Raw genomic sequence first — 55752 nt, 5'->3', positions numbered from 1 at the left:
CATGGGCCAGTTCAGCGGCCATTGCGTGGCTGGCCTGATCACCACGTTGGAGGTAATCCACGGATTCGCTCACGAGGAGTGAGTTGATTTCCTGCATCACGCCAACGAACGGGACCACCTTGCGCAGTTCGATCAGCGGGAGGCCGGCAGCCTCGGCGACCTCCACCATGGCGACCGGAACTTCCGGAAGTGCCGGCCCGGTTTCCAGTGCCAGCGCGGCTATCCCGCGCCCGGCCAATTCCCGCACGTAGTCAGACTGCCGTCCTTCTCCCGCGAGCGCGAGCGCCTGCCCGCCGCTGAGGAGCAGTTCCCCGCCGCTGAGCAGAGGAGCGATATCCAGTACTTCGCTTGAGTGCACCCACCTGACAGGCCGATCGAGAGCCCCAGGGACGTGGTTGAGCAAAAGCGGATCAGCGGACTTGAGGCTTGCATACTCCAAAGCAGCACTCAGGATGATTGGCATGACACTCCGTATGATGTTTGGCGTTTCGTTTAGACACATCGTATCTTGTTGCTGTGATCTGACACACATACGCTGGGAGAGTCCCTTTCACACACGGAGGCTCTCCCCATGCAAGACAACCTCTCCCCCGCGTCTTCCACCCCATCCCCAGCGGGCTCAACGCAGTCAGGTCCGGCAACGGCGCCGGGCCATGACAGCGAAGCCTGGCTCCAGCCCATCCCCGAGTCCGACCGCACCCGCAAAGTTTCCGGACAATTCTGGATCTGGGCCGGCGCCAACCTCGCCCCGATCAACTGGGTTCTGGGTGCACTTGGCATTCATCTGGGTCTCGGTTTCGCCGACACAGTGATCGTCCTGGTCCTGGGAAACCTGATCGGCATGCTGCTCTTCGGCTGTTTCGTCCTCCTGGGCCAAAAGACCGGAGCCACCGGCATGGTCCTGGCACGTGCTGCCTTCGGCCGACGCGGCAACTACCTTCCCGCGGCCATCCAGGCTCTCCTGGTGATTGGCTGGTGCGCCGTCAACACGTGGATCATCCTGGATCTGGTGATGGCCCTCTTCGGCACCCTTGGCTGGGTCGATCCGGACGCCAAGAACTATGCCTGGAAAATCGGCGTCGCGACGGCCATCATGGCCGCGCAGGTGGCCATCGCCTGGTTCGGCTACAAAGCCATCGCAGCCTTCGAGAAGTGGACGGTCCCGCCAACCATCCTCATCCTCGCCGTCATGTCAGCTGTTGCCTGGTTCGGCATGAAGATCGACTGGGGCTACGCGGGCCCGGCGGGCAACATCCTGCAAGGCTCGGAGCGGATCGCCGCCATGAGCGCCGTCATGACTGCAATTGGCATCGGCTGGGGCATCACCTGGTTCACCTACGCCGCCGACTACTCACGGTTCGTCAGCACCGCGGTTCCCAAGCGCAAGGTCTACCTTGCCTCGGTGCTTGGCCAGTTCATCCCCGTTGTGTGGCTCGGCGTCCTTGGGGCGAGCCTGGCAACGAACAGCGGCGAGATCGACCCCGGCAAGCTGATCGTGCAGAACTTCGGCGTCATGGCGTTGCCTGTCCTGCTCATGGTGCTGCACGGACCCATCGCCACGAACATCCTCAACATCTACACCTTTTCCGTCGCGACGCAGGCCCTGGACATCAAGATCAGCCGCCGCAAGCTCAACCTGTTCGTCGGCGTCTTCTCGCTCGTCGCCGTCGTGTTCTTCATCTTCCAGGAGGACTTCGCCGCGGTGCTCGATGCCTGGCTGATCGGCCTGGTGGCGTGGGTAGCCGCCTGGGGTGGGGTCATGCTGGTGCACTACTTCTGGCTGGACCGTCGCTGGCCAGCCAGGGTTGACCGCCTCTTCGACCCCGTAGGTACGCACCGGTTGCCGGTGGTCAATTGGGCAGGAATCGTCTCGCTCCTGGCGGGCATCTTCTCCACCTGGCTGTTCATGTACGGCCTGGTACCCGCCATGCAAGGACCGATCGCTGTTGCCCTGGGCGGTTGGGACCTCTCCTGGCTCGCCGGCGGACTCACCAGCGCCATCGTGTACGCAGTCCTCGGCCCCCGGGCGCACAAGAAGTACCTTTTGGCCGACTCAAACCACGTATCAGTCACTCAGCCTGCACCCGCGCCGGCCGTTGAAAGGACCACCGCATGAACCAGCCCGCTTACGCTGATTCACTCCACCCGATCACTTGGCCTTCCGGATACAAGGCTGCGGCGTCCTTCACTTTCGACGTCGACGCGGAGTCCTGCACCATCGCCCACGATCCCTCCAGCACCAGGCGCATGTCCCTCATGAGCCACCAGTCGTACGGCCCGAAGATCGCTGTTCCACGCTTGCTGCAGATCCTGGACCGCCAGGACATCAAGGCAACGTTCTTCATCCCGGGCTTCACGGCGGAAAGCTACCCGGACGTCGTGCGCAGGATCGCCGATGGGGGTCACGAGATCGCCCATCACGGCTACCTCCACGAGCCCATGCAGGGAATCGATGCCGCCACGGAGGCCAGCTACCTGGACCGGGGCCTTGAAGCCTTGGCCAAGGTAGCCGGCGTGCGTCCCCTTGGATACCGCGCACCGTGGTGGGAGTTGAACTGGCAGTCGCCGGCGCTCCTAGCGGACCGCGGCTTCCTCTACGATTCGAGCCTGCTCGACGGCGATGCCCCCTATCGCCTGTCCGTCGCCGAAGACGACTCCCGCGACATCGTGGAGATCCCCGTGGACTGGGCACTGGACGACTGGGAGCAGTACGGCTTCTACCCCGGCGTCACGGGCAGCGGAGTGATTGAGAGCCCGGCCAAGGCCCTGGAGATGTGGACCCTCGAAGCGCAGGCTCACCACTCCCAAGGCAGCTGCTTTGTCCTGACGAACCACCCGTTCATTTCAGGCCGGCCATCCCGTGCAGTGGCACTTGAGCAACTGATTGAGCGGGTCAAGGATCTGGATGGCATGTGGGTGACCACCCTTGCGGAGATCGCGCAGCACACCAAGGACACCGTGCACGAGATCCACAGCCATGCCCGGATCGATGTCCCGCTCTTCCCCGGCGCGGGGGCAACGTTCCGCCCGGCACGGGTTCACGTGCCCACTCTCCACTAACCCCAGCGCATCCGTCGAGATGGCATTTGATGACAGTCCCGGGCCGCGGGATTGTCATTAAGTGCCAACTCGGCGGGCCGTCAGGGGCCGCCGTACACAGCCTCCACCCAGACGCCGATGATCCACGTACTCGCGGCAGCGCAGGCCAGGGCAAACTCCACCAGCATGCCGATGCCCGTTGCTTTAAGCGCCGCCCCGCTTGAGCGCAGGGCGGCCTTGAAGTTCCGGGTCCGTTGAACCTCACTCAGCAGGAGCCCGACGGCGAAACCCACGAACAGTCCCACCACCGGGATGACGAACATTCCCACTACCCCGAGGACAATCCCGATCAACACCGACCTGTTGGGGATTCCGTGCTGTTTCATCTTGCGCCCGGTCAACACGGCGCTGGCGGCCATCCCTGCCACGACAAACACCATGCCGATGGCGAAGATCACCCAGCCCATCGGCCCGGCACCACCCCAAATAGCCCACACCAGGAGGCTGGCGCCGATGAGGATGCTGCCCGGCAACACGGGAATGATGGTTCCGACCACGCCCACGGCGATGGCCAGGCCACACAGGATGGTCACGATTAGTTCGGCGTTCATGGCCCCAAGTCTATGAGCCGCCTTTCCATCGACTTCCAACAAGAACGACGGCGACGCTCCCCAGCACGGGAGGCGTCGCCGTCGTCGGTCTTGCTTTGGTAGCCGCTACTCGGTGACTGCAGCAGCAACAGCCGCGGTGACCGCAGGTGCCACGCGGGCGTCCAGCGGGCTCGGCACGATGTAGTCAGCGGAGAGGTCTTCGGCAGCCAGCTCGGCAATGGCGTTGGCTGCGGCGATCTTCATGGCGGGCGTGATCCTCCGTGCCTTGGCGTCCAGTGCACCGCGGAAGATGCCGGGGAAGGCCAGGACGTTGTTGATCTGGTTCGGGAAGTCGCTGCGGCCGGTGGCAACAACGGCTGCGTACTGCTGCGCTACCTCGGGCAGGACTTCCGGGTCCGGGTTGGACAGGGCGAAGACGATCGACTGCTCGTTCATGAGCTTCAGGTGCTCTTCGTCCAGCTTGGAGGAGGAGACCCCGACGAACACGTCAGCGCCCGTCAGTCCCTCGCCCGGGCCGCCGGTGACGCCGCGGGGGTTCGTGCGCTGGGCCATGCGGGCCTTGACGCTGGTGGGGTCGGCGGCGAGGTCGGCGCGCTCGGCGTTGACCACACCCTTGGAGTCAAGGAGGATCACGTCCTCGATGCCGACAGCCAAGAGGATCTCGGCGATGGCGATACCTGCGGCGCCGGCGCCGGAGACAACTACCTTCAGGCCCTTGAGCTCGCGGTTGGTCACCTTGGCCGCGTTGGTCAGGGCAGCGAGAACCACGACGGCGGTACCGTGCTGGTCATCGTGCATGACGGGGCAGTCGAGGGCTTCGATGAGGCGCTCTTCGAGTTCGAAGCAGCGGGGTGCGGAGATGTCCTCAAGGTTCACTGCGCCGAAGCTCGGGCGGAGGCGGACCAGGGTCTCGATGATCTCGTCCACATCCGTGGTGTTCAGGACCAGCGGAATGGAGTCGAGGTCGCCGAAGGACTTGAACAGGGCGGACTTGCCCTCCATGACCGGCAGTGAGGCGCTCGGGCCAATGTTGCCAAGGCCAAGCACGGCAGTGCCATCGCTGACCACGACAACAAGGCGCTCAGCCCAGGTGTGGGTGCGGGCGAGCTTGGGGTCGGCGTGGATGGCACGGCTCACCTGGGCCACACCAGGGGTGTAGGCGATGGAGAGGTCACGCTTATTGTTCAGAGGAACGGTGCTGGAAACGGTCAGCTTGCCGCCCTCATGGGCTGCGAAGATCTCTTCTTCGCTCAGTACCAGGGCGTCGTTATCAGTTGCAATTGTCTCGATGGACACGTCTTTGTCTCCTCAGGCTAGCCGTGGACCCACGGCATGGTTCGGGCAGGAACAGAACTGCTGTGCGGACCAAGGGTGGCTGGTCCGGCGTTGCTTCTGCAGGTAGGGGGCTGCTAGCCGCTTCGGTAGTTCCAGCCTAGGGAGCGCAAATGGGTACAAGATTCAATACCAAGAGAGACGATTCGAGAGTAAAACGTTCAACCACGCCTAATTGTGAGCTACGTCATACCAGAAACCGTGTTTTCGGTCGCCTGCGGTCTAGACCACTGCGGCATTCTCCGCGCGGTTATTCGCCGGTCATGAGGGAGCAGGCCCTCTTCAAGTCCTTCTCGGCTTCAAACAACGACAACCTGCGGCAACGGACTGCCTGTACCAATCCACTGACCAGGTGCAGCAGGATCCTGGCCTTCACGGTGTCCTTGCCGGTGTCATTGCTCAGGGAGCCCACGACTTCCTGCGACAGGGCATCGACCTCACGCAGGAGCTGGGCCGTATCGTCGTCCTTTCCGGCCGGGCGGATCAGGCAGTGCTCCACACCCGGCTGCATCACCCGCAGGTGGAAGATCTCCATCATCAAACCTGCCAGCGCGTGGCCTTTGCCCCCGCGCTGATGGACGCCGTCCCGCAACTCACGGAGCTGCTGCCTGTAGACCGCAAGCATCAGATGCGCCGTGGAAGGGAAGTAGCGGTACAAGGTTCCCAGCGGGACGTCGGCGCGGGCAGCAACATCGGAAAGGCTCAACGTATCGAACTGCCGCTGGGCGAAGCCCTCCGCCGTTTTCAGGATGCGGGCATAGCGGAGCTGCTGCCGCGGGGTGGTGGGCGCGGCAGCCATACGGGGGAGCCCCGTGGTCAGGTCAAGGGAGTACGGTTCCAGTGAGTTGGTTACGGGCATTTCCGGCGATCTCTTGGCAGGCTGACAAGGAAGCGGCCGGCGGCGTGAAAGACCCGCGGCTGGCCGATCGCATCAATGATACGGGAGCAACATGACCGTTCCCTGAGAGTCGCCGAGGAGGCCAGGCAGCGGCCCATCCCGGAAATCGCGCCCCGCCCGCATACACTTTCATGCAGGTTCAGACCCACAGGAGGAACGTATGGGGACATTACGACGCCGGATGGCAGCAGCGCTGCTGACCGCCACAGTGGCGGCCATGGCACTCAGCCCGTTGCCGGCGTCGGCGGCTCCCAGCAATGGACCCGACCCCGTAGTCAACGGTCAAGCGTTCGTGGGCAAGCAGCTGACCGCGGACATCGGCCCGTACACCTACTACGGTTGCGGAGGCGGCAAAGGACCCGACTACTCAATGTATTGGACCAGGGACGGCTTCCTCGTAGCCGGCGAAACGGCGCCCAGCTACAAGCTCGAAGGCGACGACACCGGTTCGCGGATGGCAGTACACGTCACGGCAAGCAAGACCGCGTGCGGCGGTGAATCCCTGCACAGCGCCGAGACCAGGCCGGTCGGGGCCGTGAACCGCGCGGCAGGATTCACCGGCCGCAGCTTCGAACTGCTGACCCGGGCAAACGACGGTTCGCTGCTCCTGTATGGCCGCACCGGCGCTGCGTGGGACGCGCCTAGCACTGTGGGCTACGGCTTCAACATCTTCAATACCGTCTTCTCCCCCGGCGACTTCGACGGAGACGGTAAAAGCGACATGATGGTCCGTGATTCCGCGGGGGGCCTCTACCTCTTCAGCGGGGACGGCGCCGGCGGATGGAAGCCCGCGCGGGCCATCGGCAACGGCTGGAACATTTTTGATGCCATCATCAGCCCCGGCGACTTCAACGGCGACGGCAACAACGACATCCTCGCAAGGGAACCAGGCGGCACCCTGTATCTGTATCCCGGCAACGGCGCCGGAGGCTGGTTGGTGAGAACCGCCGTCGGAACCGGTTGGAACGTGATGAACGCCTTGGTGACGCCCGGCGATTTCAACGGCGACGGCAATGTGGACCTGCTGGCGCGCGACAGCAACGGGTACCTGTTCGTTTACACGGGCAACGGCGCCGGCGGCTGGTCGCGATCCTGGATGATCGGAGTCGGCTGGAACGCGCTCAAATACGTGGGGGCTGCCGGCGACTTCAACGGCGATGGTTTCCCCGATGTCTACGGAGTTGACCAGCAGGGCCGCCTGCTGGCGTATTACAGCGACGGGCGGGCCGGCTGGAAGGGCTCCGAGGCCGTAGGCGCAGGCTTCGGCTGGTTCACAGCAATCTTCTAGAAAACTCCGAACGTTGTACCATTAACCCCATAAAAGTCTGGGGAGGACACAATGTACGCTCCATCACGCCTGGGGTCTGGCGTGCGTCGAGCGGTTGCCGCAACAGTGGCTGCGATGGTCGCAGCCGTACTTGCGGGGCCCGCGCCCGCCATGGCCACCATGGATCCGGAACCGCCAGTCATCACCGGTGCTCCGTTTGTAGGATCCACCCTCACCGTTACATGGGATCCCTACGCCTACAAAGGGTGCGGCGCCGGAGCTGGCCCCGACACCCGGATCTACTGGACCAGGGACGGCGAAGTAGCTACTGACCACCCCACGTGGCCCAACTACGTCCTGGGCGAGGAAGACCGCGGAAAGACCATCGCAGCGCACCTCGTGGCCGCCTACCCGTGTGAAGACATGGAAGTAGCCAGCCTGGAGACCGCGCCGATCTCCGACTCCAACCGGCCCAACGGCTTTACAAGCCGGGGAGCCTTCGAACTGCTCGCACGCCGATCCGACGGCGCCCTACTCATGTACCCGCGGCTAAACAACAGCTGGGAACCCGCGCGAACCGTCGGCGTTGGATGGAACATCTTCCCCACCGTCCTGGCACCCGGCGATTTCGACGGCGACGGCAACAATGACGTCCTGGGCCGGGATTCGGCAGGCGGCCTCTACCTCTACAGCGGCAACGGTGCCGGCGGTTGGAACGGTCCCCGTAAGGTCGGGACGGGATGGAGCATCTTCACCTCGCTGCTGGCCCCTGGCGACTTCAACAGCGACGGCACCAACGACATCATGGCCCGCGACGCCAACGGAGTCCTCTACCTCTACCCCGGCGACGGACACGGCGGCTGGCTGCCGCGGACCGTGATTGGCCAAGGCTGGAACGCACTGGATGCGATCATCACCCCGGGCGACTTCGACGGCGACACCAACGTGGACATCATGGGCCGCGACTCTGCCGGCAACCTGAGGCTTTATAGCGGCAACGGCGCGGGGGGCTGGAATGGCATGGCCGTGGTCGGCCAGGGCTGGGGCAGCATGAGCAAGATCGGCAGCGCAGGCGACATCAACGGTGACGGAAAGCTGGACGTCTTTGCCGTGGACAGCTCCGGACAACTGCGGGCTTACTACGGCAGCGGTTCCGCCGGATGGGCGGGAAGTGCCGTGGTCGGCTGGGGCTGGGGCGGGTTCACGGACCTGTTCTAACTTTCGGTTTTGAGGGCCCGTACGGAGACATCCGCATGGGGCCTTCGCCATAAATGGGCACCCTCTATGCCAACGCTCCTGCAGGCGGTAGTGTCATCCCAATTGATCTCTTTCGGCCATCTCAGCGCCGCCTTATTTCTTGGGGGAATCCTTGGGTCTCAACCCTGTCCTGCGCGTGCCCGCGCGCCGCAGTCCTCGACGACTGCTCGCACTTCTCACCGCTCCATTGGTTGCCGCAGGCTTGTTGGCCTCGGCGTTGCCGGCTACCGCGGCTACTGAAGCACCGGTGAATTCCGGAGTCAGCTCCACCGTCGCAGCGAAGGCCGGCCTGGAAACGATTAATGCCATGCCTATCGAAGCAACACCCCGGTCAAAGGGCTTCGACGGCGACGGCACGTTCGATCTGTTCGCCCGCGACAACGCCGGCCGCCTACTGCTCTACCCCACGGATGGACGAGGCAACTGGCAGGCGCCGCGGGTAATCGGCAATGGATGGCACATCTACAATCTTCTGGTTTCGCCCGGCGATTTCGACGGCGACGGCACAGTCGACGTCATGGGCCGCGATGGTTACGGACGGCTTTTCCTTTACCAGGGCAATGGTGCCGGAGCCTGGAAGCAGGCCTTCCAGATCGGCCAGGGCTGGCAGGGTTTCGTCAACCTCATCGCCCCCGGTGACTTCAACGGCGACGGCACCAATGACATCCTTGCGCAGGACGGCGCAGGAAACGTGTTCCTCTACCCTGGAAACGGGCGGGGCGGTTGGCTCGCACCAAGTAAGGTCTCCTCGGCGTGGCAGGGACTTGATGCTGCGGGGGCCGGACACTTCTTCGGCGACGCCTACCCCGTAGTTCTCAGCCGCGCCTGGTGGGGCGATCTTCAGGTCCGTGTGGGTACCCGCACAGGAAGCTTCATGGACGGCGGGATTCCCGGAGGCTATGCGGGGACCATCGGCAGAGGCTGGGAAACCCTTTCCCGCTTTGGGATCGCCGGAGACTTTAATGGAGACGGATATACCGACGTTTACGGAATCCGTGCCGACGGCTCGCTGACCATGTACTTAGGCGATACCTCTCTCGTGAACGCCCTTGGCCCAATCGCTGGCTTCAAATGGAAAGGGCAGCCGGTAGTGGGCAGCGGCTGGAACGTCATGAACTACGTCTTCTAGGCCTACTCGACGCTCTTGATCTTCACCACGAACACGGCGCCCAGGAGCCCGATGACTGCGGCGGCTACGTACAGCGAGACGTAGCCGCCCCAGTACTGGACGAACACAAAGGCGATCGCCGGGGCGATCACCTGGGGCAACGAGTTCGCGATGTTGATGACACCCAGATCCCGGCCGCGGTCCAAAGCCGTGGGCAGGACCTGGGTGATCAGCGCGAAGTCCACCGCCAGGTAGGCCCCAAAGCCGATGCCAAGTACGGCCGCGCCGGCAAGCCCGCCGATCCACGTCGGAGCGAAGGCAAGAATCAACGACGCCGCGGCAATGATGACCGACGACGCTATGACCAAGGGCTTCCGCTTTCCCATCCGGTCACTGACCCGCCCACCCAGGACACTGGTGATGATGACCATGACGGCGTAAAGCCCTGTCAAAACCAGCACACCGAACTCGGGCTCGATCCCTTGCGTTTCCTTGAGGCGCACAATGTCGCTGAGGAAGAAAAGCAAATACAGGGTGATCATGTGGTTGCCCGTGCTGACCAGCAACCGCGTAAGCCAGGCCCATGCAAAGTCCGGGTAGCGCTTCGGCGAAACCCAGAAACCCTTGACGAACTGCCACAGGCTGAACGGCGGCCGCTCCTGTGGCGGGAGGGGCTGGTCATCGCTCTTGAAGAGATAAAGCACGACGCCGGCGAGCAGCGCCGCTGCGCACACCCAGTACCCTGCGGCAAAGTTCCCGGCCACGACGGCGGCGATCACGGCGCCAACGAGGATACCTACCGTCTGCCCCATGGCGGCCAGGCCACCAACAGTTCCACGCTGCGGCACTGGAACCCTGTCCGGTACGGCTGCAGTGACGGCCGAGTACATGGCATTGGCACCGGCCTGCACGAGGCACCACAGGACAGTCATCACAGCCACGTTGGGCGCACCGGCCAAGGCAACCAGGGCCACGGCGCCGAGGATGGCACCCATGAGCACCCAGGGAACCCGGCGGCCGTAACGGGACGTGGTCCGGTCACTGAAAGCTCCGAACAAGGGGTTCGCCACCATGGAGACAGCAGCGCCGCATCCGGTGACCAGGGCAAGGATTGCTTCCTTCTGGCCCTCGTCGAAGTGGGCCGCCTGCTGGCCCAGGAGGACCTGGAGGGGACCAAAGAACGCGGCGTTAATGCCAAGGTTGACCAGCACCACGCCGGTGATCCACACAGGCCTGACACGGACCACAGGATCGGCCAGGGCTGTACCCCCGGCACGGACAACAGCAGGATCCGGCACCGGCCCCGGAAGGTCGGACAAGCTCATGGCAGTTTCCCCCTCATTTTGTGTGTGGACTCAGCCTAACGCGGCGCAGTGACACCTGAACCGCGGTCGCGTCGTTTATCCACATAGCTCGAAATACGCACGGTCCGGGTCACATGGACGCGTTAGTGTGGCCTCAAACCACTTGGAAGGAGCACTATGAGCGAGCAGAGCGAGCAGATAAATACAGCCGATCTCTACGACGAGCGCGGCGAGGACCTGGAGTCCCTTGCCATCCAGTTCCACAACCTCGGTGGACACACGCACTTCAGCGGCCCGGTCCGCACCATCCGGTGCTTCGAAGACAATGCATTGGTGAAATCCGTCCTGGGTACTCCGGGTGAGGGCGCGGTCCTGGTCATTGACGGTCAAGGTTCCCTGCGGACCGCCCTGATGGGGGACATGATTGCTGACAGTGCTGTGGAAAACGGCTGGGCCGGTGTGATCATCAACGGGGCCATCAGGGACCGCGAAGCAATTGCCCGCTTGCCTTTGGGGGTCAAAGCCCTCGGAAGCAACCCTCGGAAGAGCGCAAAGACAGGTGCCGGGGAGCTCGACGTGGAACTCGTGATCGATGACGTCCGCATCCGGCCGGGAGCCATGATCTACAGCGATCCGGATGGCATCTTGCTGGAGCGCTGAGACCGGCGGGCGTCTTGGAGGGCCCGGGAGGAGAAATATTTTCCCGCTGGGAATGAACTGGGCGTTAGGATAGTTACTGAAAGCAACTATCCTGCTTAATCCCACTTTTCTGCCATCTCTGGAGAAGATATGTCCAATTCCACGCCCGTTCGGGCCGCTGGTGAAGTTCTGACCCATCGTCAGACACTCACCGTCATGGTGGGACTCATGCTCGGCATGTTCCTGTCCTCGCTGGACCAGACCATCGTGTCCACGTCCATCTACACCATCGCCAACGACCTCGACGGCCTGTCCCTTCAGGCGTGGGCCACCACGGCGTACCTCATCACCTCTACTGTCAGCACGCCCCTGTACGGCAAGCTCAGCGATATCTTCGGCCGGCGTCCGCTGTACCTCGCCGCCATCCTGATCTTCCTGGCCGGCTCGCTGTACGCAGGATCCGTGCACTCCATGACGGAACTTGCCATCGCCCGCGGCATCCAGGGCCTGGGAGCCGGTGGCCTCCTCGCGCTGGCCCTGACGATCATTGGTGACATCGTCGCCTTGAAGGACCGGGCCAAGTACCAGGGCTACTTCATGTCGGTATTCGGCATCTCGTCTGTTCTGGGACCGGTCATTGGCGGCGCCTTCGCAGGTTCTTCGAACATCCTGGGCTTCGACGGCTGGCGTTGGGTCTTCTTCATCAACCTTCCCATTGGCCTCGCTGCGCTTGTGGTGGTCTTCCTGTTCCTGCACCTGCCGGCCAGGCACGTCAAGCAGAAGATTGACTACTGGGGTGCCGCCGCCATCACGTTGGCCATTGTTCCGCTGCTTCTGGTGGCAGAACAGGGACGCACGTGGGGCTGGGCCTCGGCGGGATCGTGGCTTTGCTACGGCCTTGGCGTCATCGGCATCGTGGCGTTCCTCCTGGCCGAGCGGCGTGCAGGGGACTATGCCCTGATCCCGTTGCGGCTCTTCAAGAACTCCACGTTCGGCCTCTCCTCGCTGTTGAACTTCATCATCGGTATCGGCATGTTCGGTGCCATCGCCATGCTGCCCATGTACCTGCAGCTGGTGAAGGGCCTGACGCCTACCGAGGCCGGCCTGATGATGATCACGTTCACTGTGGGCATCCTCTTCGGGTCCATCTCCGCTGGACGCACGATTTCCTCGTCCGGCGTCTACCGGATCTTCCCGATCCTGGGTACTGCCATTCTGGCGGGTGCAGCCACAGTGATGGGCCTGGTCCTGGGAGTCGACACCGGGCTATGGGTTCCCGGCCTGATCGCCGTGTTCTTCGGCGTCGGACTCGGCTTCTGCATGCAGCCGCTGACCCTCGCCATGCAGGTTTCCGTTCCTCCAAAGGACATGGGCGTCGGCACGTCCACCGCCGCGTTCTTCCGCTCCATGGGCGGCGCTGTGGGAACCGCAGTGTTCATCTCCATGCTGTTCAGCACGGCTGCGGACAAGATTGCCGACGGCATGAAGAACGCTGTATCGAGCCCGGACTACCAGGCTGTCATGAGGGATCCCGCTGTGGCTTCCGACCCGGCGAACGCCAAGCTGTTCGACTTCTTTAAGAACGGTGCCAACAACGATTCGTTGAACGACACCAGCTGGTTGCACGCGGCCAACAGCACGCTCACCAGGCCGATCACAGAAGGCTTCGCACAGGCAATCGACGTGGTGATGCTGACCGCCGCAGGCCTGATGATCGTGGCCTTCCTGATCAGCTTTGCTCTGCCGAACAAGAAGCTCACGGATCCCAAGGCTGCTGCCAAGGATTCAGTTCCGGCGCACTAGCTAACCGCGGTTCCATGCGACATACGCCCTGACGGCGGCCCTTGGGGATGTCACCATCCTCGCGGGCCGCCGTCGTGCTTTGCGTTCAATAAGTGGATCCAAGCAGCGGCGTCGTGCCGCCGAGGAGGCTGGCCTTGACTCCCAGGGAACGTTCAGCGCATAGCCAGAGCCTGTTGGGTTAAGAAAGTGAATGCATGTCACGTCCATCACTTGACTGGAACTTGGCGGATATGACGTGCCACACTGTGTAGCGCGAGTGCACCGGCGTCCCCGTCGGAACAGCCGACGACGTCACGCATCGCAGCCCCCAACACCTTTCCCAAGGGAGACCCATGTCCAGTCCCAGCACCGAAGCAGGCGCGCCCCACGTTTCACGGAAGGTGATCGGCCTCGCTGTCGCCGGCGCAGTGGGTGGCTTCCTTTTCGGCTTTGATTCCTCCGTGGTTAACGGCGCCGTGGATGCCATGGCGAGCGAGTTCGCCATGAGCGAGGCACTCACCGGATTCGCCGTTGCCGTGGCACTGCTCGGTTGTGCCGTGGGTGCCTACCTGGCCGGCAAAGTCGCCGACCGTTATGGGCGCATTCCCGCGATGAAGATCGGTGCGCTGCTGTTCCTGGTAAGTGCTATCGGAACCGGCCTGGCCTTCAGCGTGTGGGACCTCATCTTCTGGCGTTTGGTGGGCGGCCTCGGCATTGGCCTGGCGTCCGTGATTGCCCCCGCCTACATCTCGGAAATCTCCCCGAGGCATGTCCGCGGGCGTTTGGCATCACTCCAGCAGTTGGCCATCACCACGGGTATCTTTGCCGCGCTGCTCTCCGACGCGGTCCTGGCAAACTCGGCCGGCGGTGCCGGTGAAACCCTCTGGCTGGGCATTGAAGCGTGGCGGTGGATGTTCATCGCCTGCGCACTTCCCGCCGCCGTCTACGGCTGGATCGCTTTCCGCCTGCCCGAGTCGCCGCACTTCCTGGTGCTCAACGGCAAGGAAGACCAGGCCCGCACCATCTTCACCAGGCTGATCCCTGGCGACGACATCGACCGCCACATCCGCGAGATCCGTGAATCCATCCAGCAGGAAAAGCTCTCCACCAAGAAGGGCTCCCTGCGCGGAAACCGCTTCGGCCTGCTGCCTGTGGTGTGGATCGGCATCATCCTGTCGGTGCTGCAGCAGTTTGTTGGCATCAACGTCATCTTCTACTACTCGACCACCCTGTGGAAGGCTGTCGGTTTCCAGGAAAAGGACTCGCTGACCATCTCGGTTGCCACGTCCGTCACCAACATTCTGGTGACCCTTGTGGCCATCGCGCTGGTGGACCGCATTGGCCGCCGACCCATCCTGCTCACTGGTTCCATCGGCATGGCAGTATCGCTCGGGGTTATGGCCTTGGCCTTCTCCTCGGCTCAAGGATCAGGGGCGGACATCACCCTTCCCGGCGCGTGGGGACCGATCGCTTTGGTCGCGGCCAACGTGTTCGTGATCAGTTTTGGCGCCTCATGGGGTCCGCTGGTATGGGTGCTGCTGGGTGAGATCTTCCCGTCCCGCATCCGCGCCCGCGCGCTCGGCCTGGCCGCTGCTGCGCAGTGGATCGCGAACTTTACCATCACGCTCAGCTTCCCGATCATGGCGGCAGGTTCGCTGCCCCTGACGTACGCCATGTACGCGGCGTTCGCGGCGGCGTCGTTCTTCTTCGTGATGTTCAAGGTTCCCGAAACGAACGGTATGTCCCTGGAGCAGGCCGAAACCCTGTTTGTTCCCAAGGGCGCACCGGTGGCACCGCTGCCGGTCACTTCGGACGAAGGCAAATAGCAAACAAAGAAGCCCGGCGGATCTAATCCGCCGGGCTTCTTTGTTTGTGATTGCTAAACCAGGTGCGGTTCGTGGGACGACAGGAACTTCCGACCCCCGAACACGATGAGGATGGCGATCACCATGGCCACCGCGCCGGCAAAGAACGGCACCTGCGGCCCGAAGTGCTCACCGAGCTGGGCGGCGGCAAAGGGTGCAAGCGCTCCGCCCATCCAACGGACAAAGTTATAACCGGCGGAAGCAACCGGACGCGGCGAGTCTGAGACGCCCATGGCCAGCTCCGTGTACACCGTGTTGTTAATGCCCAGCAGGGCACCTGCCACGATCACCAGGACGACGACGGCAGGCACCGAGTGCCCCGCGGCCAGCCCCAAACCGATCAAGTCGAGCATGAGGACGGCCAGGGTGCCTGTCAGGACGTTCACCGCGCCAAAGCGCTTCTGCAGTACGGGTGCAACGAACACCGAGAACACAGCCACAGCCACGCCCCAGCCGAAGAAGACTCCACCGATGCCGTAGGCATCCATGCCAAGGATGAAAGGCGTGAAGGCAAGGATCGTGAAGAAGCCATAGTTATAGAACAGCGCGCTGGCGGCCGTGGTGCGGAGGCCTTTGTGGCCAAGGGCCAGAAGTGGATCCCGGAGACGGGACTTCTTCGCGGGCGCGGGTGTCTTGGGGAGCAACGCCAGCAGGGCAATGAACGCGATGGCCATCAGTACCGCCGTGCCGAAGAAGGGTGCACGCCACTGCCACCCGCCAAGGAGGGCGCCCAGCAGCGGCCCGAGCGAAATGCCAAGGCCGAGGGCAGCCTCATAGAGGATGATCGCGGTTCCCGTTCCTCCGCTTGCGACACCGACAATCACGGCCAGGGCAGTTGCAACGAACAGCGCGTTTCCGAGTCCCCACCCTGCGCGGAAGCCCACGAGCTGTTCGACGCTCCCGGAGAGACCGGACAGGGACGCGAATACGACAATGATCGCCAGGCCAATGAGGAGCGTCCTCTTCCCGCCGATCCTCGAGGACACGAAGCCACTGATCAACATCGCTATCGCCGTCACCAGGAAGTAGCTGGTGAACAGCAACGACACTTCGCTGGTGGACGCCTGGAGGTTCTTCGCAATTGCGGGGAGGATCGGGTCAACCAGCCCGATGCCCATGAAGGCAAAGACCGCGGCGAGGGCTGTTGCCCAGACTGCCTTGGGTTGCTTGAGGAACGAAGCCTTCTCCGCTTCGAGGGTGTTTTCGACGGTTGTTTCGGCGCTTGCTGAAGCGTCAGCCAACTGGCGTGACATTCAATTGCTCCTTGTCGGTGCGTGACTGGGTATTGGTTCTGGGTATTAGTTCTGGAACGAGCTGTTGATTTTGCTGATGACGGGAAGCGCCGCGGCCAGCTGGTCGATCTCCTCTTGGCTGAGCCCCTGCAGCAACTCAGCCACCATGGCGTTGCGCCGCTGGTCGGCAGCTTCGACGGCGGCGTGCCCGGCCGGGGTGATGGCCACCTGGACAGCCCTGGAGTCGTCGGGATCGGGCTGGCGGGTCACAAGGCCGGCGCGCTCGAGTTTGATGATCTGCTCAGTCGCGCTGGGGACCTTGATGCCAAGATTCTTGGCGATGTCACCAACCCGGAGACCGGCGTCGGAAATCATGGAAAGAAGGCTGAGTTGCGCAGCGGTGAGGTCGCCTTCGGGATCCAGGCGGCGGAACATGTAGACGCCCAACCGCAGGGCCTCACGGAATTCCTGCGCAAGGTCGATGAGTCGGGGACTGAAGCCATCATTCATACTTAGGTAGCCTAATAGTTAGGGACCCTAATAGTCAAGCCGCAGCCCGCCCATCCAGGGGACAGCAGATGTCGCAATGGGGCCTCATAGCGACGTTAGCTGTCCCTTAGTTGGGTGGGTGCGGGTTAGAGGGTGAGCTTCATGCCCTCGTGGCTCGCGACAAAACCGAGCCGCTCATAGAAGCGATGGGCAGCGACCCTGGATTTGTCGGTGGTGAGCTGAACGAGCGAGCATCCATGCTGGCGTGCCTGATCAATGGCCCACTGGATCATGAGCGCCCCAACGCCCTGCCCCCGCAGCGCCCCGGAAACCCGAACCGCCTCGATCTGCGCGCGCCACGACCCTCGACGGGACAGGCCAGGAATATAGCTGAGCTGGAACGTTGCCACAACCCCGCCGTCCAGTTCGCCCACCACCAAAAGGTGCGCCGGATCGGCGTCGATCGCGTCAAAAGCCCGCTCGTATGGCGCCAGATCGTCGGCACTTTCTCGCGTGGCACCCAGCTGGTCGTCCGCAAGCAAGGCCAGGATCTGGGGCAGGTCGCCCTTCCGGGCGCGTCGAAGGGTGAGGGTCCCGGAGTCGACGGCGGCAGTCAGCAAGGTGGGCGAGATGGCAGGTTCCATAGTCACCACCCCAGCATGCCAAATTCTTCAGTATTCAGTATTGCTAGGTACCGGTACCTAGTTCTACTATGTAGTGGTAGCTAGCAATACTGAGTAGTGAAGGAGGTGTCCGATGGGCAAACAAATGACAGAGATGCTCAAAGGCACTTTGGAGGGCATCGTGCTGGCCCTGCTGACCGGAAAGGCAGCGTACGGATACGAAATCACCACGCTGCTCCGGGAACAGGGCTTTACCGAGATCGCCGAAGGCACCGTGTACGCGCTGCTGGTGAGGATCGAACAAAAGGGGCTGGTGGACGTCGAGAAACGGCCATCCGAAAAGGGCCCGCCCCGCAAGGTGTACACGCTCAACGCCCAAGGCAAAAAAGAACTGAACGAATTCTGGAACACCTGGAGCTTCCTGTCCGAACGACTGGAACAGCTCCGCAAGGAAGGAAACTGACATGGCAGCAAAATGGATCGAACTGGTCACCGGATCACTCGAGCAGAAGAAGCAATACAAGCAAGCAAAAGCGCGGCTGGATGCCCTGCCCGAGCCGTACCTCACTGTAGCCACCGCCTTCAACCGCTACCTCATGTACTACGGCGGAGTGACAGAAGGCGACACCATGGTGCAGATGTTCACGGACCTGGCCGATCTCTGGGAACGCGCCGCTGTGGACGGCACGCCTGTGAGCGCGATCGTCGGAGATGACCCCATCGAATTCGCCGAAACCTTCGCCCAGGCCTACGGCGGCAAACGCTGGATCGACAAGGAACGCGAGCGCCTCAACAAGGCGATAGACAAAGCGAAGGAAGCGGAATTATGACTGCTGCGGCAATCCAGGTCAAGGGCATCGAAAAGTCCTACAAGGATCTCCATGTTCTCAAGGGCGTGGACTTCGAGGTTGCGAAAGGCAGCATTTTCGCCCTCCTCGGATCCAACGGAGCGGGGAAAACCACCATGGTGAAGATCCTGTCGACGCTGCTGACAGCCGACGGCGGTCAGGCCGCCGTCGACGGTTTCGACGTCGGCTCCGAATCGCTTCAGGTGAGGCAGTCCATCAGCCTGACCGGGCAGTTCGCCGCGGTGGATGAGGTCCTCAGCGGGAAGGAGAACCTCATCCTGGTGGCCAAACTGCGCCATCTGAAGAACCCGGCGGGGATCGCGGACGAACTCCTTGCGCAATTCAGCCTCAGCGACGCCGGCACCCGCAAAGTGGCGACGTATTCCGGCGGGATGAGGCGGCGCCTGGACATCGCCATGAGCCTGATCGGCAACCCGAAGGTGATCTTCCTGGACGAACCCACTACCGGGCTCGACCCGGAGGCCCGCATTGAGGTGTGGCAGATCGTCAAGAACCTCGCCACCAAGGGCACCACCGTGCTGCTCACCACCCAGTATCTGGACGAGGCCGAGCACTTGGCGGACCGCATAGCCATCCTTCATGAAGGACGCATCATCGCCAACGGCACCCTCGGCGAGCTCAAGCAGCTCCTGCCGCCGGCCAAGGTGGAATACGTGGAAAAGCAGCCGAGCCTGGAGGACATCTTCCTGGCACTGGTAGGAACCAACGGCAGCACCGAGTCAGTAAAGGACAGGTCATGAATACCCATTTCTTCGCGGACACCTCGGTCCTGCTGGGCCGCTCCATGCGTCACATCTTCAGGAGCGTGGACACCATCATCACCACCGCGATCACGCCGATTGCCCTGATGCTCCTGTTCGTCTACGTGTTCGGTGGCGCCATCAGGACCGACACCGATAACTACGTCAACTACCTGCTCCCGGGCATCATGCTGATCGCCATTGCATCGGGCATCGCCTACACCGCAGTACGGCTTTTTACGGACATGCAGAGCGGCATCTTTGAACGGTTCCAGTCCATGCCGATCGCACGCTCGTCGGTGCTTTGGGCGCATGTGCTGACGTCACTGGTTGCCAACGGATTGTCGCTGGTGATCATCGTGGGGGTTGCACTTCTCATGGGCTTCCGAACCTCCGCGAACGTGCTGGACTGGCTGGCCGTGGCAGGAATTCTGACGCTGTTCACCCTGGCACTGACGTGGATCGCCATCATTGCCGGGCTTTCGGCGAAGTCAGTGGATGGCGCGGGCGGCTTCTCCTACCCGCTGATCTTCCTGCCGTTCATCAGCTCCGCTTTCGTCCCGACGGACACCATGCCGGGACCTGTGCGCTGGTTCGCGGAAAACCAGCCAGTGACGTCGATCGTGAACACCATCCAGGATCTGTTTGCCCAGCGTCCGGCCGGCACCGACATCTGGGTTGCGCTGGCTTGGTGCCTGGGGATCCTGGTTGTCGCTTATGCCTTTGCGACGGCGGCCTATAAGCGGCAGATCGCTTAGCCGCACACCACCACCAGTGCCAACGGCCTAAGCTCCCTTTCCCCAAGGGAGCTTTCGCCATGCAGGGCCGCCTAACCCCTGCCTGAGGTTTCCTTCGCGGTTCGCTTCACCTTGGTAACGGCCAGCCCGATGACGCTGGCTGCCGCGGCCAGGAAGAAGAACAGCACCAGCAGCGGACTGGACATCCCGGGGAAAAGCGGGTTCCCGCCGGTCAGGAAGATCGAAGCCAGCAGGCCCACCATGGACACACAGAATGCCAGCGCGAGTACTTTCTGTCTGCGGTCCTGGCGAGTCATCGGCGATGTATGTGAATTGGCCATCTGCGCATTCTATCGAGTTATGAAACTCAAATTGACAGGTTTGTAAACACGGGTCACTAGGCTTTTGAGACCCAAGGCGGAGGCTGGAAGCGTGCCGCATGGCTGCTTGTTGGCCGTGGTGTCGCCGGAGACTGAGCCTCACCAGTCGTGGCGGAACAGGCTATGGCCTCGGCTCGCTGCGAGATGCGCCTCTATCCGAATCCGATCCTGGGTGGTGGCCTAAATCTTTCCTTTAAGTTGACGGATGCTGATGAATACACGCCTACGGCTTTCTGCAAGGCGACTATTCCCGACGGTCTTTATGAATCGGAATCAAATGGAGCTGATAATTCTCATCGGCACCAGAGTGTTCTACGCCTGCAACCTCCTGAACTCGTTAGGGAAGCGAACTCATAACGTTCCATCCCGAACCAATCCTCTGAGGCGGCAACCATGAACCGGCACCGTTCCCTGGGTACATCCATAAGGTTCCGCCGCTATCCTTTGCCAATACGTCCACGTGCCCGTCCCCGCTGAAGTCTCCCGGGCCAGTCAACTCAGACATCACATTCCAGCCCTGACCCACCAAAACCCTCGGCAGCCACCCTCCCGAACCATTACCGGGATAAAGCCACAAGGCACCCCCACCGTCACGGGCCAAAACATCCGGATGCCCGTCACCGTTAAAATCGCCTGCGCTGACCACAGCGCTCATGCCGTTCCAACCCTGCCCGACCTGCGATCTCTGGAGCCATCCCCCGCTTCCATTTCCGGGATAAAGCCACAAAGCTCCGTTGCCGTCTTTGGCCAAGACGTCGGGGTGGGCGTCGCTGTTGAAGTCCTTGTTCGCATGATCCCTCACAACCGAAATTGTGCCGTCGCTGCCATTCGCTACGTAGGCAATATGTCGTACAGGGTCTATGCCAACGCCGACCGGCGCCTGACCCACGCGGATGGCTGACTTCACTCCCAGTCCGCTGATCATCGACAGGTTATTGGCATATAGCGTTGTCATGTAAACCGAGTGCGTGGTGGGGTCAACGGCTACCCACTCCGGCGCCCCGCCAGCTATCTGCATTGAATCTACGACGCTGGTCCCCTCCACGACATACAAGCGTCCACCCGCTGAGGGGGAGGTGACGTAGATCTTGTGGGTGTGCTGGTCCACCGCGACACCTCCAAGTCCATAGCCATTGACATCGACGACATCTGTGACGGCGTTGTCCTTAATGACATACAACTTCCCGTCCCCACCCGCCGCATAGACCGTGTGGGTGGTGGGATCCAGAGCGACATCCCAGGTGTCATGGCCGACGGCAATCGTAGCGGTAACCGCGCTTCCGTTGATGACAGAAATCGTGCCCGACTGGGAGTTAGCGACGTACACGGTGTGGGAAGCGGGATCCACAGCCAGGCCATGCGGATGACCGCCTACGGGAATGGTTGCAGTGACCGTTCTCCCCTTGATGACCGAGACAGTGCTTTCACCCCAATTGGCCACGTAAACGGTGTGAGTCACAGGATCCACGATCACACCTTGAGGGTCCCGCCCCACGGCAATCGTGGCGGAAACCGTGCTTCCATTTATCACAGCAAGCGTGCCGGAACTGTAATCGGTGACATACGCCGTTCCTGTAGCCGGATCAACGGCAGCTCCCGCTGGAGTACCCCCCATATGAATAGTGTTCGTAACGTCGGGGGCGGCCATTGCAGAGCCGGCGACCATTGGGCAAGCAGTAATCGCAGCAGCGATTGCCGTGGCGGCCCAGACACGGCCAAAGGAGGGGATGCGCATAAAAGCAAATCCTACAGTTGCACTCGGCCTTGCAACCGAAGCTCCCTTTCCACAAGGGAGCTTTCGCCATGCAGACCGATTCGCCATTTGTCAGACATAAGCTATAGCTTTATCGAACCAGATCTGTAACGGCCGTCACCTTTTTGACGGTTCTTCCGAAGGGTTCTTGAACACTCATGTCTGACCAGACAACAACAGGGCAGCGCACTGCCTCCAGCAGGGACAGCGAGCCCCACCTTTCACGCTCGCTCAGCAACCGCCACATCCAGCTCCTGGCCATCGGCGGCGCCATCGGAACCGGCCTCTTCATGGGCTCCGGCAAGACCATCTCCGTCGCCGGCCCCTCCGTGATCTTCGTGTACATGATCATCGGCTTCATGCTCTTCTTCGTCATGCGCGCCATGGGGCAGCTCCTGCTGTCCAACCTGAACTACAAATCGTTCAGCGACTTTGCGGGTGACCTTCTGGGCCCATGGGCCGGCTTCTTCACCGGCTGGACCTATTGGTTCTGCTGGGTTGTCACCGGCGTGGCTGACGTCATCGCGATTGCGGGTTACGCCAACGAACTCTGGCCGGGCATCCAGCTGTGGATCCCGGGCCTGGCCACCATCATCATCCTGCTCCTGCTGAACCTGCCCACCGTGAAGGCCTTCGGTGAGACGGAATTCTGGTTCGCCCTCATCAAGATCGTGGCCATCGTGGCGCTGATCGTCATTGGCCTGGTCATGATCTTCACTGGCTTCCAGTCCAACGCGGGTACGGCCAGCTTCACCAACCTGTGGAGCCACGGCGGCTTCTTCCCCAAGGAGTTCATGGGCTTCGTCGCCGGTTTCCAGATCGCTGTCTTCGCGTTCGTGGGCATCGAACTCGTAGGCACGGCAGCAGCTGAAACCAAGAACCCCGAGCACAACCTCCCCCGCGCCATCAACGCCATTCCCCTGCGCGTCATGCTCTTCTACGTTGGCGCCCTGATCATCCTCATGTCCGTCACCCCGTGGACTGAGTTCAAAGCCGGCCACAGCCCGTTCATCGCCATGTTCTCCTTGGCAGGGCTTGGAATCGCAGCCACGGTGGTCAACCTCGTTGTGCTCACCTCGGCCATGTCCTCGGCCAACTCCGGCATCTACTCCACGTCGCGCATGGTCTTCGGCCTCGCCAACGACGGCGACGCACCCAAGATCTTCGGCCGCCTCTCCAGCCGCAAAGTACCCCAGAACGCACTGTTCCTTTCCTGCGTGCTGTTGCTGGCCGGCGTCGTCCTCCTCTACGCAGGCAAGGACGTTGGTGCAGCGTTCGACATGGTGACCACAGTGTCCGCCGTCTGCTTCATGTTCGTCTGGTCGATCATCCTGGCCAGCTACCTCGTCTACCGGAAGCGCCGCCCGGAGCAGCATGCAGCGTCCACCTTCAAGATGCCCGGCGGTGTCCCGATGGTGTGGGTCGTGTTCGCGTTCTTCGCGTTCCTGGTTTGGGCACTGACCACGCAACCGGACACGCTCACCGCGTTGCTGGTGACGCCCATCTGGTTCGCGATCCTGGGCATTGCTTACGCAGTGGTCCGCCGCTCACCGCTTCACCAGGCCCGCGTGGCCGAATGGAAGGCGATGGCGGAAGCCGAAACCGCGGCAGCGCGCTAACCCTTAAAAGCGAAAGCCCGACGCCGGGCACCCACCTTGGGTGCCCGGCGTCGGGCTTTTAACAGCGAATAGTGAGAGAGGGTCTCCCCCAAGCGCGCGGGATGTGAGAGAGGGTCTCCCCCAAACGCGCGGGATGTGAGAGAGGGTCAGAGCTCCGCTTGGCGGTCCTCCACCAGCTTCTGCACGGCAGGGAACAGCGGGTGCTGCGGCGTCAGTTCCGTGACGCGTTCGACGACGGCCGCCGCGTCCAGTTGGGACAGCAGCTTGGCGAGCTCCACGGCTTCGTCGTCGGCACCGTCGTCGAAACGCAGGGCCGCAGACATGGCCTCAAGCAATGCCACCGGGGTGACTCCGCGCTCGGCGAGTTCTGCCGCCGGACCCACAAAACGCTCGTGGCGGCCGAGTTTCCGCAAGGGGGCCCGCCCCACACGCACCACCGTGTCCGGCAGGTGCGGGTTTGTGAAGCGCGAGAGGATCTTCTGCACGTACGCTTCCTGGGCAGCTTCCTCGAACCCGTGCTTGCCCACCAGGAGTTCCTTGGTCTCCTCCAGCACAGCGCGGACCTTCGCGGCCACGGCGGGATCGGCCATGGCGTCGGAAATCTTCTCCAGCCCGGCCTGGTACCCAAAGTACGCAGCCGATGCGTGGCCCGTGTTCACCGTGAACAGCTTGCGCTCGATGTACGGTCCCAGCTCGTCCACAAACGTGGCGCCCGGGATCACCGGAGCATTGCCCTTGAAGGGCGTGCGGTCGATAACCCACTCGTAAAAGGTCTCCACGGTGACATCCAGGCCTTGGCCCGCTGCCTGGTTGGGGACAATGCGGTCCACTGCGGTGTTCGCGAAAACCGCGACGGCGTCCAGGTCACCGGCCGAGTCGTCCCAGGCGGCGCGGATCTCGGTGTGCAGGAGGTCCGTGGCGTTAATGGCGTTCTCGCAGGCCATCACATGGAGGGGCGGGAGGTCCGCGGGCCGGGCAGCCAGCCCGCGGGCGATCACCGGTGCAACGAACTTCAGGATGTGCGGCCCCACCGCCGTGGTGACCACATCCGCCGTCGCGATCTCCTCCACGACCGCGTCCTCCTGCGTCGCTGAGTTCAGCGCCCGGAAGCCCGTAACGGTCTTGACCGCGGGATTCTCGCCTACCTCATGGACGTCGTACGAGTCCGCGGACGCGAGCTGGCTGATCAGGGCGTCGGCGACATCCGCGAACACCACCTCATAGCCTGCTTCGTGCAGCAGCAACCCCACGAAGCCGCGTCCAATGTTGCCTGCCCCAAAATGGACTGCCTTCACTATGCGTTGACCTTTCCGAACAGCTCCAGGACCTCATCCACCGTGGTTGCCTGCTCCAACTGGGCAACCTGTGCCTTGTTGGTGAAGATCTTGGCAATTGAGGACAGGATGTGGAGGTGTTCGTTGTTGATGCCGGCCACGCCGACGACGAACTTCACTTGCTTGCCGCCCCAGTCGATGCCCTCCGGATAACGGACAATGGACACGGCCGAGTGGTTGATGTGTTCCTTGGCGGCGTTCGTGCCGTGCGGGATCGCCAGGAAGCTGCCCATGTACGTGGACACGGATTCTTCGCGCTCGTGCATCGCGTGGACGTAGCTCATGTCCACAGCACCACGGTCGAGCAGGAGCTGTCCGGCCTCGTCGATCGCGCTGTCGCGGTCGCGGGAAGTACCGTTCAGGACTACGCTTTCGCGCAGCAGCACGGCTTTACCTTCGACGGCGGCAGCCGGCTCAGCGGTGTGCGCGCCATGGGCGGGAGCTGCTGCGACGGTCTCTGTGGTTTCTGCCGGTGCGCCCTCGCTGTTGCTGGCCCTCACGAGTTCAACGATCTCGTCATAGCGCGGGCTGTTCATGAAGTTGTCCACCGAGTAATGCACGGCGCTGGCCGTACGCGGCTGGGCCCTCTCGGTGAGGTCCTCGTGCGTCACGACGACGTCGTAGCTGTCGCTCAGGTTGGCAATGGCCGAGTTGGTGACCTTCACATCCGGGAACCCTGCGGCCTTGATCTTGTTGCGCAGGACGGAGGCACCCATGGCGCTGGAGCCCATGCCGGCGTCGCAAGCAAACACGATGTTCTGCACCGGACGGGTCAGGACGGTTCCCTCGCCACGGGCCGCGGTGCGGTCAGCACCCTCGCCGGTCAGGGCGGAGGAGACGGAGCTCTTCTTGCCCTTCATGGCTTCCATGCGGGACGTGGCTTCGGTGAGGTCGTCCTCGCCCTTGTTCTTGGAGGTGCGCAGGATGAGGGAGGCGATCAGGAAGGACACGGTGGTGGCCAGCACGACTGCCAGGATCACCCCAACGTAGCTGTCGCGCGAGGTCTGCGCAATGACGGCGATGATGGAACCAGGAGCAGCCGGGGCAACGAGGCCGGAGTTGGTCAGGGCAAGCGTGGCAATGCCCGTCATGCCACCACCGATGGCGGCGAGGATCAGGATCGGCTTCATCAGGACGTACGGGAAGTAGATCTCGTGGATACCGCCGAGGAAGTGGATGATCGCAGCACCCGGAGCCGATGCCTTCGCTGCGCCACGGCCGAAGAACATGTACGCGAGCAGGATGCCCAGGCCCGGGCCGGGGTTGGCCTCGAGCAGGAAGAGGATGGACTTGCCCTGCTCAAGGGACTGCTGGACACCCAGCGGAGTCAGCACACCGTGGTTGATGGCGTTGTTGAGGAAGAGCACCTTGGCGGGTTCGATGAAGATGCTCGTGAGCGGGAGCAGTCCGTTGTCCACCAGGAACTGGACCACGTTGCCCGCGCCCTTGCTGAAGCCGGCGACCAGCGGGGAGATTCCGTAGAAGCCCAGCAGGGCCAACGCGGCACCCCAGATACCGGCGGAGAAGTTGTTGACAAGCATCTCGAAGCCAGGCCGGATCTTGCCGTCCCACAGTCGGTCGAGCTGCTTGATGGTCCAGCCGCCAAGGGGACCCATGATCATGGCACCGATGAACATCGGGATGCCGGCGCCAACAATGACGCCCATGGTTCCAATGGCACCCACGACGCCACCTCGGACGTCATAGACCATCTTGCCGCCGGTGTACGCGATCAGCAGTGGCAGGAGGTAGGTAATCATGGGCCCAACAAGGCCCACATTGGCAACACCTTCGGCGTTGGTACCGAAGCCACCAAGCTGGGGCACTGGGAGGTAGCCCTTTTCGATGAACAGGGCCGTGATCAGACCCCAGGCGATGAAGGCCCCGATGTTGGGCATGATCATGCCGGAGAGGAATGTACCGAACTTTTGGACACCAACGCGCAGGCTGGTGCGGGGCTTCGCAACGGTCTCTGTTGCCATGTGAATTCCTAACGTGTGTCCCGCGGCGGCGCGGGGTCAGTCGATATAGATCGAGAGAGAGCAGCTAGGAGCTGCTGGAAATGCGGTGAAGCCACTCAAGGAAGAGCTTCAGTTCAGAGCTGGACAGTTGGTCTGAATGCGAGGCCTGCAGTGCCGCATTCAGGGCGATTGCCGCAACAACTACCGAGGACTTACCGGAGTCCTCCGCTGCGGCGCCACGGGCTGTGTCCGTGGAGACGGCGAAAATCATGGAATCCCGGGTCATCGTCGAGAGCTCGAGGTTCCGGTCTTCCACCGGTTCTGCGATCAGCATGAGCGTGACGCCCACGTTGGCCGCCAGGATGCTGCGCGCTGCTTCGCGGGGCGGCACGTTGATCTGACCGGCGATGGCGGCTTTGTTCAGCATCTCTTCCAGGAGCGCTTCAGCATCGGCCACGATTGCCGGGCGGCTTTCCGGCCTGATGTTGCCGAACATCACCAAGTACAGGTGGGGTTGGGTCAGCCCGAACTGGACGTGGTTGTCCCACATCCGCCGGACGTCTTCCAAGGGCTCCCCGGACGGTGCAAAATCCCGCTCCCCCGCCACGTACTCTTCGAAACCGGCTGAGACGACGGCGTCAAACAGTCCTTCTTTGTCACCAAAGTGGTGGTAGAGCGTTGGCGCCGTGACCCCGGCAAGCTTGGTGATCTGGCGCGTCGAGACCGCTGACCCCTCCGAATTCGCCAGCAATTCGGCAGCTGCGCGAAGCAACCGAATTTTCGGCGGAAGCTGGTCATCGAAACTCATAACCGCTACCCTAGCACCTATAGCATTGCTATATGAAGTAGCTCACAAGGAAATTTTGTAAGCTAAATTTGCAGGCTCCCGGTGCCGTCGCCGGCGGGTCTTGACCGACAAGCAGGAACAGAGGATTCAGTGCAGAATTTCCAAGGAGTTGGGGTTAGCCCTGGCCGCATCATCGGTTCCGTCCGCCAGATGCCCAAGCCGGTGAGTGAGCCGCCGTCGGGCGAACGCCTCGCCGCGGACGTCAACCCGGAAGACGCCGTCGCGGGCCTGAAAGCCGCGGCGCAGTCTGTCCATGACGAGCTGAAAGGCCGCGCGGACAGCGCCTCCGGCGACGGCAAAGCAGTCCTCGAGGCCACCGCACTGATGGCCAAGGACACCATGCTCCTGAAGTCGGCCGGCAAACTCATCAACGCCGGAACCTCTGCCGAGCGCGCCATCTGGGAAGCCGGCGCGTCTGTCTCCGAAATGCTGCACAACCTCGGCGGCTACATGGCCGAGCGTGCGACTGACGTGTTGGACGTGCGGGCACGCATCGTGGCCGAACTCCGCGGCGTCCCCGCTCCGGGCATCCCGTCCTCCGACACGCCCTTCATCCTGGTAGCCGAGGACCTCGCACCGGCAGATACCGCCACGCTGGACCCGTCCAAGGTCCTTGCACTGGTCACCTCCGGCGGCGGCCCCCAGTCCCACACCGCCATCATCGCCCGCTCGCTCGGCCTGCCCGCCGTCGTCGCAGCCCATGGCGTGGACGACATCGCGGACGGAACCGAAGTCTACGTGGACGGCGCGGCCGGTTTCGTCGCAGTTGAACCCACCGAGGAGCACCGCGCCTCAGCAACCGCGTGGGCTGAAACCTCCGCGACATTGGCCTCCTTCGACGGAAACGGCACGACGGCGGACGGCCACCTGGTGCCGCTCCTCGCCAACGTCGGAGGTGCCAAGGACGCCGTGGCTGCGGCAGGTCTCGGAGCGCAGGGTGTTGGCCTGTTCCGCACCGAGTTCTGCTTCCTTGAACGGGACACCGAGCCCTCAGTGGATGAACAAGCCGCCGCCTACAAAGCCGTGTTTGATGCCTTCCCCGGCAAGAAGGTGGTCCTTCGCACGCTGGATGCCGGCGCCGACAAGCCCCTCCCCTTCCTTACAGATGCCACTGAACCCAACCCTGCGCTGGGCGTTCGCGGCTACCGCACCGACTTCACTACCCCCGGCGTCCTTGAGCGCCAGCTTGAGGCCATCGCCCGGGCCGCGTCGGAATCCGAGGCCGATGTGTGGGTCATGGCCCCGATGATTTCCACCGCAGCCGAAGCCGGACGTTTCGCTTCGCTGTGTGCCGCCGCCGGAATCCAGACGCCGGGTGTCATGGTGGAGGTCCCCTCCGCTGCACTGACCAGCGCCACCGTCCTGCGCGAAGTCGGTTTCGCCTCCTTGGGTACCAACGACCTTACGCAGTACGCCATGGCCGCCGACCGCCAGCTCGGCCCCCTCGCGGAACTGAACACGCCCTGGCAGCCTGCGGTGCTGCGGCTCGTCCAGCTCACTGTTGAAGGCGCGGCACAGGAAGGCGCCGGCCGCGAAGGCGCCAACAAGCCCGTGGGCGTCTGTGGTGAGGCGGCCGCGGACCCGGCCCTCGCCGTCGTCCTTACCGGCCTGGGTGTCACCACACTGTCCATGACCGCGCGCTCCTTGGCCGCCGTCGGGACAGTGCTGAAGACCGTCACGCTGGAGCAGGCGCAGGAACTTGCCCGCCTGGCATTGTCCGCCCCCAGCGCTACCGAAGCGCGCGAGTGGGTCCGGGCCAAGCTCCCCGTACTCGAAGAACTCGGCCTCTAACCCGATCCACCACCAGGAGGAACAATGCCAGAACGCACAGCAACCGTAGCCAGCCGCTCGGGCCTGCACGCCCGGCCCGCCGCCCTGTTCGCCGAGGCCGCGGGCGAACAGCCGGTGGACGTCACCATCGCCATGCAGGGCCAGCCCGAAGATGAAGCGATGGACGCCGCCAGCATCCTGTCGCTCATGACCCTTGGCGCCGCCAAGGGCGACGTCGTGGTGCTGCGGGCCGAGGGTGAAGGCGCCGAGGCAGCACTGGATGCCCTGGTGAAGCTGCTGGAAACGGACCTGGACGCGGAGTAAGTTCTTCCCTTCCCAACCGCTAGGCTTCTGCCATGGCATTGATAGCTCCCCGGGTCACAGCGGGCCTCCCCGCCGACGACGCCCGGAATTTGGCGCGGTCCCTCAACGACAGCGACGACATCACGGTGTTCGTGGACGGCACGGTCCATCGGCTGCCCGACGCGGCGCGCGACGCCGTCGTCGACCTCCTGGCGAGACTGGGGCGGGGCGAAACGGTGACCGTCAGCAGCGTGGAGGAAATGCTCACCACCTCGCAGGCGGCGGAGCTCGCCGGGATCTCGCACACCTATTTGCGGAACATGACCGACCGCGGCGAGATTCCTGTGGAGTACCGGGGAACGCATCGCCGGATCCGGCAGGCCGCCATCATGTCCTGGCTGGAAACGCAGAAGCGCAAGCAGGCTGAAACTGCTGCCGCGGAGGCCGCAAAAAGCGAGTGAAAGTGTCCGAGTGATAAGGATCAAGCAACGATCCCAGCCAACAGGCGGGCACCCGTAAAGGCCGGGGTTACGCTTGATCGGTGGGCAATTTCAAGGGGTGGCATATCGTGGCTGGTTTGGCCGCGCTGGCCCTTGCCATACCCCTGGGCTCAGCAATGGGATTGAACTTCGTGGCGACGTTCATGTTTGCGTGCACAGTCTTCGTCGCGGTCACCATGTGGACCGAATCGAAAATCGCACGACGCCGGGAGGCCGCTGATGCTGCGGCCGCACCTGACGCTTCACATCCGGCAGCGGACCCCACCGAATCGGACGACGCAACCAGGGAGTAATCGCCCCTCGCGCCGGATGCGGTTCAATAGCGGTATGGCTTCGAGAATCCCGCACCTGGTTTGGCCCGCATGACCGCACTGTTGTCAGCCGACGTCGAGGTCCTGGGCCTGACCGGACGCATCCTGTGGACGGACGGCACGCCATCGCCAGGCGCTGCGCCGGAGGCGACCCCCGCCTACATCCTCATCCACGGAATTGGAGTCTCGCACCGGTACCTGGCGAGGTTGCACGCCGTCCTGGCCGCGAGCGCGCCAACCTATTCCCTGGACCTGCCCGGTTTCGCCGGGACGCCACGGCCGGACCGGCAACTCCAGGTCGAAGACTACGGAGCCTTCATTGCCGAAGCACTGGCATCGCGCGGGATCGACTCGTACATCCTCGTGGGCCACTCCATGGGAGTGCAGTTCGCTATCGAGGCGGCCCTGCATCGTCCGGAGAGTGCACGGCATGTGGTGTTGATGGGTCCTGTGGTCGATTCCAGGCACAAGAACATCCTGCGGCAGTCGATCGCCTTGGGTTTGGACGGGATGCTGCGCGAAAGCCCCTCCTCCAACTGGATCGTGTTCACCGACTACCTCAAGTGCGGGCCGCGCTGGTACTTCACCGAACTGCCCGTGATGATGAAGTATCCCACCGAAGAACGGCTCTCCCGGGTACAGGCCCCGGTACTGATCCTCCGCGGAAGCCGCGACCACGTGGCGGGGCCAGAGTGGTCGCTACGGCTTTCGCGTGCAGTGGCGCAGGGACGCCTGGTGGAGATTCCCGGGGTGGGGCACGTAGCCCAGCACATGCGGCCCAAGGCCGTGGCGGATGCCATCCGCAGCTTCGTCACCGCAACAACGCAGCACCGCTGAGGACTGAAGAACGACGGCGGGGTGCCCTTGTTGGGTGCCGCCGGATCAGGCTAGGCTGGCGGGGCAAGCGGATTAGTAAGTTTGCTTACGAAAGGATGCATCATGACCAACTATGACCCGGAAGACGATCCCCGGACCTTCGGCGTGAGCGGCGCAACCGGCCCCATCGACACCACGGCCGAGGCGGACAGCATCCACGAAGATCCCGATATGCGCCAGGACGAGGACGACGATCCCGCCGCCTCAGCCAACCCTGATCCCCTGGACGGAAACGTCACGGGACTCGAGCCCGGTGGAGGGGTACCCCCGGGCGAAACGCCTCCTGCCGAAGGAAGCATGAGCAGCGACCAGGGGCACGAGGAGTAGTACCCGGCGGCACAGCTAACTCCGTTGCCAACCCGCTGTTGCGTTGCTGGCCAGCGACGCAACAGCGGGTTGGCAACGTGCTTGGCAGTACCCGGCTACGGGAGGCTCAGTATCTCCCCGAGGTCGTACTCCACAGGATCCTCCAGCTGCGAATACGTGCAGCTTTCCGGGGTCCGGTCCGGCCGCCACCGGCGGAACTGCGTCGTGTGGCGGAACCGGTCGCCCTCCATGTAGTCGTACGCCACCTCGATGACCAGCTCAGGGCGGAGGGGAACAAAGGAGAAGTCCTTGCCTGCGCTCCACCGGCTCTGGGCGCCGGGCATCCTGGATCCACCGGCCTCCTGGTTGGCCCACTCACCCCAGGGGTGGTCGGCAAACTCCACTTGATACGGCTCGAGTTCAGCCACCAAGGCCTCCCGTTTTGCCATGGGGAATGATGCCACGACGCCGACGTGATGGAGCCGACCCGAGTCGTCGTAGAGCCCCAGGAGCATCGAGCCCACAACTTTCGCGGTCTTGTGCCACCGGAAGCCGGCCACGACACAGTCGGCTGTCCGCTCATGCTTGGTCTTGAACATCACCCGCTTGTTCGGCTGATAGGTGCCGTCGAGCGGCTTGGACAGCACGCCGTCGAGCCCTGCTCCCTCAAGCTGCACGAACCATTGCTTCGCCCGCTCCAGGTCCGTCACCGCGGGCGTGACGTAAACCGGCGGCTCAGCGTTGGCGAGGGCTTTCTCCAAGGCCGCGCGCCTCTCGGCGAAGGGCTTTCCAGTGAGATCCTCCTCGCCCAGGGCAAGAAGGTCGAACGCCACCAACGACGCGGGCGTCTTCTCCGCAAGCATCCGCACCCGGCTGTCCGCGGGATGGATCCGCTGCTGCAACACCTCGAACTCCAGCCTGTTGCCCTGGATCAGGATGATCTCGCCATCCACCACGCATTTGTCGGGAAGGTTCTTCTTCAGGGCTTCAACAAGCTCCGGGAAGTAGCGCGTCATGGGCTTTTCGTTGCGGCTGCCCAGGATGATCTCGTCCCCGTCCTTGAAGACGACGGTCCGGAACCCATCCCACTTGGGCTCGTAATGCCCAACGTCGGGGATGTTCGGGACAGACTTGGCGAGCATGGGCGAAACGGGCGGCATCACAGGCAGGTCCATAGCTCATGTCTACCGGCCAGTAGGCGCCCAAGGCTAGTGCCTTCCGGACTTTGGCGCCCCGAAGCCTAAGCGGTAGAACCCTCTCGAAGCGGGTGGACGTACCGCCCGTTACATTAATGTGACTTTACTTTCCGGCTACTGTACGGTCGTAGGGCGACCCGAATCTCCGCTGGGCCGCTTCTGGGTTGACGCCGGGCTCTGCCGCAATCCAGGATCCGCCAGACCCGCGGCAGAGACGGGGGACCCACAGTTCTCCGGGCTTGTTTTCTCCACAAGCCCTCGGGGTGAAGCCGCAACCAGCGGCCGGACGGCCTCGTCCGAACCCGACAGCTAACCTCGCAGGCGTTGAGAGGCACAACCATGTCCCCAACCATGGATAACACGCGCCGCGCGCAACTCGAACGCGAGCGCACCAAGCCAACCGGACGCCGTCGGGCCCAACCCAGCGGACAGGTCACCGGTACAGAAAGTACGACGCCGGAACCCGCCACTGCGGCGATTCCCACCACTGCATCGCCCACGGTAGAGGCGCCCGCCGCAGCCGCTCCCACCACGCGCGCCGCCGCGCGTGCCGCTGAGCGGGAACGGGCAGCCCGCGCCGTGATTGAGCCGGCAGAAACCCCGGCAGCGAAATCCGTGCTCCCGGAACCGGCGACCGCGGCCATCCCGGTTGTCGAGGCGGCCCGGGCCGCAGCCCCCGTTTCAACCACGCCGGGCCCTCCAACGTCCGCGATCCCCATCGTTCAGCGGGCAGACCCTGCCCGGCCCGCGGACATTGCCCAGCCCGCGGATACTGCCCGGCCCGCGGATACAGTTCAGTCCGTGCGCCCGAAGCAGGATGCACCGGTCAAGCAGGATGTTCCAGAACCGGCCACCGCGGCCATTCCCGTGGTCGCCGCCGCTGCACCCAAGACGCCAGCTCCTCGTAACGCTGCGGGCCTCGGCGCGACCTCGACATTCGGCCGCGAACCCCAAGCCGTCCTGCGGAAAGCCGCGTCCGTGAAGCACATGAGCCAGCGCATGGCAGTTGTTGCCGGCGCGCTGGGACTGGCCCTGACCGCAGGATCCGTGGGCCAGGCCTTGCATCTTCCCTTCTTCGGGCAGGAAGCACCCACAAACCAAGCTGGCGGCAGCAACGCAGACCGCCAATCGGGCTCCGCCGCACCGGCACCACGGACGTCCTACACCACCGCTTCGTCCCCGTCGTCATCGGGTTCAGCCTCGTCCGAAGCCGGCCAGCCGGCAACGGTACCGGAGGCGCCCGCGGCGGTTTCGCCGTCGTCGGTTCCCTCACCGCACGTCTCCTTGGCCGCGCCGGTCTGGGTACCTTCGGCGGCAGCACCGGCTGCAGCACCGCCCGTGGCCTCGACGCCTGCGCCCGGAACGACTCCGGCCCAGCCCGCGCCGGCTCCCAGCGACGTGCCGTCGGACACGGTCACCACGCCTCCGGCGACGCCAACGCCGACCACCACGCCCACTCCCACCACAACTCCCACGCCTTCGCCCACGCCAACGGAGACCTCCAAGCCACGGCCCACCGGCAACCCGAACACGCCGAAGCCGCAAGCATCCACCTTGGAATCACTCCTTGGTGCTGCCCGGGATGTGTTGCAGTGAGCATCCGCTTGCCCCGCACCACAGTCCACACCGGATGGCACAGCCGGTACTGCAGCAGCAGCCGCACGTCCACGTTCCGACGCCGAAGGGGCCGCTGGAGTTGCCAGCGCTTAAGGCGTTCCTAGCCAACACATGAGGCAGGCACCCACGCCGGGTGCCTGCCTTATGTGGTTAATGCCCCCTGATTGAAAGGGCCCTCAGATCCTTGGCCTGCCTGCCCAGCGCCGCGCCTTGAGAGCAGCATGCAGTTCGAGCCGAATGGCACCATTGAGCGGATCAGCACCGATAAGCTGGCGGATCCGGCCCAGCCTGTTGTAGATGCTGCTGCGGTGAAGGTGAAGTTTGGCGGCGACATCCTTGACCGCGCCGTCGTTGTCGTAGAGGAGTTCCAGGACCGGCAGGAGCTCGCCGTTCTTGTCCTGATCCTCGAGTGTCCGGAAATGCACCGAGCCGGTGTCGTCCCAACCACCCGGAGCCAGCAGACGATCGAACAACTGGTACACCCCGACCGCCCGGCTGTCCACCAACTCCCCCAGCTGCAGGTCCACCGCAGCGGCCTGCGCGGCAACCTTGGATTGCCGGTACGCCCCCGCGAGCTGCCTGATGACTTGGAACGGTTCGCTGATCCCCAGGATGACGCGGTCCACGGTCCTGCCGGCACGCTTGGCGAGCTCCAGCTGGTAGTGGACCAGAACCTGCGCGTGGTCTGCCCGGCCACCGGATTCGCGGAAGAGGACCACCGAGTGGGTTTCCGTACCCGCACTGAACAAGGCGGCGTTCACGCCGATGGTCGACTGCAGCGCGGCAGAGCGGTGCGTCAGGGTTGCGGCAATTGGGTCGACGTCGGACCGGGCACCGTCCGCGTCCAGGACGGTCACCAATTGCCATGGACCGCGGCCTTGGATCTCCTTCCAGCCCGCTACAGCGGCGACGGCGTTCGACTCCCCGCCGCACGCCGAGAGGAACTCCTGCTCACGCCTGCGCCGGAACTCGGACTCGGCCGTGTTGGAGTCAAGGAGCAAGCCCGCCAACAGGTCCAGCTCGTCACGCACGCCGGGCAACTGGGCGAGGATCGCCGTCGCGCTTTGCTCTTCAAGGTCCTGCTGGACCCATAAGTACCCCACACGGAAACCGCGGACCAGAAGCGGCACACAGACGCGGCCCAGCATCCCCAGCTCGTCGTTGGCCGGGACCACCACGGGACGCACCGCTGTGGCGATGCCGTGTGAGAGCTGCCAGGCGCTGACGTCCCCCGGAACACGCTTGCTCAGGAGGAAATTCACGCGGACGCGGTCGGCATGGGATTGGTTGGAGCTGTAGGCGAGGAGGACGCCGTCGAGATCCTCAAGGGATAGTCCGCGCCCGAGCTTAAGCGCCACGCGTTCAACGATCTGTTCCACGTCCTGCTGCATCCTCCACAGCGTACCAACACCAGGCGACACTTGACGCTCCAGTGCTCGACAAATGTCGAACAGCCCGGGGCAAGTTCCTTGATTTTCAGGGGTTTGGTCCTTCGGTCGCTCCCATATTCATGTCGCCTGCCTCACAGCCGGATTTATTCTGGAATCACAGCCCGCAGTACATATTCGGCCGAACAGGCCGCTAACGATGGAGCCAGCAAATGATCATCGGCGTCCCCAAAGAAATCAAGAACAACGAGTTCCGCGTAGCCATCACGGCCGCCGGTGTCCACGAGTTCCGCACCCACGGACACACCGTTCTGGTTGAGCGAGGCGCAGGCCTGGGCTCGGGCATCACCGACGAGGAATACTCGATCGCCGGCGCAGAAATCGTCAACGAAGCCGATGACGTCTGGGGCCGCGCCGACATGGTCATGAAGGTCAAGGAGCCCATCGCGGCCGAGTACCACCGCTTCCGCAAGGGCCTCATCCTCTTCACCTACCTCCACCTCGCCGCAGAGCCCGAGCTCACCGCCGAGCTCATCAACTCCGGCGTCACCGCCATCGCCTACGAGACCGTGCAGGAAGGCCGCGCACTTCCGCTGCTGGCTCCGATGTCCGAGGTCGCGGGCCGCTTGTCCGTGGTTGTGGGCGCTTCCTCCCTGATGGCTCCGGCCGGTGGCAAGGGCGTTCTCCTGGGCGGCGTACCGGGCGTGCGCCCGGCCAAGGTTGTTGTACTGGGCGCTGGCGTTGCAGGAACCAACGCCGCCGCCATGGCGCTGGGCCTCGGTGCGGATGTCACCATCATGGACATCAACATCAACCGGCTGCGCGAACTCGATGCCCTCTACCAGGGCCGCCTGAAGACCGTTGCCTCCAACGCCTACGAGATCGAGAAGTCAGTCATCGACGCAGATCTCGTAATCGGCTCCGTCCTGATCCCGGGCGCCAAGGCTCCCAAGCTGGTCACCAACGATCTCGTGTCTCGCATGAAGCCGGGCTCGGTCCTGGTGGACATCGCCGTGGACCAGGGCGGTTGCTTCGAAGACACGCACCCCACCACCCACCAGGAACCGACGTACAAGGTCCACAACTCGATCTTCTACTGCGTTGCCAACATGCCTGGCGCTGTTCCGAACACCTCCACGTACGCACTGACCAACGTCACCCTGCGCTACGCCGTGGCACTGGCCAACCTGGGCGTCAAGGCCGCTTTCGACCGCGACCCCGCCCTGGCTGCCGGCCTCAACATCGCTGCAGGCCATGTGGCACACCACTCCGTTTCCGAGGCGCACAACCTGCCCTTGGTCAACGACTGGCACAGCCTGGTTTCCGCCTAGCACGCCAACCACGACGGCGGGGTCCGGCTTCCATACGAAGCCGCACCCCGCCGTCGTGGTTTAAACCGCACCGAGTTGGCAGTTAATGACAATGTTGCTGCCGAACATTGTCATTAAGTGTCACTTCGCGGGCAGTGTGGGAAGCTCCGGAACCGGGATGTCCGAGGGGCGGAGCTTTGAGGGATCCAGCTTGGAAGGATCAAGGTCCGGGGGTGTGACGGGCAGCGACGGAGCCGGAGGGAGGATGCCCTTGCCCGGATCGGTGCCCGGACCTTTGGGGGCCTGGGACTGACCGTGGCCCGGGGTGGTCTGCGGATCGGTGTGGGGCGCCCCGGCAGGGTTCGTGGGAGCCGCCGGGGCAGGAGTGGGCTGGTTCGGAACAACGGCCGGCTGGCTTTCCTGGCGGGAAGGGCCCTGTACCGGCGTCGTACCTTCGGGCACCGGGGCCTGGGGAGCGTTGCCCGAGCCGGGGCTCAACTGTGAAACCACCGAGCCGATGGCCGCGCCGACGTGCTGGAAGGCTCCCGGAATCCCGCCTTCGGAGGCTGCTGCCGCTGTCGCACCTCCTGCCAGCGATGCCGCAACGACAAGACCGACGACGGCGGCGCGCCCCTTCTTCCTGCGGCGTGCGGCCAGTTCATCCACAGGAGCAGCCTGCTGCGTCGCCTCAACAGCGACGGCGGGCATCAACTCCGTGGCCGCGGGCACACCCACCATCAGTGCGCGGATAGCGTCCGAGGGCATCGGTGCGGTGTTGGCCAGGGAACGCAGTTCGAGAAGTTCAGTGCGCAGGGCGGAGTTGTCCTCCATCCCGGCGTCCGCGAGCAGGGAGTCGATGGCCTGCTGGTCGTTCCGCCGACGCGGTGCGGTGTTTTCACTCATGATGTGCCGTTCCTTAGTAGCGCACGTTTCTTCAGTGCGCCCAATGCCCTGCGCTGCAGTTGTTTCACGGCACCCTGGGACTTGCCCATGATGTCCGCTGTTTCTTCCACCGACAGGTCGGCGACGACCCTCAGTGCCAGGACCTCCTGGTAATCCTCGGCGAGGTCCTCCAAAAGTTCCGTTACCCCCAGGCCGGAAGCCCTGCCGAATGCCTGCTCTTCAGCCGATGGAGAGCGGCGGGCATCGAAGTCAGGTTCGTACGGCGTGGAGTCGGGGGTGCGTTCACGCTTGCGGTAATGGTCCACCAGACGGGCGTGCGCGATGGTGAACAGCAAGGTCTTGGCACCCTGCAGCCCGCCGTGGAGTGAGTCCAGCTTGGGGTACAGGGCAAGGAAGACATCCTGGGTTACGGCTTCGGGATCGTCCACGCCGCGGGCTTTGAGGTAACCGAAAACCGGCCCGGAAAAAGCGTTGTAGGCAGCCGTAAAGAGCAGGGCGGGATCATCGTGATCCGCCTGCACGTATTCGTCAGCCAAGGGTTCAAGCACCCGTGGACGCCTCCATCCCGCGTTATGTGGCAGGGCTCCTTGTCATCAAGCCAAGGAGCCCTGCCTTTAAACCGTAACCGCTGCTTGCTTAGCGGACGGAATCGACGGGTGCACCGTTGACTGCCGGAACCTCAGTGGGAACCTGGGTAGGCAGCGACGGCACGGCCGGGACGGCAGGGACTGCCGGAACCGCGGGCGTCGACGGAACAGCGGGAACTGCCGGAACCGCCGGGGTGGCCGGAAGTTCGGACTTTACTGAAGCGTCAGCGTTGGCGTCAGCCTTGGCGTCGCCGTCAGCCTTCAAGCCTGCAGCCTTGCCGGCTTCCACGACTGCGGTGCAGTGTGCCTCGACGTTGGCTTCGCCACCGGCGGCAATGGCCAGGGACTTGAAACCGGCAACCTTGGTGTCAGCCTTGAGGCCACCGTTGAGGAAGGAGTTGCAAAGACCAAAAGCTTCCGGCGACGTAGCGTCTTCCACGGCAGCCTTGGCGTCGTTGACGGCGTCGGTTGCCTTCGCCTTTCCGGCCTCGGCTGCGTCTTCTGCGGTTGCCTTGGCGGTGTCGACGGCGTCGGTTGCCTTCGCCTTGGCGGTTTCGGCGGCGGCGGTGGCTTCAGCCGTCTTCTGCTCGGCGATGGGGGCAGGGGCACCCACGACGTCGTGCGCGGTCTGCTGGATTTCAGTGGGAAGGGCGCCATTGAAGGCAGCGACGCCGGTTCCGCCGACAGCTACAGCTCCGGCAGCCAGGACGCCTGCGGCGACTTTGCTGGTGGCAAGGACAGTGAACAAGGACATAAAACCCTCCGACAAACGATTTTGGGGATTGCCCCGGCAGCTGTTGGGTGGCTGCCGGATGATCAGCGTGCGGGCGTGGCCCGTACTCCCCCTACATCGCTGGGGAACCCGTGGAGGTTACGCCTTTCCCAAAAAATGTTTTGAAGCCAGCGCCCGGGCCTGTTCAATCAGCCTCAGGACCGCTACCGGGCCGGCCGAATCCACAGGTACCGGGCGCGCGGACGACGCGCCGCCGTCGTCGAGCTTTTCCGCCAGAAGACGGTAAAACTCCGGGTAGGCGCCGCGCTCGGTGGGGACGGTTCTGCGTTCGCCGTCCAGCTGGAGCGTGCCATGGTTTTCTTCAGGCTCGACGCCGTACTGCGGGTCCGTGGGCAGGCCTCCTCCCAGCACAAAGGGCTCTTGCGGATCGGTGCCGAACTTCACGAAGCCGCCCTCGGTGCCGAGGATACGGAAGCGTGGACCGTGGAGGTGGCTGTTGAGGTTGATGGTGGCGTGCGTGATCACACCGGAATCGTGCCGGAGGGCGAGGAAAACGTCGTCGTCGGCGTTCTCCTGGGGGCGTCTTGCGGTGATTTCGGCATAGGTGACAGTGGCCGGGCCGAAGAAGCGGAGCGCGAGGTCCAGGACGTGCGTGCCGAGGTCGAACAGGACCCCGCCGCCCTCTTCCGCTGTGGCACTGGCCTTCCACGCCTTGGCGATCTCCGGCGCCCAACGCTCCATGCCGATCTCGAACCGGGTTACGGCACCCAGCGTCCCGGCGTCGAGCAGTTTCTGCACGGTAAGTGCATCGCCGTCCCAGCGCCGGTTCTGGTAGACGGTGAGGACCCGCCTTTCCTTCGCAGCCAAGGCCATCAGTTCCTCGCCTTGGCTGCTGTGGATCACGAAGGGCTTGTCCACGACGACGTCGAGTCCGGCTTCCAGCGCGGCTTTCGCGAGCGGGTAGTGGGTTGCCGGCGGTGTGCCGAGGACGATGAGGTCCAGCTCGTCTTTGAGCGCGAGGATGTCCCCGGGCGTGTTGACGATCTTCGCCTGTGGGTAGCGGTCTTTGGCTTTCGCCTGCCGTGCCGGGTCCGAGGTTGCGATGATGCTCAGCTCGTAGGCCGGGTTGGCTTCGATGAACGGCGCATGGAAGACGCTGCCGGAGAGCCCAAAGCCTGCGACGGCGGTACGGATCGGCTGTGAAGTCATGCCCCAAGGCTAGATCAGTAGACCTCGCGGCGGTGGGCAGCCCGGAAAATGATGACGACGAGTTCGCCGTCGTGGATCTCGTAGAGGACCCTGTAGTCCCCGATGCGGATCCGCCAGGCGTTCGACTCCGCGGAGAGCTTCTTCACACCGTCAGGGCGGGGGTTGGTTTCAAGTTCGACGATGGCCAGCAGCACTTTGCGGCGAACAGGCGGCTCCAGTTTTCGGATCTGCTTGGCGGCCGCCGTGCTGAACTCGACCCGGTATTGGCTCACCGAGCGATTCCGTTTTCCTCCAGAAGGTCATCCAGACTCACTCGGGCACCATCATCTTCCGCTTTGGCGGCATGAAGGGCCCTAAGATCCGCCTCATTTTCGAGACGTTCCAGCCGCTCAAGATCCTCAGCACTGATGAGCACCGCAGCAACCTTGCCTCGACGGGTGATGCTGATCCGTTCATGGCCGTAGGCGGCGCGGTTGATCGTGTCTGAAAGGTGAACACGGAGGTCAGCAACACTCACGACGTAGTCTGCGATACCCATGTTTCCAGACTACGCGCTTCTGTCCATTATGTACATCTCGTACGTTATGTACATAGCGTTGCGATTCCGGGAAGCAGGGGATGTGAGCGAGGGTGGGCGGGAAGCACGGGGGATGTGAGCGAGCGTCCCCGGGAAGCGCGGGGGATGTGAGCGAGGGTGGACGGCGAAGGCCGGGAATCCCACCGAACCGTTCAACGGGTTCGGGAGATTCCCGGCCTTCAGGAAACTACAGCGGGAAGGCTACTTCTTGGCGCCCTTTTCCCAGCCGATGGTGGTCCAGTCCGGAACGTTGGAGTTGCTCTTGAACAGGGACGGGCCGTAGTTGGCCAGGCCCTTGTGCACGAACTGGATCTCCGGGCCGTTGAGGACGGTTCCCATGGAGAAGTACTTCTCCATGTGCTTCTTCTCAACCTCCATGGCGGCCTTGTTGCGCTCGGTGTCATCTGCGATGGTCGCCAGGCGCTTGATCTCGGCGTCGAGCTCGGCGTCACCAAGGCCGTTCTCGTTGGTGGTGGAGTCGTAGTACTGCTTGACCGCATCCGTTGCGTCCGCACCCACGGTGTAACCGGAGATAGTCACATCGAAGTCGCGGGTTCCAACAACCTTGCCGAAGTCGGCGTCACCGCGCTGATCGATGGTCACGTCCATGCCGGCGGCCTTGAGCTGGTTCTGCAGGGTCTGCGAGGTGGCAGCGGTGGTGGGGTCATCGCCGAAGTTGGTGATCTTGAAGGCAACAGGAACACCGTCCTTCGCCATGATGCCCTTATCGTTGGGCGCGTAACCGGCGTCGGTCAGGACCTTCTTGGCGGCATCCGCCCCACTGTCCTTCACGGGGTAGTTGTCCTGGTAGTACTGGGAGAACGGCATAAGCATCATCGAGCCCGAGCTTTCTTCCGACCAGTTCAGGCCGTTGAAGCGGACGTCGCGGATGGCTTTACGGTCGACGGCGGTGAAGATCGCCTTGCGCACGGCCACGTCAGTCAGCGCCGGCTTCTTGGCGTTGAGGTTCAGGCCGCCGGCGAAGAGGCGCTGGCCGCGGCGGACGTCGGCATCCTTGGTGCCTTCGAGCTGCTTGTAGCGTCCCAGGGTACGTCCGCTGGTGGCGTCGATTTCACCGTTCTTGAAAGCAGCGATGGTTGCGCTCGGTTCCATCTGGCGCCAGATGACCTTTTCCAGAACCGGCTTCTGGCCCCACCACTTGTCGTTGGGAACCATGGTGACGGTCTTCGCCGTCGTGTCGTACTTCTCCACCTTGAACGGTCCGGCCATCCACTCGGGGTGCATCTCCCCGGCGAAGCCCTTGTTGAAGATGTCAGCGGTGTTGATGGCCGGGTGGATCAGGCCGAAGAACAGGCTTTCCAGCGGGTAGACAGGCTGGGTGGTGGTGACGATGACTTCCTTGTCGTTGGCACCGGCCTTGACCGAATCCACGAAGGCATAGGCGCCCGCGGTGACGATGTCAATGGCCTTGTCCTCGCCCTTGAGCATGTTCCACGTGTTCTGGAAGGTCTTGACGTCGATCGGAGTTCCGTCGTTCCAGGTCGCCTTGTCGTTGACCTTGATGGTGATGGTCTGCTTGCCATCCTTGACTTCGCTCTTGACGTCCTCGCAGAAGTCCTTGTTGGGTGAAGCCTTGCCATCGAAGTCGAGCTTCCAGCAACCGCCAATGCCGCCACTGCTCATGCCGACAGGGTTGACCGGAGTCAGCAGAGCGGAGGTGTCCGCGCTGTTGCCCACATTGGAGTTGTTGTTGAAGTCCGGGCCAATACTGCCCACAGCGAGGGTAACCGTGCCACCCTGCTCCAGGTCCTTGGCTTCCTTGGCGTTGACGCTGATCAGCTTGCTGATGTCGCCGCCTGCTTCTTCGGCCTTCTGGGAGGCCGGACCCGACGGCGTTCCCCCGCCGCAAGCGGTCAGCATCAGCGCTGCTGCCAGTGCTACGCCGCCGATCGTCGTGTACTTCTTCATGGTGTGCCCTTCATGTTTACGACTGGAAAATCATTTGCGAGTTTGAGACCAGGGATTTATTCAAATGAGTCATGTGTTGTCAGGCATGCACCACCAGCATGTCGGCATCAATTTCTCCATCCGGGAAGAAGCAGGCAAAGTCCTGTTCTCCTTCCTTCCCGGAAGCCAGTGGCGGCTCCAGAGTAAGGCACTTCTCCTGCTTTTCGGCAGGCAGTGCGGCGAACACCGGGCAACGCGTAGCAAAGTTGCAGCCCTTCGGGGCGTCGAGGGGGCTGGGAAGATCGCCCTGCAGAATGATGCGTTCGCGGGTGCGTTCCACCTCGGGATCCGGCACCGGGATCGCGGACAGCAGCGCCCTGGTGTACGGGTGGCGTGGATTGTCGAAGACGTCGTCCACGTGGCCCGTCTCCACGATTTTGCCCAGGTACATCACGGCAACCCGGTCCGAAATGTGGCGGACTACCGAGAGGTCGTGCGCCACCATGAGGTAGCTGAGGCCAAGTTCGGCCCGCAGCTTGTCCAGCAGGTTGATCACACCGGCCTGCACGGACACGTCGAGGGCCGAGACGGGTTCGTCCAGGACCACGAGCTTGGGATTGACGGCGAGCGCCCGGGCAATGCCGATGCGTTGGCGCTGCCCACCGGAGAACTGGTTGGGGAAGCGGTTGACGTGGTCCGGCTGCAGGCCCACCAGCTTCATGAGCTCCATGATCCGTTTGCGGACGGCAGCCTTGGGCATGCCCAGGTTCTCCAGCGGTTCGGCCAGGACCTCGTACACGGTGAAGCGCGGGTCCAGGGCGCCGGTGGGGTCCTGGAACACCATCTGCATTTCTTTGCGCATGGCCATGGTGGTCTTGTGGTCGGTGGCTGCCTTGTTGCTGACGCCGCCGATGACAACCTCCCCCACCTGGTCCGGGTGGAACTCCATGATCTCCAGGAGCGTGGTGGTCTTGCCGCAGCCGGACTCGCCCACGATCGAGACGCACTCACCCTCGCGGATGTCGAAACTCAGCCCGTCCACGGCCTTGACCGTGCCGATGCGCCGCTTGATCAGGGCGCCCTTGAGAAGCGGGAAGTGCTTCTTGACGTCCTTGAGTTCCAGGACCTTTGCGCGCTCGAGGCGGGGGACGCCGTCGAACTTCGATACCGGCTTGGCCGGCGCGTGGAAGATCTTGTGCGCGTCGGCATCGCCGGAAAGTTCATCGGCCTTGATGCAGGCCGCCTTGTGGCCGAGCGTTTGGTCCGCAGAGCCCGGCACGGGAATCAGTTCGGGTTCGCCGTGCAGGCAGGCATCGCTGACCATGGGGCAACGTGCTGCGAAGGAGCACCCGAGAACGGGCAATGCCAGGTTGGGCGGTGTCCCTTCGATCGGCACCAGCGACTGCTTCTCCGAGGAGTCCACGCGGGGCACGGCGCCGAGCAGGCCCAGCGTGTAGGGCATCCGCGGGTTGTAGTAGATGTCCTCCACTGTGCCGGTCTCCACGGGCTTGCCCGCGTACATGACCATGATGTCGTCCGCCATGCCCGCCACGACGCCGAGGTCGTGCGTAATCATGACGACGGCGGCACCGGTCTCCTCCTGAGCGGTGTGCAGGACTTCCAGCACCTGCGCCTGGATGGTGACGTCCAGCGCCGTCGTGGGTTCATCGGCGATGAGCACCCGCGGATCGTTGGCGATCGCGATGGCGATCATGACGCGCTGGCGCATGCCGCCGGAAAATTCGTGCGGGAAAGCCTTGAGCCGGTCCTTGGGGCTCGGGATGCCCACCATCCGCAAAAGTTCGACGGCGCGGGCTTCTTTGGCCTGCTTGCTCATGGTGGGGTTGTGTACCGTGAGGGCCTCGATGATCTGGTTGCCCACCGTGTACACGGGTGTCAGGGAGGACAGCGGGTCCTGGAACACCATGGCGATGTCGTTGCCCCGGTGCTTGCACATGGCCTTGTCACCCAGGCCCAGGAGTTCCTTGCCCTTGAAGCGCACCGAGCCGCTGATGTCCGCTGTTTCGGGGAGCAGGCCCATGATGGCCATCGAGGTGACGGACTTGCCGGAGCCGGACTCACCCACGATGCCCAGCGTCTTGCCCGGCATGAGGTCGAAGTCGACGCCCCGGACAGCATGGACCACGCCGTTCTCGGAGTTGAAGCGGACGTTGAGGTCGCGGACGCTCAGGACGGCGTCCCCGGGGGCGTAGAGTCCGGCGTCGCGGAGGCGCTCGGCGGGGTTCTGGGAGGTGTTGGTGCTCATTTGTTGGTCACCTTCGTGGTCTTGGTCTTCGTCTTCGCCCGGCCGATCGAGCTGGAGCTGGGGTCGAAGGCGTCGCGGAGGCCGTCGTTCATCATGGCCAGCGAACCGGTCAGGAAGAACATCACGATCAGCGGTACCCAGAACATCCAGGGGAAGGAGGACACCTGGCCCGTCGCCTGGCCAATGAGGACGCCGAGGCTGACGTCCGGAAGCTTGATGCCGATGCCAATGAAGGAGAAGGCAACCTCGGCAAGAATGGCACCGGTAATACCCCGGGTGAAGTCGAGGACCAGCAGGGAGCCGATGTTTGGAACCAGGTGTCGCCAAACGATCCTGCGGGAAGGCACACCCATGTACTTGGCGGCTTTGACGTAATCACGCTGCATGAGGGACATGGACAGCGAGCGCACCAGGCGTGCGGTGCCCATCCAGCTGAAGAACAGCAGCACAACCACCAGCAGCAGCCAGCTGGGAAGGCTCTTGAGCCCTCCGCTGCCGCTGGTCGCCACGGCAACCACCAGGATGGCGGGCATCATGATGAGTGCTTCGAGAATGAACAGCATGGTGGCATCCACCTTGCCGCCAAAGAACGCCATGGTGCAGCCGTAGACGGCGGAGATCAGCACGGACAGGCCGCCCACGATGAGGCCAATGAGGATCGAGGTCCTGGTTCCATCGACTATGAGCGCCATGAGGTCGATGCCGGCCTGCGTGGTGCCCAGAAGGTGGTCCGGGGACGGTGGCATGCCGATGTTGAGGGGATCGATGGTCTCCTTGTCCCACGGCGTCAGGAACCCGCCGAAGACGGAGAACAGGAACAGCGCCAGGAAGATGAACAAGCCGGCGACGGCGGTCCGGTTCCGCATGAAGCGACGGAAGATGATGCGGGACTTGCCGATCACGACGTCCTGGTCGGCTACCCGTGTCTCATCGATTTCGGCGATCGGGTCAATGATGTTTGTCATTACTGGACCCTCACTCGCGGATCGACCAGGGTGGTGGCGAAGTCGGCCAGGATGGCGCCGATGGCGAAGATGACCGAACCGTAGGCCAGGGTGGCCGTGGCGACGTTGACGTCCTGCAGGCCGATGGACTGGATGCTCCAAAGGCCGATCCCCGGCCAGGCGAAGATCGCCTCGGCGAAGAAGCCGCCCGTGAAGATGGCCGGGATGGTGAAAGCGATGCTCTGGGCAACGGGAATGAAGGAGACGCGCAGGGCGTGCTTCCTGATGGCCTGGTTGCGGGTCAGCCCCTTGGCCCTCGCGGTGCGGACGAAGTCGGCATTGACGTTGTCCAGCAGGTATTGCCGCTGGGCAATCTGGTAGCCCGCCCAACCGAAGATGGTCATCGCAAAGGTGGGCACGGCGTAGTGGGCCACAAGGTCAACGAAAGCCGGCCAACCCGGGTCTATTCCCGGCGTCGAAATTCCTGTCACGAAGAAAATGCGCTCGCCAACGGCCTCATTGACGCTGATGGCGCCGAGCTGGACCAGGAAATAGGCGATGGGCGCTGGGAGGATATGGACCAGGTAGCTGTAGGACGTGATGACGCGGTCCTGGAACTTGTACTGGCGTGCTGCGGAGTAGACACCCAGGGCCACGCCGATGATCAGCGTCAGGATGATCGAGGCGATGAAGAGCCGGGTGGAGACCATGACGCGGTCCGCAAATTCTGCGTTGACGTAGGCGCCGTTCGGGCTGCGGCCCCAGTCCCAGCGGGTCACGATGCCGCCCAGCCATTCGACGTAGCGCTCCCAGGGGTTCTTGTCCGGGTCGAGCCCGAGGCCACGGAACGATGCGGCGACTTGCTCCGGCGTTGGCCGCGGGATTTTTTCCTGCTCCAGGACGGCCGGCTTGAGGGAGGACACTGCCAGGAAATATCCGGCGCTTGTGGTCAGGAAGATCATGATCAGGTAGATGCCCGATCTCTTCAGCAGATATTTCAGCATGTCGGGTGGCTGCCCCGAATCGTGGCAAAACTCAAAGCTCGTCCTTCCGCGGTTCCCGGCTGTGGCCGGCGTCAGCTGCGAATTGGCGCAGCGGGTGGTTTGGCTCCCCCAGCGCCTCTTCAGTGATCACCGGGCCATATATGGCATGGGTCACATTCAAGAGGAAACTACCACAATAAGTGCTTCACGTTTTGCTTCGACGACGCCACTTTAAGGCCTGCAGCCAGATTGTTATGTGCAGCTTGCGTCACGAAATGGACGACGGCGGCACTTATGCGCCGCTGCCAGGCGCCAGGGCGGCGGGACCCGGGGCTATTTGCCGCCCAAGAGCCTCGTGATGAGCTCGCCCCAGGAATCGGTGAGTCGTCGTGGTGAAATCCCCCGCGCCCGGACATCGTCAACGATCCGTTCCGGGTCCAACGCGTAGGTCAGCGACATGGCCATGACCCAAGGATCCGCAATGCCGGCCTCCCGCAGCAGAACTTCCATGTGCCGGTGCGAAAGCTTCGTCGCCGGGACATCGAATCTGTTGCGGGTGGCAGCACCGGCCGCCTTGAGCAATTCGCCGTTTTCCAGCACGAAATAGATCCGGCCCTCGCCAAATGCCACGAGGCGATCCTTCGGCGAAGCGCCCGGACCTAATGGTGGCGGCCCGAACATGAAGGCCCGTTGGAAGTCCGACTCCGCGTCGCTCAACAGGGTCATCATGAGGCCCGCCCTGCTGCCGAAGCGCCGGAAGACTGTCCCCTTGCCCACCTTGGCTTTGCACGCGAGGGCGTCCATGGTCAGCGCGTCTGCACCGAACTCATCCACCAGTTCCCGGGCAGCGCACAGCAGGCGCTCGCGGTTCCGCGCGGCGTCGCTGCGCTCATGCGGCAGCCCTGGCGTCCCCAATGGCGCGTCAGGCTGGAGGGGGATGAAGCTCACAAGAAACATAATAGACCCGGGAATAGAAACCGGACCGTAGTCCGTTTAGTATCGGTGAAGGCTCCAAAGCCCCACAAACCGCAGGCCGGATACCCTCAGCCCGGCCCGACACAAGGAGACACCATGTCCAAGAGCACCGTCCTCACCCTCGTCGGCAGCCTGCGTGCCGATTCCCACAACAAGAAGCTCGCCGAAGCCATCCAGCTGAACGCCCCGGAGAACGTAGAAGTCCAGATCCACGACTCCCTGGGCAACATCCCCTTCTACAACGAAGACATCGACGTCGAAGGCCAGGTTCCCGCCGAAGCCGCCGCCCTCCGCGAGGCAGCTTCAGCCGCCGACACCATCCTCCTGGTCACCCCCGAGCACAACGGCACCGTCCCGGCATCGCTGAAGAACGCCATCGACTGGCTGTCCCGTCCGTTCGGCGCCGGCGCCCTGTCCGGTAAGCCGACCGCCGTCGTCGGAACCGCCTTCGGCCAGTACGGCGGCGTCTGGGCCCAGGACGAGGCCCGTAAGGCCGTCGGCATCGCCGGTGCCAAGGTCCTCGAGGACGTCAAGCTGGCCGTCCCGGGTTCCATGATCCGCTTTGCTGAACTGCACCCGAAGGACGACGCCGAGGTCGTTGAGCAGATCAAGGGCATCTTCGAGCCGCTGACTGCCGTGCAGGATGACGAAGAAGCAGCAGCCTAGTCATTCACCGGATTGATGCCCCCTCCCGCAGTCCGCGGGACGGGGGCATTTTCCGTTCTGCCTGCTCCGTTCAGTGCGGCTGGCACCTGGGGCGTGACCAACTCTTGTCCGAACCGTCACCGTAGCGGCATGTTGTGTGGCGCCGTACCGTCCTAACGTTGGACGTACAGGTGGACGGGGACAGGAGCGCGGGGCTGTCATGCGTACCGGACGGGGAATCAAAAGCACGACGGCGATCGCGGCTGCCTGCCTCGCTTTGGGTGCTTGGGTGGCTGGCTGCACCACGGTTCCGGACGCCGCTCCCCTCCCGACGCTGAACTCCCCGCCTACGGTTTCCGTGCCCTCGCCGGCCTCGCCTTCGCTTGCTGCGTCATCGCCCGCGATTCCTTCCCCTGCGGCGCCGAGTATCCCCGCTGCGGGCATTCCCTCGGTCGCGGTTCCGGCTGAGCCTCCTGCCTCCCCGACTGTTGCTACGGCATCGTCGCCTGCCTCCGCGGGCACCGCCGGGCCGCGCGCGACGCAGCCGGTTCCCGTCGTCGAGCCTTCGCCGGAACCAGGCACCAGCGCCCCTGAGCCGAGCGCCACGGCCATGTTGGCCCCGGAGCTGGACGCCGACGGCCCCGCGGTCTACTACGTCGCAATCGACGACGGCGGTGCGCGCGGCGTGCGCTTCGGCTGCAACGACAGCCTGGTTCCCGTGCGCGGCGTTTCGGTTCCCGGCGATCCGCTGTCCGTGGCGCTGGGACGCTTGCTGGAAGCAGGCCTACCGGTGGACAGCGACGCTGCCCTCTACGATTCGTTGGCCGGTTCATCGCTGAGATTCCTGTCCGGCTACATGAATGGCTCCACTGCGGTGGTGAACCTCAGTGGATCCCTGCGCCCGTCCGGAGTGTGCGATATTCCACGCATCCAGGCCCAGCTGATCCACACGGTCGTGTCCGCCACGGGAGCTTCGCGGGCCGAGATCTACGTCAATGGCCGCACGCTCACGGAGGCGCTGAGCGTGCGGTGAAGGGGAGCCGCCGGGACGGGGCTAGGCTGGCGCCATGACCTTTGCGGAGCCAGCAACTTTGACCGGACGCCACGTAACTTTGGAACCCCTGGCCGAAGAACACCTCGACGGACTGTGCAAAGCCGTCGAGGACGGTCAGATGTGGAATACCTGGTACACGCGGATTCCTGCACCAGACCAGATGCTAAATGAGATCCACAAGCGGCTCGCACTGCAGGAAGCAGGGAGCATGGTGCCGTGGACCATCCGCCGGACGGATACAGGGGAAATCTGCGGGATGACCACCTTCTGCAACATCAGAGCCGACAACAGGCGGCTGGAAATCGGCTCCACCTGGCTCGCGAAGAGCGCACAACGGACTGCCATCAATACCGAAGCGAAGCTGCTTCTGCTCACCCGGGCGTTCGAAACCCTGAATTGCATAGCGGTTGAGTTCAGAACTCACTGGCACAACCAGGCATCACGCTCTGCCGTGGCCCGGTTGGGCGCCAAGCAGGACGGAATTCTGCGCAATCACGATCTGTGGCGTGATGGGACCATTCGGGACGTGGTGGTGTTTTCCATCATCGACAGCGAGTGGAAGACGGTAAAACTGTCGCTCCAAGAAAAGCTTGCCAGCAGGTAATCGTTCCTGGGCCGCTAATGCGTTCCTGGGCCGCTGCTGCGTTGTTGGGCCGCTGCTGCGTTGTTGGGCCGCAACGGAATTGCGGGGCGGCGACGGGCTTACTGCGCGGGGCCGGTGGCGGCTGTCCGTGGTCTGGCTGTCGCTAGGCCGTCGCAATGGCCAGCACCCGCCTCAGGGCCCAGGCTACGCGCAGCAAAGACAGCACCGCAGCAAAGGCCAGCACGAAGGCCACGGCCTCGGGGATCCACAGGCCGGTGGGCGCGTCTCCCTCAAGGACAACCGTGACCAGTGCTGCGATCACCAAAAGACCGAGCCCGGGAATGGCGAAGAGGAAGACCTCGCCGATCTGGCGTCGGTGGATAGCCGAAAGCCTTTCCAACGGCAGTTCCCGCTGGCCCGGGGCGGCCTTCTTTCCGAGCACGTTGATCAGCATGGAAACACTCGTCAGGGTGAGCCCGGCCGTAGCACCAGCCAACGTGGCGAGGGTTTGGAACAGGGTTCGCCGCGCCCCGGGATCCACATGTTCCAGCATCAGAGGTTGGCCTGCCACGGCAGCGATACCTGCCCAGAGCATGACCGCCAGGGCAGCCCAAAGATAGTCGGCCGTTGGATGCAACAGGAACCATCGCCACAAAGCGTTGCGCCGACCAGGGCGGTCAACATCAACCTCGTACAAGCTCATGACCGTCTCCGACGTGGGGTTCGCTGGCCGCAGCAAGAGCTGCGCGAACAGTGGCCATTCCTCCCGCGACGAGGTCCGGGACGAGGCCGGAATCGGCAGTTCCTTTGATGTCCGGCAGCGTCCTGGCGAAGAAGGCCTCGTTGTCACGCGCCTGTTTATTGAGGATGGCAATGGCTTCAGCGGCGGACTTCTGTGGATCATTGAAAGCATCCGGGTCAACCTCAATGTGCGAAATGAACCGTTCCTTCAGCAGATCCACTACTTCGCGGTCCCCCGTCAGGGAGTCCTTTCCCTCCGCCACGACGTAATCGAAATGTTCCACGGAGCCGGCCTGCCGGAACAGATCGATCAACCGTTGAATGCGCTCCCGGATCCGCCGCTTGTCATCGGCACTTCCGGCCCTGCCCACACTCAAGGAAATCCGGAAGGTTCCCTGGTCCATCAGGCGGGAGGCACTCTCCAGCACGTCAGCCCATTCCCCTTCCATGAGCTTTCCGGACAGGCGCTCTGCGGGCAGGGCGAACTCGAAACGGCTCACCTCCAGCCTGGTGAGGATTTCCTCGACATCCTCCCTCACTACCGGCACGAACGTCGGCTCCAGCCCCAGCATGCCCCCGAGGTACTCCCCCATCCGGGATGCCCGCGGACCGTTTCCACTGGTCAGCACTGCCATGACATTGCGTTTGAGGAAGGCGAAGTACGTGGTCTCCAACAGATGGTCACCCGGCGCCAAGGGAAGTGGCTTGCGACGGCCAAGGGCATCGCCAACACTGGGCAGATTGGCGTCCCGGACCCTGTCAAGAAGCAGCACAGGGCATGGCGAAATCGCGACCGGCTGGGCGATCATCACCGTCCCGTCAGCGCTGGTGAAGTGCCGGTCCGTTCCGGCGTCCTGGGCCTTCTTCAGAACTTCCGCCACGCGGCGCGCAGGAAACGGGCGGGTGAGCTCATCCCCGCTCAGCTGCTCGATCCGCCAGAACTGCACACTGCGCCGTGCCATGAAACCTCCCCTCGTCTTCCATGGTTCCCACGCTATCGGCGGGGTCGGACATTAAAGCCAGGTGCCGCCGTCGTGCATCATTTACTGACCCCTTACAGGCTGTACTTGGTGCCCTGCTCGAACAAGGCGTCCATTTCGCCGTGGCTGCGGGTACCGGCGAGGCCGGACCAGTTGCCGTCGCCGAGGATCTCGGTGGCCACGCGGGCGACTTTGGCGTAGGCCGCTTTGGCGGTGTTGCCGCCGATGCTGACCCGCCGGACGCCGGCGTCGTGCAGTTCCAAGGGCGACGGCGCCCCCACGCCCGCCAGCGCGTTGAGGGGAGCCTCTATCCGGCTGGAAAGCTCGTGCAGGACATGAAGGTCAACGACGCCGGGTACGAAGATTCCATCGGCTCCCGCGGTGACGTACGACTCGGCACGCTTGAGGGTTTCGTCGTAGGCCGAGTCCGTGAACTGGCCGGAGAGGTACGTATCGGTTCGGGCGTTGATGAACAGCGGGATTTCGCGCTCGTCGGCAACCAAACGGATGATGGCGATCCTGCGTGACTGCTCTTCGATGTCCGTGAGCGGGTCCGTCGCCGAGTCCTCGATGTTGATCCCCACGGCGCCGGCGTCGAGGACTGCGTGGATGGTGGCGCGGAGCTCATCATCGGTTCGCCCGTAACCAGTCTCAATGTCCGCCGTCACCGGCAAGGTGGTGGCCCCGGCGATCCGTCCCAGCGCGGCCATGGCCAGGCCCCACGGCACATGATCGCCGTCCCGGAAGCCCAGGCTCCAGGACACAGCCGAACTCGAGGTGGCGATCGCCGTCGCACCGGCTTCCTGGACCACACGCGCTGAGGCCGCGTCCCAGACATTCACCAACACCAAGGGAGTCGGTCCGGCGTCGTGGAGTTTGTGGAAGTGTTGGGCTTTGGTCACGGATCCCCGGTGTGCTGTCATAGCTACATTCCAACCGCTGCTGCCCTCGCCGTAAAGCATGGTCCGGAATATCCGGTGATGCCGAAAACAAATGTTGCCTCATTAGCAACATCGAGGAGTATCCTGTGACTGTGACCCACGAAACATTGGATGCCGGCGCAACGCTGCCCGCTGAAGCCATCGACGCCATTGAGCGGGCCGCCACGGCCGCTCACCCGCACGAGGAACTGTTCTCCGCGCGGGCCGCCAACATCAAGCAATCCGCTGTCAGGGATGTTTTTGACATTTCCATGCAGCCTGGGCTCGTCTCCTTGGCTGGAGGCAATCCCTATCTTCAGTCCCTTCCCCTGGAAAAGCTCGGCCAGACTGCCGCGCGGATCATCGCCGAAGAAGGCATGACCGCGTTGCAATACGGCGGTGGCCAGGGCACGGAGGAACTGCGGGCGCAGATCTGCGAAATCATGGCCGCCGAGGGAATCACCAACGCCCTTCCCGAGAACATCGTCATCACTGCGGGGTCCCAGTCAGCCCAGGACGTCGCCACCAAGGTCTTCTGCAACCCCGGCGACGTTGTGCTGGTCGAAAATCCCACCTACGTTGGCGCCCTGAACACGTTCGAGGCGTACCAAGTGCAGGTGGAACCGGTGGAAATGGACGACGACGGCCTGGTACCTGAGCTTCTTGCGGCCAGGATCGCGGCGCTCCAGTCAGAGGGCAAGAACATCAAGTTCCTCTACACGATCCCCAACTTCAACAACCCTTCCGGAATTACCTTGGCCGAAGAGCGCCGCCAACGGATCGTCGATATATGCCGTAGCGCGAATATTATTGTGCTGGAAGACAACCCCTACGGACTCCTGCGCTTTGATGGCCGCCCGATCACGCCCATGCGCGCGGACAACCCGGACGACGTGATCTACCTGGGCTCGTTCTCCAAGATCTTTGCTCCCGGGCTCCGCATCGGTTGGGCCCTCGTGCCCGCCCATCTGCAGAGGCGCTTTTACCTGGCGTCCGAAGCCGTAACGCTGTGCCCGCCACCTTTGAACCAGATGCTCGTCTCGGCCTATCTGCGCGACTTCGACTGGAAGGGCCAGATCGAGACGTACCGCACCTTGTACGCCGAGCGTTGCCAGGCACTGCTGTCCGCGCTCGATGAGCACATGCCCGCTGGCCTGACATGGACCAAGCCAGCCGGCGGTTTCTTCGTCTGGGTCACCCTGCCCGAGGGCGTGGATACGTACCCGTTGCTCGGAAAGGCGATCGACGCCGGCGTCGTCTTCATCCCGGGCGCAGCCTTCTCCCCCGCCGACGGCCCCTCCAACAAGCTGCGCCTGGCCTTCAGCGCCGTCCCGCCGGATACCATTGCCGAAGGCGTGCGACGCCTGGCGCCTGTCTTGGCCGAAGCCATCCAAGCCACCAGTGAAGGAGCAGCACGATGACCGGAGTTGTGATTGTCGGAGTCGACGGAAGCGAAACGGCGATGAGGGCTGCGCTGGCAGCGCAGCAGCTGGCCCTTGGGCTTGGCGCGAGCCTGCGCGTCGTCAGCGCCTTTGACAGCAACCGGACGGAAGTTGTGGAGATCGGCACGGACAAGTGGATCGTCTCCGATGCCGCTGAAGCCGAAACCGTAGCCCGCACCGTCGCTGAACGCCTCGCGCATGAGGGCCTTGAAGTGACCTACTCAGCTGCGCGCGGGAAACCGGGTGAAGCCTTGGTCAAGGAAGCTGAAGTGCAGGATGCCCGGCTGATCGTCGTGGGCAACCGCCGCATGCAGGGGCTGGGCCGGGTCCTTGGCAGTGTCGCCAATACCGTTGCCCACACCGCCCCTTGCGACGTCTACATTGCCAAGACAGACCAGCCGTAAAGCGAGCTGAATCACGCGGCCGGGTGGGGAGACTCACCCGGCAATTGGCGTCTTCCGGCCGAACCCCCTGAAGCAACCGTTATAAAATTGAGATGCCCCCAATGGCGTGCGCCACCTCCACATCTCACTTTCAGGGGAACATTTCTTGCTTACTTTGCAGCCGCGCCAGCGCGTGGGCCACGACATCCTGCTCGCCCGTCACGGCAACAACATCAGCACCATGCGCTACGACCGCGCCAACAACCGCATCGTTGCAATGCTCGACGACGGCTCCTGGGACAGCGCCCCCAACATGATCACCCCGGGCCTGGAGATGCCCGAAACCATTGGCAGCGTGTTCCGCAAAGACTGGCGCTTCCTCTCCGTGGCGTGCGTAGCCATGATCACGGTCGCTGCGGTAGCCATGGGCATCAGCGTGGAGCTGGCCAACAACATGTCGACCACCGAACTCCAGGCATTGCTGGTCAACTACCCGGCGTTCTAGCCGAAGTCGAGGGTCTCCGGGCCGCCTGGGCGCCGACGGCGGGCCAGGAAAACGACGAGACCCACAACGAGCCATGCAGCACCCAGTAGGTACGTAAACCACGCCAAGGATGTCCATAGCCAGGCAACGGATGCGAACCCGAGGACAGGCA

The 55752-nt window shown here is 63.4% G+C and carries 58 protein-coding genes and 1 riboswitch (2 of these 59 cut by a window edge); of the genes, 27 read left to right on the top strand and 31 right to left on the bottom strand.

What is annotated here, in order from left to right:
- Positions 1–463 carry the 5' portion of a PucR family transcriptional regulator gene (locus FDP28_RS14495; protein WP_144662188.1) on the bottom strand. 1016 nt of this gene lie to the left of the window's left edge, so 463 of the gene's 1479 nt are visible here — the first part of the coding sequence; it begins with the start codon at positions 461–463; the stop codon falls past the left edge of the window.
- 108 nt (positions 464–571) lie between these two features.
- On the opposite strand from FDP28_RS14495, the gene FDP28_RS14490 reads away from it, so the two are divergent.
- Entirely contained in the window at positions 572–2116 is a 1545-nt protein-coding gene (locus tag FDP28_RS14490) for a purine-cytosine permease family protein (protein WP_144662186.1), read from the top strand.
- On the top strand, positions 2113–3060 hold the full coding sequence (locus FDP28_RS14485) for a polysaccharide deacetylase family protein (protein ID WP_144662184.1): 948 nt from the start codon (positions 2113–2115) through the stop codon (positions 3058–3060). Before FDP28_RS14490 ends, FDP28_RS14485 begins: the two co-directional genes overlap by 4 nt.
- An 80-nt stretch (positions 3061–3140) precedes the next feature.
- On the opposite strand, the gene FDP28_RS14480 is transcribed toward FDP28_RS14485, so the two are convergent.
- The 3 genes from FDP28_RS14480 to FDP28_RS14470 all read right to left on the bottom strand — a co-directional run bounded on the left by FDP28_RS14480 (position 3141) and on the right by FDP28_RS14470 (position 5841).
- Positions 3141–3650, bottom strand: a complete 510-nt coding sequence (locus FDP28_RS14480) for a DUF456 domain-containing protein (RefSeq protein WP_144662182.1) — start codon at positions 3648–3650, stop codon at positions 3141–3143.
- A gap of 105 nt (positions 3651–3755) precedes the next feature.
- A complete protein-coding gene (locus tag FDP28_RS14475; protein WP_144662180.1) occupies positions 3756–4946 on the bottom strand; it encodes an NAD(P)-dependent malic enzyme in 1191 nt (396 codons plus the stop codon).
- A gap of 286 nt (positions 4947–5232) precedes the next feature.
- Positions 5233–5841 (bottom strand): TetR/AcrR family transcriptional regulator, encoded by a 609-nt coding sequence (locus FDP28_RS14470; RefSeq protein WP_144662178.1) that lies wholly within the window; start codon positions 5839–5841, stop codon positions 5233–5235.
- A gap of 199 nt (positions 5842–6040) precedes the next feature.
- Here FDP28_RS14470 and FDP28_RS14465 point away from each other — a divergent pair, with 199 nt between their 5' ends.
- From FDP28_RS14465 to FDP28_RS14455, 3 genes are all read left to right on the top strand, one after another.
- Complete coding sequence (locus tag FDP28_RS14465; protein ID WP_260842482.1) at positions 6041–7168, top strand: FG-GAP repeat domain-containing protein; 1128 nt, start codon at positions 6041–6043, stop codon at positions 7166–7168.
- A 51-nt stretch (positions 7169–7219) separates the two neighbouring features.
- Complete coding sequence (locus FDP28_RS14460; protein WP_144662177.1) at positions 7220–8365, top strand: FG-GAP-like repeat-containing protein; 1146 nt, start codon at positions 7220–7222, stop codon at positions 8363–8365.
- A gap of 151 nt (positions 8366–8516) precedes the next feature.
- Entirely contained in the window at positions 8517–9533 is a 1017-nt protein-coding gene (locus FDP28_RS14455; protein WP_260842480.1) for an FG-GAP repeat domain-containing protein, read from the top strand.
- A gap of 2 nt (positions 9534–9535) precedes the next feature.
- Here FDP28_RS14455 and FDP28_RS14450 read toward each other — a convergent pair whose 3' ends face one another.
- Entirely contained in the window at positions 9536–10837 is a 1302-nt protein-coding gene (locus FDP28_RS14450) for an MFS transporter (RefSeq protein WP_144662173.1), read from the bottom strand.
- A gap of 156 nt (positions 10838–10993) precedes the next feature.
- Here FDP28_RS14450 and rraA point away from each other — a divergent pair, with 156 nt between their 5' ends.
- The 3 genes from rraA (at position 10994) to FDP28_RS14435 (ending at position 15063) form a co-directional block, all read left to right on the top strand.
- Complete coding sequence (rraA, locus tag FDP28_RS14445; RefSeq protein WP_144662171.1) at positions 10994–11476, top strand: ribonuclease E activity regulator RraA; 483 nt, start codon at positions 10994–10996, stop codon at positions 11474–11476.
- Positions 11477–11605: 129 nt separating this feature from the next.
- The gene (locus tag FDP28_RS14440; RefSeq protein WP_144662169.1) at positions 11606–13258 is read left to right on the top strand and encodes an MDR family MFS transporter; all 1653 of its coding nucleotides are present in this window, start codon (positions 11606–11608) and stop codon (positions 13256–13258) included.
- A 332-nt stretch (positions 13259–13590) separates the two neighbouring features.
- Positions 13591–15063, top strand: a complete 1473-nt coding sequence (locus tag FDP28_RS14435) for a sugar porter family MFS transporter (protein WP_144662167.1) — start codon at positions 13591–13593, stop codon at positions 15061–15063.
- A 53-nt stretch (positions 15064–15116) separates the two neighbouring features.
- Here FDP28_RS14435 and FDP28_RS14430 read toward each other — a convergent pair whose 3' ends face one another.
- The 3 genes from FDP28_RS14430 to FDP28_RS14420 all read right to left on the bottom strand — a co-directional run bounded on the left by FDP28_RS14430 (position 15117) and on the right by FDP28_RS14420 (position 17467).
- A complete protein-coding gene (locus tag FDP28_RS14430) occupies positions 15117–16355 on the bottom strand; it encodes an MFS transporter (protein WP_144662165.1) in 1239 nt (412 codons plus the stop codon).
- A gap of 45 nt (positions 16356–16400) precedes the next feature.
- Positions 16401–16844, bottom strand: a complete 444-nt coding sequence (locus FDP28_RS14425; protein ID WP_144662163.1) for a MarR family winged helix-turn-helix transcriptional regulator — start codon at positions 16842–16844, stop codon at positions 16401–16403.
- A gap of 125 nt (positions 16845–16969) precedes the next feature.
- Positions 16970–17467: a GNAT family N-acetyltransferase gene (locus FDP28_RS14420; RefSeq protein ID WP_186313640.1), complete on the bottom strand. Its 498-nt coding sequence runs from the start codon at positions 17465–17467 to the stop codon at positions 16970–16972.
- 112 nt (positions 17468–17579) lie between these two features.
- On the opposite strand from FDP28_RS14420, the gene FDP28_RS14415 reads away from it, so the two are divergent.
- The 4 genes from FDP28_RS14415 to FDP28_RS14400 are packed head-to-tail and all read left to right on the top strand — an operon-like array spanning position 17580 to position 19813.
- Positions 17580–17909: a PadR family transcriptional regulator gene (locus tag FDP28_RS14415; protein WP_144662159.1), complete on the top strand. Its 330-nt coding sequence runs from the start codon at positions 17580–17582 to the stop codon at positions 17907–17909.
- Position 17910: 1 nt separating this feature from the next.
- Positions 17911–18276: a DUF1048 domain-containing protein gene (locus FDP28_RS14410; protein ID WP_144662157.1), complete on the top strand. Its 366-nt coding sequence runs from the start codon at positions 17911–17913 to the stop codon at positions 18274–18276.
- A complete protein-coding gene (locus FDP28_RS14405) occupies positions 18273–19055 on the top strand; it encodes an ABC transporter ATP-binding protein (protein ID WP_144662155.1) in 783 nt (260 codons plus the stop codon). The genes FDP28_RS14410 and FDP28_RS14405 overlap by 4 nt, the downstream gene beginning before the upstream one ends.
- Positions 19052–19813, top strand: a complete 762-nt coding sequence (locus FDP28_RS14400) for an ABC transporter permease (RefSeq protein ID WP_144662153.1) — start codon at positions 19052–19054, stop codon at positions 19811–19813. Before FDP28_RS14405 ends, FDP28_RS14400 begins: the two co-directional genes overlap by 4 nt.
- A gap of 71 nt (positions 19814–19884) precedes the next feature.
- Here the strand turns inward: FDP28_RS14400 and FDP28_RS14395 are convergent, their stop codons facing one another.
- Positions 19885–20133 carry a hypothetical protein gene (locus FDP28_RS14395; protein WP_144662151.1) on the bottom strand — a complete coding sequence of 83 codons (249 nt, stop codon included), beginning with the start codon at positions 20131–20133 and terminating at the stop codon, positions 19885–19887.
- Between the two features lie 376 nt (positions 20134–20509).
- Complete coding sequence (locus tag FDP28_RS14390; protein WP_186313638.1) at positions 20510–21787, bottom strand: FG-GAP-like repeat-containing protein; 1278 nt, start codon at positions 21785–21787, stop codon at positions 20510–20512.
- Positions 21788–22083: 296 nt separating this feature from the next.
- On the opposite strand from FDP28_RS14390, the gene cycA reads away from it, so the two are divergent.
- Complete coding sequence (gene cycA, locus FDP28_RS14385; protein ID WP_144662147.1) at positions 22084–23544, top strand: D-serine/D-alanine/glycine transporter; 1461 nt, start codon at positions 22084–22086, stop codon at positions 23542–23544.
- Positions 23545–23690: 146 nt separating this feature from the next.
- Here cycA and FDP28_RS14380 read toward each other — a convergent pair whose 3' ends face one another.
- The 3 genes from FDP28_RS14380 to FDP28_RS14370 form a co-directional block, all read right to left on the bottom strand.
- A complete protein-coding gene (locus FDP28_RS14380; protein WP_144662145.1) occupies positions 23691–24839 on the bottom strand; it encodes a mannitol-1-phosphate 5-dehydrogenase in 1149 nt (382 codons plus the stop codon).
- Positions 24839–26860: a PTS mannitol transporter subunit IICBA gene (locus FDP28_RS14375; RefSeq protein WP_144662143.1), complete on the bottom strand. Its 2022-nt coding sequence runs from the start codon at positions 26858–26860 to the stop codon at positions 24839–24841. Before FDP28_RS14375 ends, FDP28_RS14380 begins: the two co-directional genes overlap by 1 nt.
- Positions 26861–26924: 64 nt before the next feature.
- Positions 26925–27647 (bottom strand): TetR/AcrR family transcriptional regulator, encoded by a 723-nt coding sequence (locus FDP28_RS14370; protein ID WP_144662142.1) that lies wholly within the window; start codon positions 27645–27647, stop codon positions 26925–26927.
- Positions 27648–27776: 129 nt separating this feature from the next.
- Between FDP28_RS14370 and ptsP the strand changes: the two genes are divergently transcribed.
- From ptsP to FDP28_RS14340, 6 genes are all read left to right on the top strand, one after another.
- Positions 27777–29477, top strand: coding sequence for a phosphoenolpyruvate--protein phosphotransferase (gene ptsP, locus FDP28_RS14365; protein WP_144662140.1), 1701 nt, complete (start codon positions 27777–27779; stop codon positions 29475–29477).
- Positions 29478–29501: 24 nt separating this feature from the next.
- Positions 29502–29780, top strand: coding sequence for an HPr family phosphocarrier protein (locus tag FDP28_RS14360; protein ID WP_144662138.1), 279 nt, complete (start codon positions 29502–29504; stop codon positions 29778–29780).
- 32 nt (positions 29781–29812) lie between these two features.
- Positions 29813–30220, top strand: a complete 408-nt coding sequence (locus FDP28_RS14355; protein WP_144662136.1) for a helix-turn-helix domain-containing protein — start codon at positions 29813–29815, stop codon at positions 30218–30220.
- A gap of 80 nt (positions 30221–30300) precedes the next feature.
- Positions 30301–30552 carry a hypothetical protein gene (locus tag FDP28_RS14350; RefSeq protein ID WP_144662134.1) on the top strand — a complete coding sequence of 84 codons (252 nt, stop codon included), beginning with the start codon at positions 30301–30303 and terminating at the stop codon, positions 30550–30552.
- A 69-nt stretch (positions 30553–30621) separates the two neighbouring features.
- A complete protein-coding gene (locus FDP28_RS14345; protein ID WP_144662132.1) occupies positions 30622–31407 on the top strand; it encodes an alpha/beta fold hydrolase in 786 nt (261 codons plus the stop codon).
- A gap of 102 nt (positions 31408–31509) precedes the next feature.
- Complete coding sequence (locus FDP28_RS14340; protein WP_144662130.1) at positions 31510–31773, top strand: DUF6480 family protein; 264 nt, start codon at positions 31510–31512, stop codon at positions 31771–31773.
- Between the two features lie 95 nt (positions 31774–31868).
- On the opposite strand, the gene FDP28_RS14335 is transcribed toward FDP28_RS14340, so the two are convergent.
- Positions 31869–32927, bottom strand: coding sequence for an ATP-dependent DNA ligase (locus FDP28_RS14335; protein WP_144662128.1), 1059 nt, complete (start codon positions 32925–32927; stop codon positions 31869–31871).
- A gap of 206 nt (positions 32928–33133) precedes the next feature.
- Positions 33134–33284: riboswitch (cyclic di-AMP (ydaO/yuaA leader) on the top strand.
- Between the two features lie 15 nt (positions 33285–33299).
- Here FDP28_RS14335 and FDP28_RS14330 point away from each other — a divergent pair.
- The gene (locus FDP28_RS14330) at positions 33300–34544 is read left to right on the top strand and encodes a hypothetical protein (protein ID WP_260842479.1); all 1245 of its coding nucleotides are present in this window, start codon (positions 33300–33302) and stop codon (positions 34542–34544) included.
- 197 nt (positions 34545–34741) lie between these two features.
- Here the strand turns inward: FDP28_RS14330 and FDP28_RS14325 are convergent, their stop codons facing one another.
- Positions 34742–35956 (bottom strand): PucR family transcriptional regulator, encoded by a 1215-nt coding sequence (locus FDP28_RS14325; RefSeq protein WP_144662124.1) that lies wholly within the window; start codon positions 35954–35956, stop codon positions 34742–34744.
- A 209-nt stretch (positions 35957–36165) separates the two neighbouring features.
- On the opposite strand from FDP28_RS14325, the gene ald reads away from it, so the two are divergent.
- A complete protein-coding gene (ald, locus tag FDP28_RS14320; RefSeq protein ID WP_144662122.1) occupies positions 36166–37284 on the top strand; it encodes an alanine dehydrogenase in 1119 nt (372 codons plus the stop codon).
- Between the two features lie 120 nt (positions 37285–37404).
- Here the strand turns inward: ald and FDP28_RS14315 are convergent, their stop codons facing one another.
- From FDP28_RS14315 to FDP28_RS14265, 12 genes are all read right to left on the bottom strand, one after another.
- Positions 37405–38166 (bottom strand): hypothetical protein, encoded by a 762-nt coding sequence (locus tag FDP28_RS14315; RefSeq protein ID WP_144662120.1) that lies wholly within the window; start codon positions 38164–38166, stop codon positions 37405–37407.
- On the bottom strand, positions 38163–38714 hold the full coding sequence (locus FDP28_RS14310; RefSeq protein ID WP_144662118.1) for an RNA polymerase sigma factor: 552 nt from the start codon (positions 38712–38714) through the stop codon (positions 38163–38165). The genes FDP28_RS14315 and FDP28_RS14310 overlap by 4 nt, the downstream gene beginning before the upstream one ends.
- Before the next feature lie 88 nt (positions 38715–38802).
- Positions 38803–39507: a hypothetical protein gene (locus tag FDP28_RS14305; protein WP_144662116.1), complete on the bottom strand. Its 705-nt coding sequence runs from the start codon at positions 39505–39507 to the stop codon at positions 38803–38805.
- 117 nt (positions 39508–39624) lie between these two features.
- Positions 39625–40695: a Gfo/Idh/MocA family protein gene (locus FDP28_RS14300; RefSeq protein ID WP_144662114.1), complete on the bottom strand. Its 1071-nt coding sequence runs from the start codon at positions 40693–40695 to the stop codon at positions 39625–39627.
- 14 nt (positions 40696–40709) lie between these two features.
- Entirely contained in the window at positions 40710–40967 is a 258-nt protein-coding gene (locus FDP28_RS14295; protein ID WP_144662113.1) for a type II toxin-antitoxin system RelE family toxin, read from the bottom strand.
- Positions 40964–41233 carry a type II toxin-antitoxin system Phd/YefM family antitoxin gene (locus FDP28_RS14290; protein ID WP_144662112.1) on the bottom strand — a complete coding sequence of 90 codons (270 nt, stop codon included), beginning with the start codon at positions 41231–41233 and terminating at the stop codon, positions 40964–40966. Before FDP28_RS14290 ends, FDP28_RS14295 begins: the two co-directional genes overlap by 4 nt.
- Before the next feature lie 240 nt (positions 41234–41473).
- A complete protein-coding gene (locus FDP28_RS14285; protein ID WP_144662111.1) occupies positions 41474–43201 on the bottom strand; it encodes an ABC transporter family substrate-binding protein in 1728 nt (575 codons plus the stop codon).
- Between the two features lie 79 nt (positions 43202–43280).
- Positions 43281–45446, bottom strand: coding sequence for a dipeptide ABC transporter ATP-binding protein (locus tag FDP28_RS14280; RefSeq protein WP_144662110.1), 2166 nt, complete (start codon positions 45444–45446; stop codon positions 43281–43283).
- Positions 45443–46411 carry an ABC transporter permease gene (locus FDP28_RS14275; protein ID WP_144662109.1) on the bottom strand — a complete coding sequence of 323 codons (969 nt, stop codon included), beginning with the start codon at positions 46409–46411 and terminating at the stop codon, positions 45443–45445. Before FDP28_RS14275 ends, FDP28_RS14280 begins: the two co-directional genes overlap by 4 nt.
- Positions 46411–47394 (bottom strand): ABC transporter permease, encoded by a 984-nt coding sequence (locus tag FDP28_RS14270; RefSeq protein ID WP_144662108.1) that lies wholly within the window; start codon positions 47392–47394, stop codon positions 46411–46413. The genes FDP28_RS14275 and FDP28_RS14270 overlap by 1 nt, the downstream gene beginning before the upstream one ends.
- Positions 47395–47425: 31 nt before the next feature.
- A complete protein-coding gene (locus tag FDP28_RS20820; RefSeq protein WP_260842478.1) occupies positions 47426–47548 on the bottom strand; it encodes a hypothetical protein in 123 nt (40 codons plus the stop codon).
- Positions 47549–47706: 158 nt separating this feature from the next.
- Positions 47707–48321 carry a TetR/AcrR family transcriptional regulator gene (locus FDP28_RS14265; RefSeq protein WP_144662107.1) on the bottom strand — a complete coding sequence of 205 codons (615 nt, stop codon included), beginning with the start codon at positions 48319–48321 and terminating at the stop codon, positions 47707–47709.
- 123 nt (positions 48322–48444) lie between these two features.
- On the opposite strand from FDP28_RS14265, the gene FDP28_RS14260 reads away from it, so the two are divergent.
- From FDP28_RS14260 to FDP28_RS14250, 3 genes are all read left to right on the top strand, one after another.
- Positions 48445–49014 (top strand): NAD(P)H-dependent oxidoreductase, encoded by a 570-nt coding sequence (locus tag FDP28_RS14260; protein WP_144662106.1) that lies wholly within the window; start codon positions 48445–48447, stop codon positions 49012–49014.
- Positions 49015–49213: 199 nt separating this feature from the next.
- A complete protein-coding gene (locus tag FDP28_RS14255) occupies positions 49214–50026 on the top strand; it encodes a GerMN domain-containing protein (RefSeq protein WP_144662105.1) in 813 nt (270 codons plus the stop codon).
- Between the two features lie 34 nt (positions 50027–50060).
- Positions 50061–50651 carry a GNAT family N-acetyltransferase gene (locus FDP28_RS14250; RefSeq protein ID WP_144662104.1) on the top strand — a complete coding sequence of 197 codons (591 nt, stop codon included), beginning with the start codon at positions 50061–50063 and terminating at the stop codon, positions 50649–50651.
- Between the two features lie 142 nt (positions 50652–50793).
- On the opposite strand, the gene FDP28_RS14245 is transcribed toward FDP28_RS14250, so the two are convergent.
- The 3 genes from FDP28_RS14245 to FDP28_RS14235 form a co-directional block, all read right to left on the bottom strand.
- Positions 50794–51333: a hypothetical protein gene (locus tag FDP28_RS14245; RefSeq protein ID WP_144662103.1), complete on the bottom strand. Its 540-nt coding sequence runs from the start codon at positions 51331–51333 to the stop codon at positions 50794–50796.
- The gene (locus FDP28_RS14240) at positions 51314–52333 is read right to left on the bottom strand and encodes a hypothetical protein (protein WP_144662102.1); all 1020 of its coding nucleotides are present in this window, start codon (positions 52331–52333) and stop codon (positions 51314–51316) included. Before FDP28_RS14240 ends, FDP28_RS14245 begins: the two co-directional genes overlap by 20 nt.
- A 92-nt stretch (positions 52334–52425) precedes the next feature.
- On the bottom strand, positions 52426–53274 hold the full coding sequence (locus FDP28_RS14235; RefSeq protein WP_144662101.1) for an isocitrate lyase/PEP mutase family protein: 849 nt from the start codon (positions 53272–53274) through the stop codon (positions 52426–52428).
- Between the two features lie 110 nt (positions 53275–53384).
- Between FDP28_RS14235 and FDP28_RS14230 the strand changes: the two genes are divergently transcribed.
- The 3 genes from FDP28_RS14230 to FDP28_RS14220 all read left to right on the top strand — a co-directional run bounded on the left by FDP28_RS14230 (position 53385) and on the right by FDP28_RS14220 (position 55601).
- Positions 53385–54692, top strand: a complete 1308-nt coding sequence (locus tag FDP28_RS14230; RefSeq protein WP_144662100.1) for an aminotransferase-like domain-containing protein — start codon at positions 53385–53387, stop codon at positions 54690–54692.
- On the top strand, positions 54689–55117 hold the full coding sequence (locus FDP28_RS14225; RefSeq protein ID WP_144662099.1) for a universal stress protein: 429 nt from the start codon (positions 54689–54691) through the stop codon (positions 55115–55117). The genes FDP28_RS14230 and FDP28_RS14225 overlap by 4 nt, the downstream gene beginning before the upstream one ends.
- A 172-nt stretch (positions 55118–55289) precedes the next feature.
- The gene (locus tag FDP28_RS14220; protein WP_144662318.1) at positions 55290–55601 is read left to right on the top strand and encodes a hypothetical protein; all 312 of its coding nucleotides are present in this window, start codon (positions 55290–55292) and stop codon (positions 55599–55601) included.
- Here FDP28_RS14220 and FDP28_RS14215 read toward each other — a convergent pair.
- Positions 55598–55752, bottom strand: the end of a protein-coding gene (locus FDP28_RS14215) for an APC family permease (protein WP_144662098.1). The gene runs 1195 nt beyond the window's last position; the window shows 155 of its 1350 coding nt (coding positions 1196–1350); its start codon lies off the right edge, out of view — the gene reads right to left on this strand; the stop codon is at positions 55598–55600. The genes FDP28_RS14220 and FDP28_RS14215 overlap by 4 nt on opposite strands.

The sequence above is a fragment of the Paenarthrobacter nicotinovorans genome, assembly GCF_007670255.1.
In the GTDB taxonomy this organism is placed as follows: domain Bacteria; phylum Actinomycetota; class Actinomycetes; order Actinomycetales; family Micrococcaceae; genus Arthrobacter; species Arthrobacter nicotinovorans_B.
The sequence above is the reverse complement of the archived record's forward strand: the minus strand, read 5'-3'. Positions and strand labels throughout refer to the sequence as shown.

Bases quoted from the DNA above. Each gene is read 5' to 3' on its own strand.
- FDP28_RS14470 (WP_144662178.1), bottom strand. From the start codon at position 5,841: ATGCCCGTAACCAACTCACTGGAACCGTACTCCCTTGACCTGACCACG.
- FDP28_RS14270 (WP_144662108.1), bottom strand. From the start codon at position 47,394: ATGCTGAAATATCTGCTGAAGAGATCGGGCATCTACCTGATCATGATC.
- FDP28_RS14395 (WP_144662151.1), bottom strand. From the start codon at position 20,133: ATGGCCAATTCACATACATCGCCGATGACTCGCCAGGACCGCAGACAG.
- FDP28_RS14325 (WP_144662124.1), bottom strand. From the start codon at position 35,956: ATGCAGCAGGACGTGGAACAGATCGTTGAACGCGTGGCGCTTAAGCTC.
- FDP28_RS14480 (WP_144662182.1), bottom strand. From the start codon at position 3,650: ATGAACGCCGAACTAATCGTGACCATCCTGTGTGGCCTGGCCATCGCC.
- FDP28_RS14415 (WP_144662159.1), top strand. From the start codon at position 17,580: ATGGGCAAACAAATGACAGAGATGCTCAAAGGCACTTTGGAGGGCATC.
- FDP28_RS14260 (WP_144662106.1), top strand. From the start codon at position 48,445: ATGTCCAAGAGCACCGTCCTCACCCTCGTCGGCAGCCTGCGTGCCGAT.
- rraA (WP_144662171.1), top strand. From the start codon at position 10,994: ATGAGCGAGCAGAGCGAGCAGATAAATACAGCCGATCTCTACGACGAG.
- ald (WP_144662122.1), top strand. From the start codon at position 36,166: ATGATCATCGGCGTCCCCAAAGAAATCAAGAACAACGAGTTCCGCGTA.
- FDP28_RS14465 (WP_260842482.1), top strand. From the start codon at position 6,041: ATGGGGACATTACGACGCCGGATGGCAGCAGCGCTGCTGACCGCCACA.
- FDP28_RS14330 (WP_260842479.1), top strand. From the start codon at position 33,300: ATGGATAACACGCGCCGCGCGCAACTCGAACGCGAGCGCACCAAGCCA.
- FDP28_RS14405 (WP_144662155.1), top strand. From the start codon at position 18,273: ATGACTGCTGCGGCAATCCAGGTCAAGGGCATCGAAAAGTCCTACAAG.
- FDP28_RS14425 (WP_144662163.1), bottom strand. From the start codon at position 16,844: ATGAATGATGGCTTCAGTCCCCGACTCATCGACCTTGCGCAGGAATTC.
- FDP28_RS14375 (WP_144662143.1), bottom strand. From the start codon at position 26,860: ATGGCAACAGAGACCGTTGCGAAGCCCCGCACCAGCCTGCGCGTTGGT.
- FDP28_RS14460 (WP_144662177.1), top strand. From the start codon at position 7,220: ATGTACGCTCCATCACGCCTGGGGTCTGGCGTGCGTCGAGCGGTTGCC.
- FDP28_RS14245 (WP_144662103.1), bottom strand. From the start codon at position 51,333: ATGAGCTTGTACGAGGTTGATGTTGACCGCCCTGGTCGGCGCAACGCT.
- FDP28_RS14275 (WP_144662109.1), bottom strand. From the start codon at position 46,411: ATGACAAACATCATTGACCCGATCGCCGAAATCGATGAGACACGGGTA.
- FDP28_RS14305 (WP_144662116.1), bottom strand. From the start codon at position 39,507: ATGTCCTTGTTCACTGTCCTTGCCACCAGCAAAGTCGCCGCAGGCGTC.
- cycA (WP_144662147.1), top strand. From the start codon at position 22,084: ATGTCTGACCAGACAACAACAGGGCAGCGCACTGCCTCCAGCAGGGAC.
- FDP28_RS14315 (WP_144662120.1), bottom strand. From the start codon at position 38,166: ATGAGTGAAAACACCGCACCGCGTCGGCGGAACGACCAGCAGGCCATC.
- FDP28_RS14390 (WP_186313638.1), bottom strand. From the start codon at position 21,787: ATGGGGGGTACTCCAGCGGGAGCTGCCGTTGATCCGGCTACAGGAACG.
- FDP28_RS14410 (WP_144662157.1), top strand. From the start codon at position 17,911: ATGGCAGCAAAATGGATCGAACTGGTCACCGGATCACTCGAGCAGAAG.
- FDP28_RS14255 (WP_144662105.1), top strand. From the start codon at position 49,214: ATGCGTACCGGACGGGGAATCAAAAGCACGACGGCGATCGCGGCTGCC.
- FDP28_RS14370 (WP_144662142.1), bottom strand. From the start codon at position 27,647: ATGAGTTTCGATGACCAGCTTCCGCCGAAAATTCGGTTGCTTCGCGCA.
- FDP28_RS14420 (WP_186313640.1), bottom strand. From the start codon at position 17,467: ATGGAACCTGCCATCTCGCCCACCTTGCTGACTGCCGCCGTCGACTCC.
- FDP28_RS14400 (WP_144662153.1), top strand. From the start codon at position 19,052: ATGAATACCCATTTCTTCGCGGACACCTCGGTCCTGCTGGGCCGCTCC.
- FDP28_RS14235 (WP_144662101.1), bottom strand. From the start codon at position 53,274: ATGACAGCACACCGGGGATCCGTGACCAAAGCCCAACACTTCCACAAA.
- FDP28_RS14360 (WP_144662138.1), top strand. From the start codon at position 29,502: ATGCCAGAACGCACAGCAACCGTAGCCAGCCGCTCGGGCCTGCACGCC.
- FDP28_RS14355 (WP_144662136.1), top strand. From the start codon at position 29,813: ATGGCATTGATAGCTCCCCGGGTCACAGCGGGCCTCCCCGCCGACGAC.
- FDP28_RS14290 (WP_144662112.1), bottom strand. From the start codon at position 41,233: ATGGGTATCGCAGACTACGTCGTGAGTGTTGCTGACCTCCGTGTTCAC.
- FDP28_RS14440 (WP_144662169.1), top strand. From the start codon at position 11,606: ATGTCCAATTCCACGCCCGTTCGGGCCGCTGGTGAAGTTCTGACCCAT.
- FDP28_RS14435 (WP_144662167.1), top strand. From the start codon at position 13,591: ATGTCCAGTCCCAGCACCGAAGCAGGCGCGCCCCACGTTTCACGGAAG.
- FDP28_RS14225 (WP_144662099.1), top strand. From the start codon at position 54,689: ATGACCGGAGTTGTGATTGTCGGAGTCGACGGAAGCGAAACGGCGATG.
- FDP28_RS14430 (WP_144662165.1), bottom strand. From the start codon at position 16,355: ATGTCACGCCAGTTGGCTGACGCTTCAGCAAGCGCCGAAACAACCGTC.
- FDP28_RS14240 (WP_144662102.1), bottom strand. From the start codon at position 52,333: ATGGCACGGCGCAGTGTGCAGTTCTGGCGGATCGAGCAGCTGAGCGGG.
- FDP28_RS14335 (WP_144662128.1), bottom strand. From the start codon at position 32,927: ATGGACCTGCCTGTGATGCCGCCCGTTTCGCCCATGCTCGCCAAGTCT.
- FDP28_RS14490 (WP_144662186.1), top strand. From the start codon at position 572: ATGCAAGACAACCTCTCCCCCGCGTCTTCCACCCCATCCCCAGCGGGC.
- FDP28_RS14300 (WP_144662114.1), bottom strand. From the start codon at position 40,695: ATGACTTCACAGCCGATCCGTACCGCCGTCGCAGGCTTTGGGCTCTCC.
- FDP28_RS14485 (WP_144662184.1), top strand. From the start codon at position 2,113: ATGAACCAGCCCGCTTACGCTGATTCACTCCACCCGATCACTTGGCCT.
- FDP28_RS14450 (WP_144662173.1), bottom strand. From the start codon at position 10,837: ATGAGCTTGTCCGACCTTCCGGGGCCGGTGCCGGATCCTGCTGTTGTC.
- FDP28_RS14285 (WP_144662111.1), bottom strand. From the start codon at position 43,201: ATGAAGAAGTACACGACGATCGGCGGCGTAGCACTGGCAGCAGCGCTG.
- FDP28_RS14340 (WP_144662130.1), top strand. From the start codon at position 31,510: ATGACCAACTATGACCCGGAAGACGATCCCCGGACCTTCGGCGTGAGC.
- FDP28_RS14345 (WP_144662132.1), top strand. From the start codon at position 30,622: ATGACCGCACTGTTGTCAGCCGACGTCGAGGTCCTGGGCCTGACCGGA.
- FDP28_RS14250 (WP_144662104.1), top strand. From the start codon at position 50,061: ATGACCTTTGCGGAGCCAGCAACTTTGACCGGACGCCACGTAACTTTG.
- FDP28_RS14280 (WP_144662110.1), bottom strand. From the start codon at position 45,446: ATGAGCACCAACACCTCCCAGAACCCCGCCGAGCGCCTCCGCGACGCC.